This window comes from Nonomuraea sp. NPDC049152 (genome assembly GCF_040648355.1).
Taxonomy (GTDB): domain Bacteria; phylum Actinomycetota; class Actinomycetes; order Streptosporangiales; family Streptosporangiaceae; genus Nonomuraea.
Window position 1 is genome coordinate 1 of record NZ_JBEZDO010000027.1, and the last position, 56891, is coordinate 56891.

General features: G+C 69.3%; 56 protein-coding genes and 1 pseudogene (1 of these 57 running past the window's edge). 9 read left to right on the forward strand and 48 right to left on the reverse strand.

Annotated features, from left to right (window positions below; translation table 11 throughout):
- The 4 genes and pseudogenes from AB0B45_RS37050 to AB0B45_RS37065 all read right to left on the reverse strand — a co-directional run.
- A partial coding sequence (locus AB0B45_RS37050) for a helix-turn-helix domain-containing protein (RefSeq protein ID WP_358140914.1) occupies positions 1–107 on the reverse strand: 107 nt, incomplete at its 3' end.
- 56 nt (positions 108–163) lie between these two features.
- Positions 164–447, reverse strand: a pseudogene (locus AB0B45_RS37055) (type II toxin-antitoxin system PemK/MazF family toxin); the annotation flags it as partial.
- The gene (locus AB0B45_RS37060; protein WP_358140554.1) at positions 380–523 is read right to left on the reverse strand and encodes a hypothetical protein; all 144 of its coding nucleotides are present in this window, start codon (positions 521–523) and stop codon (positions 380–382) included. The pseudogene AB0B45_RS37055 and the gene AB0B45_RS37060, both read right to left, overlap by 68 nt.
- Before the next feature lie 143 nt (positions 524–666).
- The gene (locus tag AB0B45_RS37065; protein WP_358140557.1) at positions 667–1887 is read right to left on the reverse strand and encodes an MFS transporter; all 1221 of its coding nucleotides are present in this window, start codon (positions 1885–1887) and stop codon (positions 667–669) included.
- 154 nt (positions 1888–2041) lie between these two features.
- Here AB0B45_RS37065 and AB0B45_RS37070 point away from each other — a divergent pair, with 154 nt between their 5' ends.
- The gene (locus AB0B45_RS37070; protein ID WP_358140560.1) at positions 2042–2950 is read left to right on the forward strand and encodes an alpha/beta hydrolase; all 909 of its coding nucleotides are present in this window, start codon (positions 2042–2044) and stop codon (positions 2948–2950) included.
- On the opposite strand, the gene AB0B45_RS37075 is transcribed toward AB0B45_RS37070, so the two are convergent.
- From AB0B45_RS37075 to AB0B45_RS37110, 8 genes are all read right to left on the reverse strand, one after another.
- On the reverse strand, positions 2937–3854 hold the full coding sequence (locus tag AB0B45_RS37075; protein WP_358140563.1) for a serine hydrolase: 918 nt from the start codon (positions 3852–3854) through the stop codon (positions 2937–2939). The genes AB0B45_RS37070 and AB0B45_RS37075 overlap by 14 nt on opposite strands.
- Positions 3855–3905: 51 nt before the next feature.
- Positions 3906–4778, reverse strand: a complete 873-nt coding sequence (locus AB0B45_RS37080) for an alpha/beta hydrolase (protein WP_358140566.1) — start codon at positions 4776–4778, stop codon at positions 3906–3908.
- Positions 4779–4898: 120 nt separating this feature from the next.
- A complete protein-coding gene (locus AB0B45_RS37085; RefSeq protein WP_358140917.1) occupies positions 4899–6293 on the reverse strand; it encodes an FAD-dependent oxidoreductase in 1395 nt (464 codons plus the stop codon).
- Between the two features lie 217 nt (positions 6294–6510).
- A complete protein-coding gene (locus tag AB0B45_RS37090; protein ID WP_358140568.1) occupies positions 6511–7296 on the reverse strand; it encodes an ABC transporter permease in 786 nt (261 codons plus the stop codon).
- The gene (locus AB0B45_RS37095) at positions 7293–8144 is read right to left on the reverse strand and encodes an ABC transporter permease (protein WP_358140571.1); all 852 of its coding nucleotides are present in this window, start codon (positions 8142–8144) and stop codon (positions 7293–7295) included. The genes AB0B45_RS37090 and AB0B45_RS37095 overlap by 4 nt, the downstream gene beginning before the upstream one ends.
- Positions 8145–8148: 4 nt before the next feature.
- A complete protein-coding gene (locus AB0B45_RS37100; protein ID WP_358140574.1) occupies positions 8149–9381 on the reverse strand; it encodes an extracellular solute-binding protein in 1233 nt (410 codons plus the stop codon).
- Between the two features lie 10 nt (positions 9382–9391).
- Positions 9392–10456 (reverse strand): ABC transporter ATP-binding protein, encoded by a 1065-nt coding sequence (locus AB0B45_RS37105; RefSeq protein ID WP_358140577.1) that lies wholly within the window; start codon positions 10454–10456, stop codon positions 9392–9394.
- 30 nt (positions 10457–10486) lie between these two features.
- A complete protein-coding gene (locus AB0B45_RS37110; RefSeq protein WP_358140580.1) occupies positions 10487–11920 on the reverse strand; it encodes a gamma-aminobutyraldehyde dehydrogenase in 1434 nt (477 codons plus the stop codon).
- Between the two features lie 186 nt (positions 11921–12106).
- Here AB0B45_RS37110 and AB0B45_RS37115 point away from each other — a divergent pair, with 186 nt between their 5' ends.
- Positions 12107–12601, forward strand: coding sequence for an Lrp/AsnC family transcriptional regulator (locus AB0B45_RS37115; protein ID WP_358140583.1), 495 nt, complete (start codon positions 12107–12109; stop codon positions 12599–12601).
- Positions 12602–12798: 197 nt separating this feature from the next.
- On the opposite strand, the gene AB0B45_RS37120 is transcribed toward AB0B45_RS37115, so the two are convergent.
- The 8 genes from AB0B45_RS37120 to speB form a co-directional block, all read right to left on the reverse strand.
- The gene (locus tag AB0B45_RS37120; RefSeq protein WP_358140586.1) at positions 12799–15498 is read right to left on the reverse strand and encodes an alpha-mannosidase; all 2700 of its coding nucleotides are present in this window, start codon (positions 15496–15498) and stop codon (positions 12799–12801) included.
- Positions 15489–16658, reverse strand: a complete 1170-nt coding sequence (locus AB0B45_RS37125; protein ID WP_358140589.1) for a CehA/McbA family metallohydrolase — start codon at positions 16656–16658, stop codon at positions 15489–15491. Before AB0B45_RS37125 ends, AB0B45_RS37120 begins: the two co-directional genes overlap by 10 nt.
- Positions 16655–17719 (reverse strand): ABC transporter ATP-binding protein, encoded by a 1065-nt coding sequence (locus AB0B45_RS37130; RefSeq protein ID WP_358140591.1) that lies wholly within the window; start codon positions 17717–17719, stop codon positions 16655–16657. The genes AB0B45_RS37125 and AB0B45_RS37130 overlap by 4 nt, the downstream gene beginning before the upstream one ends.
- Entirely contained in the window at positions 17719–18537 is an 819-nt protein-coding gene (locus AB0B45_RS37135; protein WP_358140594.1) for a carbohydrate ABC transporter permease, read from the reverse strand. The genes AB0B45_RS37130 and AB0B45_RS37135 overlap by 1 nt, the downstream gene beginning before the upstream one ends.
- Positions 18534–19445: a sugar ABC transporter permease gene (locus AB0B45_RS37140; RefSeq protein ID WP_358140597.1), complete on the reverse strand. Its 912-nt coding sequence runs from the start codon at positions 19443–19445 to the stop codon at positions 18534–18536. The genes AB0B45_RS37135 and AB0B45_RS37140 overlap by 4 nt, the downstream gene beginning before the upstream one ends.
- A complete protein-coding gene (locus AB0B45_RS37145; protein ID WP_358140600.1) occupies positions 19420–20796 on the reverse strand; it encodes an extracellular solute-binding protein in 1377 nt (458 codons plus the stop codon). The genes AB0B45_RS37140 and AB0B45_RS37145 overlap by 26 nt, the downstream gene beginning before the upstream one ends.
- Before the next feature lie 159 nt (positions 20797–20955).
- Positions 20956–22491, reverse strand: a complete 1536-nt coding sequence (locus AB0B45_RS37150) for a cytosine permease (RefSeq protein ID WP_358140602.1) — start codon at positions 22489–22491, stop codon at positions 20956–20958.
- The gene (gene speB / locus AB0B45_RS37155) at positions 22488–23420 is read right to left on the reverse strand and encodes an agmatinase (protein WP_358140605.1); all 933 of its coding nucleotides are present in this window, start codon (positions 23418–23420) and stop codon (positions 22488–22490) included. The genes AB0B45_RS37150 and speB overlap by 4 nt, the downstream gene beginning before the upstream one ends.
- Positions 23421–23521: 101 nt before the next feature.
- Here speB and AB0B45_RS37160 point away from each other — a divergent pair, with 101 nt between their 5' ends.
- On the forward strand, positions 23522–24970 hold the full coding sequence (locus AB0B45_RS37160; protein WP_358140608.1) for a PucR family transcriptional regulator: 1449 nt from the start codon (positions 23522–23524) through the stop codon (positions 24968–24970).
- A gap of 299 nt (positions 24971–25269) precedes the next feature.
- Here the strand turns inward: AB0B45_RS37160 and rlmN are convergent, their stop codons facing one another.
- Positions 25270–26379: a 23S rRNA (adenine(2503)-C(2))-methyltransferase RlmN gene (rlmN, locus tag AB0B45_RS37165; protein ID WP_358140611.1), complete on the reverse strand. Its 1110-nt coding sequence runs from the start codon at positions 26377–26379 to the stop codon at positions 25270–25272.
- Positions 26380–26489: 110 nt separating this feature from the next.
- Between rlmN and AB0B45_RS37170 the strand changes: the two genes are divergently transcribed.
- A complete protein-coding gene (locus AB0B45_RS37170; RefSeq protein ID WP_358140614.1) occupies positions 26490–27410 on the forward strand; it encodes a suppressor of fused domain protein in 921 nt (306 codons plus the stop codon).
- A 13-nt stretch (positions 27411–27423) separates the two neighbouring features.
- Here AB0B45_RS37170 and AB0B45_RS37175 read toward each other — a convergent pair whose 3' ends face one another.
- The 6 genes from AB0B45_RS37175 to AB0B45_RS37200 all read right to left on the reverse strand — a co-directional run bounded on the left by AB0B45_RS37175 (position 27424) and on the right by AB0B45_RS37200 (position 32537).
- Complete coding sequence (locus AB0B45_RS37175; protein ID WP_358140617.1) at positions 27424–28248, reverse strand: phosphatidate cytidylyltransferase; 825 nt, start codon at positions 28246–28248, stop codon at positions 27424–27426.
- A gap of 108 nt (positions 28249–28356) precedes the next feature.
- Positions 28357–28914: a ribosome recycling factor gene (frr, locus tag AB0B45_RS37180; RefSeq protein ID WP_358140620.1), complete on the reverse strand. Its 558-nt coding sequence runs from the start codon at positions 28912–28914 to the stop codon at positions 28357–28359.
- A 102-nt stretch (positions 28915–29016) separates the two neighbouring features.
- On the reverse strand, positions 29017–29715 hold the full coding sequence (gene pyrH / locus AB0B45_RS37185) for a UMP kinase (protein ID WP_358140623.1): 699 nt from the start codon (positions 29713–29715) through the stop codon (positions 29017–29019).
- 131 nt (positions 29716–29846) lie between these two features.
- Positions 29847–30680, reverse strand: coding sequence for a translation elongation factor Ts (gene tsf / locus AB0B45_RS37190; protein ID WP_358140626.1), 834 nt, complete (start codon positions 30678–30680; stop codon positions 29847–29849).
- Positions 30681–30803: 123 nt separating this feature from the next.
- Complete coding sequence (gene rpsB, locus AB0B45_RS37195) at positions 30804–31718, reverse strand: 30S ribosomal protein S2 (RefSeq protein WP_358140629.1); 915 nt, start codon at positions 31716–31718, stop codon at positions 30804–30806.
- A 207-nt stretch (positions 31719–31925) separates the two neighbouring features.
- Positions 31926–32537 carry a helix-turn-helix domain-containing protein gene (locus tag AB0B45_RS37200; RefSeq protein WP_358140919.1) on the reverse strand — a complete coding sequence of 204 codons (612 nt, stop codon included), beginning with the start codon at positions 32535–32537 and terminating at the stop codon, positions 31926–31928.
- 60 nt (positions 32538–32597) lie between these two features.
- On the opposite strand from AB0B45_RS37200, the gene AB0B45_RS37205 reads away from it, so the two are divergent.
- Positions 32598–33914, forward strand: a complete 1317-nt coding sequence (locus tag AB0B45_RS37205) for an MFS transporter (RefSeq protein WP_358140632.1) — start codon at positions 32598–32600, stop codon at positions 33912–33914.
- Here AB0B45_RS37205 and AB0B45_RS37210 read toward each other — a convergent pair.
- The 3 genes from AB0B45_RS37210 to AB0B45_RS37220 all read right to left on the reverse strand — a co-directional run bounded on the left by AB0B45_RS37210 (position 33898) and on the right by AB0B45_RS37220 (position 36767).
- On the reverse strand, positions 33898–35334 hold the full coding sequence (locus AB0B45_RS37210; protein WP_358140634.1) for a CoA transferase: 1437 nt from the start codon (positions 35332–35334) through the stop codon (positions 33898–33900). The two genes, AB0B45_RS37205 and AB0B45_RS37210, sit on opposite strands and share 17 nt — an antisense overlap.
- Before the next feature lie 106 nt (positions 35335–35440).
- The gene (locus AB0B45_RS37215) at positions 35441–35887 is read right to left on the reverse strand and encodes a GNAT family protein (RefSeq protein ID WP_358140637.1); all 447 of its coding nucleotides are present in this window, start codon (positions 35885–35887) and stop codon (positions 35441–35443) included.
- 334 nt (positions 35888–36221) lie between these two features.
- On the reverse strand, positions 36222–36767 hold the full coding sequence (locus tag AB0B45_RS37220) for a hypothetical protein (protein ID WP_358140640.1): 546 nt from the start codon (positions 36765–36767) through the stop codon (positions 36222–36224).
- A gap of 73 nt (positions 36768–36840) precedes the next feature.
- Here AB0B45_RS37220 and AB0B45_RS37225 point away from each other — a divergent pair, with 73 nt between their 5' ends.
- Complete coding sequence (locus AB0B45_RS37225) at positions 36841–37329, forward strand: M23 family metallopeptidase (protein ID WP_358140643.1); 489 nt, start codon at positions 36841–36843, stop codon at positions 37327–37329.
- Between the two features lie 277 nt (positions 37330–37606).
- On the opposite strand, the gene AB0B45_RS37230 is transcribed toward AB0B45_RS37225, so the two are convergent.
- Entirely contained in the window at positions 37607–38491 is an 885-nt protein-coding gene (locus AB0B45_RS37230; protein ID WP_358140646.1) for a tyrosine recombinase XerC, read from the reverse strand.
- Between the two features lie 261 nt (positions 38492–38752).
- On the opposite strand from AB0B45_RS37230, the gene AB0B45_RS37235 reads away from it, so the two are divergent.
- The gene (locus AB0B45_RS37235) at positions 38753–39034 is read left to right on the forward strand and encodes a hypothetical protein (protein WP_358140649.1); all 282 of its coding nucleotides are present in this window, start codon (positions 38753–38755) and stop codon (positions 39032–39034) included.
- Between the two features lie 66 nt (positions 39035–39100).
- Here AB0B45_RS37235 and dprA read toward each other — a convergent pair whose 3' ends face one another.
- From dprA to AB0B45_RS37320, 17 genes are all read right to left on the reverse strand, one after another.
- Positions 39101–40234 (reverse strand): DNA-processing protein DprA, encoded by a 1134-nt coding sequence (gene dprA / locus AB0B45_RS37240; protein ID WP_358140652.1) that lies wholly within the window; start codon positions 40232–40234, stop codon positions 39101–39103.
- Positions 40235–41042: 808 nt separating this feature from the next.
- Positions 41043–42782, reverse strand: a complete 1740-nt coding sequence (locus tag AB0B45_RS37245) for a YifB family Mg chelatase-like AAA ATPase (RefSeq protein ID WP_358140655.1) — start codon at positions 42780–42782, stop codon at positions 41043–41045.
- On the reverse strand, positions 42783–43136 hold the full coding sequence (locus AB0B45_RS37250; RefSeq protein ID WP_358140658.1) for a YraN family protein: 354 nt from the start codon (positions 43134–43136) through the stop codon (positions 42783–42785).
- A gap of 538 nt (positions 43137–43674) precedes the next feature.
- Complete coding sequence (locus tag AB0B45_RS37255; protein WP_067184127.1) at positions 43675–43998, reverse strand: DUF2469 domain-containing protein; 324 nt, start codon at positions 43996–43998, stop codon at positions 43675–43677.
- Positions 43999–44016: 18 nt separating this feature from the next.
- Positions 44017–44679: a ribonuclease HII gene (locus AB0B45_RS37260; RefSeq protein ID WP_358140661.1), complete on the reverse strand. Its 663-nt coding sequence runs from the start codon at positions 44677–44679 to the stop codon at positions 44017–44019.
- A gap of 30 nt (positions 44680–44709) precedes the next feature.
- Positions 44710–45279: a signal peptidase I gene (lepB, locus tag AB0B45_RS37265; RefSeq protein WP_358140664.1), complete on the reverse strand. Its 570-nt coding sequence runs from the start codon at positions 45277–45279 to the stop codon at positions 44710–44712.
- A 10-nt stretch (positions 45280–45289) separates the two neighbouring features.
- Positions 45290–46078, reverse strand: a complete 789-nt coding sequence (gene lepB / locus AB0B45_RS37270; protein WP_358140667.1) for a signal peptidase I — start codon at positions 46076–46078, stop codon at positions 45290–45292.
- Positions 46079–46213: 135 nt separating this feature from the next.
- A complete protein-coding gene (gene rplS, locus AB0B45_RS37275) occupies positions 46214–46579 on the reverse strand; it encodes a 50S ribosomal protein L19 (RefSeq protein WP_358140670.1) in 366 nt (121 codons plus the stop codon).
- A 126-nt stretch (positions 46580–46705) separates the two neighbouring features.
- Positions 46706–47479 (reverse strand): tRNA (guanosine(37)-N1)-methyltransferase TrmD, encoded by a 774-nt coding sequence (trmD, locus tag AB0B45_RS37280; protein ID WP_358140673.1) that lies wholly within the window; start codon positions 47477–47479, stop codon positions 46706–46708.
- The gene (gene rimM, locus AB0B45_RS37285; RefSeq protein WP_358140676.1) at positions 47476–47979 is read right to left on the reverse strand and encodes a ribosome maturation factor RimM; all 504 of its coding nucleotides are present in this window, start codon (positions 47977–47979) and stop codon (positions 47476–47478) included. The genes trmD and rimM overlap by 4 nt, the downstream gene beginning before the upstream one ends.
- A gap of 65 nt (positions 47980–48044) precedes the next feature.
- Positions 48045–48290 carry an RNA-binding protein gene (locus tag AB0B45_RS37290; RefSeq protein ID WP_192780433.1) on the reverse strand — a complete coding sequence of 82 codons (246 nt, stop codon included), beginning with the start codon at positions 48288–48290 and terminating at the stop codon, positions 48045–48047.
- 1 nt (position 48291) lies between these two features.
- Positions 48292–48741: a 30S ribosomal protein S16 gene (rpsP, locus tag AB0B45_RS37295; protein ID WP_358140679.1), complete on the reverse strand. Its 450-nt coding sequence runs from the start codon at positions 48739–48741 to the stop codon at positions 48292–48294.
- A 276-nt stretch (positions 48742–49017) separates the two neighbouring features.
- Entirely contained in the window at positions 49018–50580 is a 1563-nt protein-coding gene (gene ffh / locus AB0B45_RS37300; protein ID WP_358140683.1) for a signal recognition particle protein, read from the reverse strand.
- A gap of 55 nt (positions 50581–50635) precedes the next feature.
- Positions 50636–51193 (reverse strand): ATP/GTP-binding protein, encoded by a 558-nt coding sequence (locus AB0B45_RS37305; protein ID WP_358140922.1) that lies wholly within the window; start codon positions 51191–51193, stop codon positions 50636–50638.
- Between the two features lie 7 nt (positions 51194–51200).
- Positions 51201–51596: a DUF742 domain-containing protein gene (locus tag AB0B45_RS37310; RefSeq protein WP_358140685.1), complete on the reverse strand. Its 396-nt coding sequence runs from the start codon at positions 51594–51596 to the stop codon at positions 51201–51203.
- Positions 51597–51601: 5 nt separating this feature from the next.
- The gene (locus AB0B45_RS37315; protein WP_358140687.1) at positions 51602–52024 is read right to left on the reverse strand and encodes a roadblock/LC7 domain-containing protein; all 423 of its coding nucleotides are present in this window, start codon (positions 52022–52024) and stop codon (positions 51602–51604) included.
- On the reverse strand, positions 52021–55020 hold the full coding sequence (locus AB0B45_RS37320) for a nitrate- and nitrite sensing domain-containing protein (protein ID WP_358140690.1): 3000 nt from the start codon (positions 55018–55020) through the stop codon (positions 52021–52023). Before AB0B45_RS37320 ends, AB0B45_RS37315 begins: the two co-directional genes overlap by 4 nt.
- A 380-nt stretch (positions 55021–55400) precedes the next feature.
- Here AB0B45_RS37320 and AB0B45_RS37325 point away from each other — a divergent pair, with 380 nt between their 5' ends.
- Together AB0B45_RS37325 and AB0B45_RS37330 are read left to right on the forward strand one after the other, a co-directional pair.
- Positions 55401–56381 (forward strand): ABC transporter substrate-binding protein, encoded by a 981-nt coding sequence (locus AB0B45_RS37325; RefSeq protein ID WP_358140693.1) that lies wholly within the window; start codon positions 55401–55403, stop codon positions 56379–56381.
- A protein-coding gene (locus AB0B45_RS37330) for an ABC transporter permease (protein WP_358140696.1) crosses the window boundary here: on the forward strand, positions 56378–56891 show its 5' portion. The gene runs 260 nt beyond the window's last position; the window shows 514 of its 774 coding nt (coding positions 1–514); its start codon is at positions 56378–56380; its stop codon lies off the right edge, out of view. Before AB0B45_RS37325 ends, AB0B45_RS37330 begins: the two co-directional genes overlap by 4 nt.

The window sequence follows — 56891 nt, forward strand, 5'->3', positions numbered from 1 at the left end:
TCTTCGAGAGCCGCGTTGTAGAGCGCCCGATGATCGTCCAGCATCGCTGCCAGTGAGATTTCCTGATGCCGGGTCGGGCGGAGCACGAACTTGAACGACCTACGCACGAGTCGACCTCCTGGGCCTCGTCAGGGTCGAGCCGCCCGGCGAAATCGCCGAGCCGCGAGGTATCCACGGATCTGACTTGGTCGATCAACACCCGGGTGTCCCGGTCAGCTCGATCTCGGGCCGGAAGATCGCGCGGCCTGCCCGGGTGGAGGTCGGAGCGACGAGCAGGGTGGACAACCTCGCGAAAGCGTCAGACTGCACGATGACTGCGAACCGCTCGCCTTGCTGCTCGTGTCCCACGGCGTCACGGGGAGCGCGCAGCCGGTAGACGTCACCACGCATTCGCGTCGCCGAACTCGCCGCGGATCGCCTCGATCTCCGCGAGGTCATCGGGATCATCGGCCAACCGGCTGGCGTCGGCTCGCGCCTGCTCCATCCACTGGAGCTGACCTGCCAGCCGGATCGCCTCCCTCACCACATCCGTGGTCGATCTCCCGCTGGCGGTCAACCGTGTGAGGATCTGCTCGGTTTTCGGAGCATGCTCATATTGTCACTGTAGAACGGGCCGCTCCGCAGGTCTTCGACCGATTCGGGTAGCCGGGTGAACACGAAGGGCGATCAGGGACGGTGGGCGCTGGGGACCAATGTGTTCGCGGGCTCGGGGAGGGGGCGGAGGCTGGGCAGGCGGATCAGGATGAGCAGCGTGACCAGGCCCGTGATCAGGGGTGGCACCACGAAGGCCAGCGTCGGGCCGAAGCGGTCGACGAGCTGGCCCGCGACCGACGCTCCCGTCGCGAGCCCGAGGCCGATCGCGCCCGTCAGCCAGGTGAACGCCTCGGTCCGCACCTCGGCGGGCGTCAGCCGTTCGATGATGGTGTAGCCGGTGATGATGACCGGCGCGATCACCAGCCCGGCCAGGCCCGCCGCCCCGAACAGCAGGGGGACGGTGCCGGCGAGCATCAGCGCGCTGGTCGCCGCGGCGAGCAGGCCGAGTCCCCAGACCAGGCGGGTGGGGGCGGGGACGCGCCAGCGGATCGCGCCGTACAGCAGGCCGCCGACGACGCTGGCGCCGGAGAAGGTGGCGTAGATGGGACCGGCGACGGCGGGGACGCCCATCTGGGCGGTGAAGGAGGTGATGCCCACCTGCATGCTGCCGAAGACCGACCCCATCGCCAGGAAGCCGAGCGCGAGCACCGCGACGCCGCGCAGCCTGAGGACGCCCCTGGTCGAGCGCACCTTCACCGGCATCGGCTCGGGCGCGCCGATCCTGGTGACGGCGAAGACGACCGTGCCGGCGAGGATGAGCGCGAGCGAGACCAGCAGCGCCACGACGGGCGAGAAGCCGGTGGAGAGCAGCACGAGGAGCACGGGCGCGAGCGTGAACGTCAGCTCGTCGGTGATCGACTCGACGGCGAAGGCGGTGCCGAGCCTGCCCGAGCCGCCGAGCAGGTGCGACCAGCGGGCCCGCACCATGGCGCCGACCTGCGGCACGGAGGCGCCCGCGAGCGCGGCGGTGACCGCGAGCAGCGGCACGGAGGCGTGCGAGGCAGCCAGCGCGAGGAGCGCGCCGAGGGCGAGGGCGTGCACCGTGACCTGGGGGAGCAGGACGCGCGGCTGACCGTACCTGTCGGCGAGGCGGCCCGTCTGGGGCCCGACGACGGCCTGCGAGATCGCGGCGGCGGCCGAAGCCACACCTGCCGCGCCGTATGAGCCGGTGGACCACTGCACCAGCAGCAGGATGCCGATCTGCAGCATCGCGTACGGCAGGCGCGCCACGAGCGCGGGCACGAGGAACCGCCATGCCCCAGGCGTGGCGAGCACGCTCAGGTAGGAACTCAAGGATGGTCTCCGTCCAGGTCATGACGGAGAACCCCCTGCGAGGCACACCGCCGTGGTGGGCTTCGACCGGGGTAGATACCGCTCGGAGCGGCCGCCGTGCGGTCTGCCAAAGAACAACGCGACAAAACGCCATTCTATGTCACATCATCGGTACATGGTCGTCGAAGAGCGCCCCGGCGGCAGCCCGGGCTCGCGGCTGGTGCCGTGGCTGGCGCGCCTGTTCGTCTATCCGCTGCTGGCCTGGACGCCGTTCGGCCTGATGCGGTTCGCCGCGGTCATCGACCTGATGGCCGTCGTGCTCAGGCCGCCACGCGGCACCAGGACCGCGAGGGTGCGGGGGCTCGGCTGCGCGGCGGAGTGGGTCAGGGCGAAGGACGTGGACCACCGCGCCCGCCGCGTGATCCTCTACTTCCACGGCGGCGGCTTCGTGCTGTGCGGGCTGCGCACGCATCGGCGGCTGATCGCCAGGCTCTCCAGGGCTGCGGGCGTGCCCGTGCTGTCGGTGGCCTACCGCAAGCCGCCGGGTGTGCCGTTCACCGACACGGTCGAGGACTGCGTGGCCGCCTATCGCTGGCTGCTGGCCAGGGGCTACGCGGCGGGCGACATCGTGGTCGCCGGCGACTCGGCCGGTGGGTACCTCAGCTTCCTCACGCCGCTGCGCGCCGTCGCCGAGGGGCTGCCGCGTCCCGGCGGGATCGTGGCGCTGTCGCCGTTCATCGACCTGGATCACGCCGCCAGGCCGGGCAAGGACCCCTACCTGCCGGTGTCGCGGCTGCCCGCGCTCGGCAGCCTGCTGTGGCCCGGCATCCTGCCGACCGACCCGCTCTGGGGTCCCGCGCACGCCGACCTGTCGGTGCTGCCGCCCGTCCTCATCCAGGCGGGGTCCAGGGAGGTGCTGCGCGCCGACGCCGAGCTGATGGCCGCCGCGCTGGAGCGGGCAGGCGTGCCGTGCCGCCTGCAGATCTGGCACGGCCAGGTGCACGCCTTCCAGGTCTTCGCCGACCTGGCCAGGGAGGGCATGGCCGCGATCGGTGAGGCGGGCGCCTTCGTCAGAACGGTCTAGGGCCGCGCAGCCACTGCGGCTCCTTCAGGCAGCGCCGCACCTTCGTGGGATCCAGCGCGCCGAGCCGCTCCCTCATCAGCCTGGCCACGCCCTCGATGGCCACGATCCCGGTGCCGTGGCTGGGCTGCTGATCCGTCTGTACGGCCAGCAGCAGGTCCCTGCCGGGCCCGTGCACGCGGCCGTAGCTGGTCACCGCCCAGGTGTTGTGGATGAAGGGCCTGGGCGTCCAGCCGTTCTTGAGCGCCACCTTGTCGCCGGGTCCGGCCGCGGCGCTGATCCCCCACGCCTGGTCGCGCTGCACCTGCTCCATGAGCCGCAGCACCTTCGTCCTGTCGCTCTCCTTCAGCCCCGGCCCGCCGCGCACGAGCGCCTCCATGAGCTTCACGCGGTCGGCCGGGCTGGTCTTCGTGCCGCCCCAGTACTTGCTCGGCCCCGGCGTCGTCTCGCGCAGCCCGAGGCGCCGGTAGAGCCCGGCCACGCCCTCACCGCCGCCGACCCGCCACCACAGCGCGTCGGCGGCGTTGTTGTCGCTCTCCTTGATCATCAGCTCGGCCAGGTCATTCTCTTCCGCGGACAGGCGGTGCCGGCGGGCCAGCAGCGTGGTGAGGATGTCGACCTTGGCGCCGCTCGCGGTGATCATGTCGTGCTCGTGCTCGCCGTACCCGAACCTGACGCCCGTGAGCAGGTCGTGGGCCATGAACACGACCCGGCCCGGGTATCGCGCCAGCAGGCGCCTGACGTCGCTCCTCAGCGTGGCGCGGGCGGTGTCCGCGGCCTTGTCGTCCTTGTAGGTCTCCAGGCACTGGCCGGGCTGGGCCAGTTTCATCGGCTGCAGCCGTACGACGGGCACCGGCGTCACGGCGCAGCCCGCGGCCAGCAGCAACACCGGCAGCGCCGAACGCATCTTCCACCCCCGCATCGCGCACGGGGGAATGTCCGACTCTTTCCCGCTAGATCATGGTGTGACACCCGCTCGGAGATGTTCGCCCATGAACTCCGCGGTCGCCTCGACCGCCTGGGTGACGTACGGCTCGGCGTCGTAGAGGTCGACGTGCCGCTTGGCGTCCAGCCACACGAGCCGCTTGGGCTGCCCCATCCGCTTGTAGGCCTCCTCGGCGCCCTCGGGCGAGCAGAACCTGTCGACGACGCCGTGCACGATCAGGCCGGGACGCGGTGACAGGAAGTCGGCGCCCATCATGTTGTCCATGGTGACCAGCTCGCGGATGCTGGCCACGGTCACCCTGTTCCTCCAGTGCGGCGAGGCGGTGCCGCCGTAGTAGGCGTAGGGCTCCTCCCCCGGCATGGCGGCGTCGCCGTCCTCGGCCACGGCGGGCACGTACTCGACCTGGCCGCCCTGGTCCTGCCGCTCGAGCACCTGGGTGAGCCCGGGCAGGACCGACTCGAAGTGCCTGCCGTAGGGGTTGTTGTAGGCGCCGGCGATGCCGGCGAACGCCTTGACCCTGGGGTCGAAGGCGGCGAACCTGAGCGCGTAGCCGCCGCCGAGGCAGATGCCGACCGCGCCGATCCGCTCGGGATCGACCTCCTGCCTGCTCCTCAGCAGCGACACGGCGGCCCTGAGGTCGCCGAGCTTGCCCTGCCAGTCCTCGTGCTGCCGAGGCTCGCCGCCCGACTCACCCCAGTTGCGATGGTCGAAGGCCAGCGTGACGTAGCCGTGGGCGGTGAGCCGCTGCGCGTACAGGCCCGTCACCTGGTCGCGGACCCCGGTGAAGGGGCCGGTGAACACGAGGGCGGGGTGCGGCCCCTCGCCCTCGGGGATGCGCACGTCGCCGACGAGGGTGATCCCGTCGACCTCGAACTCGACTCTCATGCGTTCAGTCTCGCCCGATCGAGGACCGGACGGGACCTGGACCGCCCTGACCCGGAGAACCCCGGCCGCGATGGGACCGCGGCCGGGGTTCTACGAGGTTGTCCGAGGACCGTCAGGTCGTCAGGAGTCGAAGCCGAGGCCCATCCTGTCGAGGGTCCGCAGCCACAGGTTGCGGCGCCCCTGGTGCAGGTCCGCCTGGGCGATGGACCACCGGGTGAACTGGATCACCCCCGACCGCACGGGCTCGGGAGGGAAAGGGACCGGCTTCTCGCGCACCATCGCCAGCTCGGTCCGCTCGGTGCGCTCCCCCGACAGCAGGTCGAGCATCACGTTCGCGCCGAACCTGGTCGCGCCGACGCCCATGCCGGTGTAACCGACCGCGTAGGCGAGACGGCCGCCGTGCGCCTGGCCGTAGAAGGCGCTGAAGCGGCTGCAGGTGTCGATGACGCCGCCCCACCTGTGGGTGAAGCGCAGCCCCGACAGCTGGGGGAAGGTGTCGTAGAAGTGTCCTGCCAGCTTGACGAAGGTCTCGTCGCGCTGCTCGTACTCCGGCTTGAGCTGGCCGCCGTTGTAGTAGACGGCGTCGTAGCCGCCCCACAGGATGCGGTTGTCGTCGGTGAGCCGATAGTAGTGGAACTGGTTGGCCGAGTCGCCGACGCCCTGCCTGTTGCGCCATCCGACGGAGGCGAGCTGAGCCTCCGACATCGGCTCGGTCATCAGGGCGTAGTCGTAGACCGGCACGAGGAAGTGCTTGAGCCGCTTCAGCAGGGGAGGGAAGACTCCCGTGCCGAGTGCGACCTTGCCGGCCTTCGCGGTGCCGTACGGCGTGCGCAGATCGATCGTGACGCCGTTGTCGGCGAGCGACCTGACGGGGCTGCGCTCGTAGATGCGAACGCCCACCTTGATGCAGGCCTCCCGCAGGCCCCACGCCAGCCTGGCGGGGTCGACCATCGCGCAGCCGCTGCGCTCCCACAGACCTCCCAGATAGGTGGGCGAGTTGACCTCGGCCCTGACCTGCTGCTGGTCCAGCGGGACGTAGTCGAGCCCGAGGTCCTCGATGAGGTCGAGGTGCTCGGACAGGTCGTCGAGCTGCCATGGTTCCGTGGCGACATGCAGCTCACCGGTGCGTTCGAACGAGCAGTCGACGCCGTAGCGGGCGAGCGTCTGCTCGATCTCGTCGAGGTTCTCGACACCCATGCGCTCGAGGCGGTCGATGTCCTGCGGCCACCTGTCGAGGCCGTTGGGCAGCCCGTGCGTCAGCGTCGCCATGCAGAACCCGCCGTTGCGGCCGCTGGCCGCCCAGCCGATCCTGCGCCCCTCCAGCAGGACGACGTCCTGCGCGGGGTCCCTTTCCTTGGCCATCAGGGCGGTCCAGAGCCCGGAGAAGCCGCCGCCGACCACGACGAGGTCGGCCTTCGTGTTGCCGATGAGCCGCTTCAGCGACTCGGGCCTGGCCGGGGTGTCCAGCCAGTACGGCTTGCGCTCCGCATCAGCAAGAGCCTTCAGCGGATCCACAAATCTCACATCCCTACGTGAGTGTTACTACTGCAATGAATTGATTGCCCGATCAGTCAGTTGATCGCGCGCGGGTTCCCCCCGCCTGAATCCGATCTCGCCTCCCTGTTCCTTGCCAAGGTCCTGGCCGGCAGAACAAGCGGGGGGAGGTTCCCCCACCCGTCTGAGGCGCATTATGCCGAAATCCCCCGCCTCGGCGGGGGGTCACGGTCGCTTTCTAGGCGCGACGGCGCGCGGTCACCGAGTTGACGACGGCGATCACGACGCCCACCGCGAAGATGAGCGTTCCCAGGATATTCACCTGGGGCGGGACACCGATGCGGGTGGCCCCCCAGATCCACAGCGGGAACGTCTGCATGGCGCCGCTGGTGAACTGGGTGATGACGAAGTCGTCGATGGACAGCGCGAAGGCGAGCAGCGCGCCCGAGACCACGCCGGGCAGGATCATCGGGAACGTGACCCGCCAGAACGTGATCCACGGCGAGGCGCCCAGGTCCCTGGCGGCCTCCTCGATGGACGGGTCCAGCCCGACCACGCGGGCCCTGACGGTGATCGCCACGAACGACACCGAGAACAGCACGTGCGCGATGAGCGCGGTGGTGAACCCCATGTCGATGCCGTTGCTGACGAACAGCGACAGCAGCGCGGCGCCCATGACCAGCTCGGGCGAGGAGATCGCGGCGAACATGACCAGGTTCGTCGCGCCCTGCCCCTTGAACCTGTAGCGGCCCAGCGCTAGGCCCATCAGCGTGCCGAGCACAGTGGTGATCAGGACCGACAGGACCGCGAGCTGGAGTGAGTTGATCATCGCCTGGGTCAGGTCGGGATACTCGTCGAGCCGTCCCCACCACTTGAACGTGAAGCCCTGCCAGGAGACGTTCGACTTGCTCTGCGTGTCGTTGAAGCCGAAGGCGATCATGACGGCGATCGGCAGGAACAGCCAGGCGATGATCACCCAGACGTAGATGAACAGCAGCCGGTCGGCCAGTGCGCGTGATCTCATCGGGCCGCCGCCTCCAGCACGTTCTCGGTGCCCAGCGCCTTGGCGTAGGCGAAGATGCCTACGAGCATGGCCGCCATCAGCGTGAACGACAGGGCCGAGGCCGTGGGGTAGTTGTTGTTGACCAGGTACTGCGTCTGGATGATGTTGCCGATCATCGTGTTGGCCGGGCCGCCGAGGATGCCCGCGTTCACGTAGTCGGCCGTCATCGGGACGAAGGTCATCAGCACGCCCGCGAACACGCCGGGCAGCGACAGCGGCAGCACGATCTTGCGGAACGCGGCCGTCCTGGTGGCGTAGAGGTCCTGCGCCGCCTCCACAACCCGGGGGTCCACCCGCTCCAGTGCCACATAGATCGGCAGGATCATGAACGGCAGGTAGTTGTAGACCAGCCCGCCGACGACCGCGACCGTCGTCTGCAGCACGTGGAAGTCCGCGGGCAGCACGCCCATGGCCCTCAGCGGCTGCAGCAGGATGCCCTCGTCGGCCAGCAGGAACTTCCACGACACCGTCCGCAGCACGAACGAGACGAAGAACGGCAGCAGGACCAGCAGCAGGTAGGTGGACTTGCGCGTCCCACCCTTGAAGGCGATCCAGTAGGCGATGGGATAGGCCAGGGCGATCGAGATCACCGTGCCCGCCAGGCCGTAGCCGATCGAGCGCAGGAACTGCGTCTTGTACTGCACCAGGCTGTCGGTGTAGGTGGCGAAGTGGAAGGTCTGGGCGAACCCGTCGACCACGTTACCCTCCTGGGTGGACACCGATGCCATGAAGATCATCGGCACCACCAGGAAGATCGCCAGCCACAGCCCGCCCGGCAGGATCAGCAGGTAGGGCGTCAGGCGCTTCATCGCGCTAGCCCTGGGTGATGGGCTGGAAGATGCTCTCGAAGAGCTGGTCCGTCTTGCTGTCCAGCAGCAGGTAGGAGCGCATCTTGGCCAGATCCGACTCCGTCGGGTAGATCAGCGGGCTCGTGGCGATCTGGTCGAGACTCTTCTTCTCCTCGCCCGTGGCCTTGGCGGCGTCGGCGAGCACGATGTCCTTCGTGGCGGGCACCGGAGTGATGTAGTTGATGTACTCCACGAGCATCGCGGCGATCTTGGGCTGGTAGACGTAGTCCATCAGCGTCAGCGCGTCGACCGGGTTCTGCGCGGTCTTCGGGATGCACATGTTGTCGGTCCAGATCGTGGCGCCCTCCTGCGGCACCACGAACTTCAGGTTCTTGCCCTCGGCGACCTGCTGGAACACGTCGCCCGACCAGGCCATCGTGATCCAGATGTCACCGCGCACGAGCGCGTCGATGTAGTCGTTCTCGTAGTACTTGCGCACGAGACCCTGGTCGCGCTGCTCCTGGAGCTTGGCCGCGGCCTTGCGCCAGTCGGCCTCCGTCGACTTGTCCGGGTCGATGCCGAGGGCGAACATCCCGAAGTTGGCGATCTCCTGGGAGTCGAGCATCATGCCGACCTTGCCCTTGTACTTCGGGTTCCAGAGGTCGTTCATGCTCGTGACCTCGTCGACGTACTCGGGGTTGTATGCGATGCCCGTGACGCCCACCGTCCACGGGATCGTGTAGGTGTTGTTGGGGTCCCAGCGCGGGTTCTTCACCTTCGACGCCGCGTTGGCGGCGAAGTTGGGAAGCTTGGAATGGTCAAGCGGAGCCAGGTAGCCGAGGTTGATGGCCTTGGCGAGCTGGTTGCCGTTGGTCATGACCATCAGGTCGAAGCCGATGTCGGTGTTGGCGGCCAGCTGGGGCTGGATCTTACCGAACCACGTGCCGTTGTCCTGGATGGCCTCGTTGTAGGTGACCTTGATGCCCTTGTCCTTCTCGAACATTTGCAGGGACGGGTAGTTCTTGCCGTCCTTGTCGATGTAGAGAGGCCAGTTGGCGAAGCGCAGCACGCCGTTCTGCTTCTTGCCGGCCCAGAAGTCGGCGATGGCGTCCTTTTTCGGTGTTGCGGCGGTCTTCTTCCCCTCCACGCCGCAGGCCGTGAGGGCCAGGGCGGCGGCCGACATTCCGGCCAGCTTGAGCGCGTCGCGGCGACTGGTCGTCATGCCACGGAGGAAGGCGGGGTTCGTGCGAACGTCCATGAGACGGTTATCAACTTCCAATCGCGTATGAGTGCTGCGGCTTCCACGAGAGCCAGACGGCGTCGCCACGTTCGGCGGTGGTCGTCGCGTCGTGCGCGTTCTGCTGGAAGACGGTCACCTCTGCGCCGTCGGCCAGCTGCACGGCATAGCTGTTGTAGGTGCCCAGGTAGACGACCTCGGAGACGGTGCCTTGAACGGCACTGACGCTGCCTTCCGGCTCGTCGACGTCGATCGTGATCTTCTCGGGGCGGACGGTCACCGTAACCTCGCCGTCCTGCCCTCCCGGGACCAGCACGCGCCCTCCCGCGACCTTCAGCACGCCCCCGGTGAGGGCGCCGGTCAACAGGTTGGATGTGCCGATGAAGCCCGCGACGAATGCGGTGGCGGGCTGCTCGTAGATCGCGCGTGGCGTCGCGAGCTGCTCGACCAGGCCGTCGTGCATGACGGCGATGCGGTCGCTCATGGTGAGCGCCTCACCCTGGTCGTGGGTCACGTAGACGAACGTGATGCCCACCTCGCGTTGGATGCGCTTCAGCTCGATCTGCATGGCCTGGCGCAGCTTCAGGTCGAGCGCGCCGAGCGGCTCGTCGAGCAGCAGCGCTCTCGGGTTGTTGACCAGTGCCCTGGCCAGCGCAACACGCTGCTGCTGACCGCCGGACATCTCGCGCGGCCTGCGCTTCTCGCGACCGGTCAGGTCGACGATGTCCAGGATCTCCCCGACGCGGCGCTTGATCTCCGCGTCCGGGGTCTTCTTCTGCTTGAGTCCGAAGGCCACGTTGTCCCACACGCTCATGTGCGGGAACAGGGCGTAGGACTGGAACACCATGTTCACGTCGCGCTTGTTCGGCGGAACGTTGGTGACGTCCTGTCCGTGGAGCTTGACCGTGCCGCGCGTCGGCTCCTCGAAGCCGGCGATCATCCGCATGGTGGTGGTCTTGCCGCATCCCGAGGGACCGAGGAGGGAGAAGAACTCCCCCTCCTCGATCGAGAGCGAGACGCCCTTCACCGCCTGGACGACCTCGCCATGCGAGACGTACTCCTTGATCACGTCATCAAGGTCGATAGCGCTGGTCATACCAGGATTTATCCCACTCTTGTGTCGTTGCTATTCGCCGATGTAGTGCATGACGTGCTTTACCCGGGTGTAGTCATGCAGGCCGAAGACCGACAGGTCCTTGCCGTATCCCGAGTGCTTGAAGCCGCCGTGCGGCATCTCGGAGACGAACGGGATGTGGGTGTTGACCCACACCACGCCGAAGTCGAGCTTGTTGGACATCCGCATGGCGCGGCCGTGGTCGGACGTCCACACCGAGCCGGACAGGCCGTACTGCACGCCGTTGGCCTTGGCCAGGGCGTCGGCCTCGTCGCTGAAGGTCTGGACGGTGATCACGGGTCCGAAGACCTCGTTCTGGACCATCTCGTCGTCCTGCTGGAGGCCGTCGACGATGGTGGGGGCGAAGAAGTAGCCCTTGTCGCCGACCCTGTGGCCGCCGGTGAGGACCTTGGCGTGCGCGGGGAGCCGCTCGAAGAACCCGGAGACCTTGGCCAGCTGGTTCTCGTTGTTGAGCGGGCCGTACAGGGCCTCCTCGTTGGACAGGTCGCCGGTGACGGTCCCCGCGGCGGCCTCGCTGAGCGCGGCGACGAACTCGTCGTGCACGCTCTCGTGGACCAGCACGCGGCAGGCCGCGGTGCAGTCCTGGCCCGCGTTGTAGAGACCGGCGGTGGCGATCGACTCGGCGGCCGCCTTGAGGTCCTTGACGTCGTCGAACACCACGACGGGAGCCTTGCCGCCCAGTTCGAGGTGCACGCGCTTGAGGTCCTCGGCCGCGGTCTTGGCGACGGCCATGCCCGCGCCGACCGAGCCGGTGATGGCGACCATCGCGGCCGTCGGGTGGCCGACGACCAGCGCGCCGGTCTCGCGGTCGCCCGTGACGACGTTGAAGACGCCAGGGGGCAGCACGCTGCCGAGGATCTCGGCCAGCTTGAGCGTGGAGACGGGTGTGGTGTCGGACGGCTTGAGCACGATGGTGTTGCCCGCGGCGAGCGCGGGGGCGATCTTCCAGACCGCCATCATCATCGGGTAGTTCCAGGGCGTGACCTGGCCGACGACGCCGATCGGCTCGTGCTTGATGACGCTGGTGTGCTCGGCGAGGAACTCGCCGGCCGTGGGACCCTCGAGCGTGCGCGCGGCCCCCGCGAAGAAGCGGAAGTGGTCGGCGGCGATCGGAGTCTCGTCCTCGGCCATGCGGGCCCGGGGCTTGCCGGTGTTGAGGCACTCGGCCTCGTTGATCTCGTCGGCCCGCGCGTCGATCGCGTCAGCGACCTTCAGCAGCAGTCCGGCGCGCTCGCCCGGCGTTTTCTGCCCCCACGATTCGAACGCGGCGGCCGCGGCGGCGTAAGCCGCGTCGACATCCTCCTGACCGGAGACGGGCGCCTGAACGTACGCCTCTCCGGTGCAAGGGTCGATGATGTCGGAGAATCGGCCGCTCTTGGCGTCCACGAACTCACCGTTGATGAAGTTCTGCAGACGGGTGGTCAACGTTGACCTCCTGGTGAGGTGGCTGAGTTGTCGCGACTCTGACAGAGCGTCAGCATCAGGACAAGGGATTTCGTCGCGAAGATATCAAATTGCTACGAATTCGCTTGACTCTGAGCCCAGAACTGACAACATGTCGCACCAGGACCGCGCGAGGGCTGTGCGCGGCACAGGAGGGATTGCCACACAATGACGACCCCGCCCAAGGTACGCAGAGACGCCGACGGCCGACCGGCCCAGGTCGTGCTCGACGACCTCTCCAAACGCATCATCGAGGAGTTGCAAGAGGACGGGCGCAAGCCGTACGCGGCGATCGGCAAGGCGGTCGGGCTGTCGGAAGCCGCTGTTCGCCAGCGGGTTCAGCGGCTCCAGACCGACGGGGTCATGCAGATCGTCGCCGTCACCGACCCGCTCACGCTGGGCTTCCCCCGCCAGGCGATGATCGGCATCAACTGCGAGGGCGACCTCGACAGGATCGCCGACGAGCTCGCCTCGATCGAGGAGATCGACTATGTGGTGCTGACCGCGGGCTCCTTCGACGTCATCGTCGAGGTGGTCTGCGAGGGCGACCGCCATCTACTGGAGATTCTCGGCAAAATCCGCGCGATTCCCGCAGTCCGCGCCACGGAGTCGTTCGTGTACCTGAAACTGCGCAAGCAGACCTATTCCTGGGGCACCCGGTAAAACTTCCCCCTTATTACGGCAAGCAAGGTCATCCCGCCCTGTGCTGTTTCACCACGGGTCACGACAGCGCGGACCCCGAAGGACGCCGACAGGCCCGGCTGTGAGTCTCGGCGCGGAACATGTCGGCTATCGCGGCGGGCGGAACCACGGCCGCCCAGCCGGTCCGTCCAGGGTGACGAACCGGCCGGCCTTCGGGCTCATCTCACCTGGATCGTGGCGATCTCCCAGGCGCGCAGCGGCAGGCGGGCGGCGTCGACCGGGTCGCCGGGACGGCCGCGCAGGTCGGCGCGGCGGGCCTCGGTGAAGTCGCCCTCGATCCTCGCCATCGTGTCCGAGCCGGTCATGGCGACCACCCGCAACTCCTTCCAGCCGTCGCGGCGGCGCAGGGACGTCATGACGACGCCCTCGCCCTTCACCGTGAGGCCCGTGGCAGGGTCGGGAAGGGGCAGGTCCCTGTCGCCGGTGCCGGGCACGGCCAGGACGTCGTGCCTGAACACCTCGGCCGCCTCGGGCACCGCCGCCCACGTCCCCGTGTACGGCATCAGCGCCAGCCTGACCGAGCGCGGCCCCCTCGACTGGGCGGCCGGGGTCGGGAGCTGGGGTCCTGCGGGCTCGGGCCTGAGAGCGTTGCGGTTGCGGGACAGGTAGCCGACCGAGCGCAGCAGCGTGAGCGCCAGCTCGTCCTCCACGAGCTCGTACTCGGTGACGTGCTCCAGCAGCGCGGCCACCCCGCCCGCGGCCACCCACGAGGAGGCGGGGAAGGTCGGCAGGGGGGTCTCGCCGCAGCCGCCCTCGGCCGTCAGGCCGCGCTCGACCACGGCGAACTGCCCTTCGGCGAAGGAGGTGCCCGCCGACTGGGCCAGCGGCACGTGCAGCCGGACCCGGTGGTCGGCGCAGCGGTTGTCGAACTCCACGTGCAGCCGCACGTACGGCTCGCCCACGCGCAGCTCGACCCGCGTGGTGACGACTACGCGCTCGACGTCCTCGGTGCGGGAGGCGGCGGGGAGCGGGTCGGCGGGCCCGTCTGCCTCGGTCAGGTCGGTGCCCTTGGGCCAGGCGTAGACGCGCAGGACGTCTAGGGCGGCGACCAGCGGCCCCGAGCAGACCAGGCCCACCTCGACCGACTCGGGCTCGGAGACCAGGCGGTCGGTGGCCGGCGGGGCGTGGTTGTAGGTGTCGCCCACGTCGCCGCCGTCGACGACGCGGCCCGCTCCTGTGACGGTCACGCCGCCGGGTCCGGTGAGGGTGAGCGTGCCGTCGCCGGCGACCTCCACCCGCAGCAGGCCGTTGTCGAGCACCTGCCCTTCTGCCCGCACCCCGCTTGCCTGCCGCGCCTGCCCGTGTCCGGTGGGCGAGGTCCTCGAGGAGGACGGGGGCCGGGGGCGGAGGCTCGTGTGGCCCAGGGCGGGCGTCTCCACCAGGGCGGCGACGGTCCTGCGGGCCTCGGCGACGATGCGGACGCGGGTGACCTCGCCCTCCGCCTCCGCCAGCGCCGCCGACACCTCCGCCACGTCGAACTCCGCCGCCGACTCGCGCGCGACCCTGAAGATCAGCACCCCGTCGGCGATCGACCAGCCGGTGATCTGCTGGCCGTACAGCTCGGTGCCGTGGACGAACGAGAACGCCAGCTTCGGGTCCATCTCCTCGTCGAGCAGCAGCGTCGGCGCGTACTCGAGTGTCTGGGCGGGCACGGTCCTGCCCGCGGCGTCGACCAGCGGGTCGATGCCCGCCACGTCCATCAGCACCACGCCGGTGCGGGGGAAGGGTGAGGGGTTGACGACCAGGACCCCGCCGGAGGGGACGGCGGCGGCCAGGCGCGAGGTCACCATGTCGCGGACGGCCTGCCCCAGGTGCTCGGCCTCGGCGATGCGGGCCGCGACCTGCTGGGCGGTCTCGTCGACGCCGCAGCCGGTGACCGAGTCGTGTCCGCTGGCGTCGACCAGCCGCCACCACGCCATGTCGAGGAAGCGCTCGGGCCACGACCCGCCCCAGAGCGCGGCCAGCGGCTCGGCGTAGCGCTCGACCATCCGCTCGGCCCTGCCCATCGCCTGCTTGACGTGGGCGCGCACCGAGATGACGCCGGGCAGGATGTTGGCGCGGGCGTGCGAGCGCAGCTCGCCCCTGACGCGCGGCAGCCCTTCGACCTCCGATGAGCCGAGGTAGCCCGACAGGGTGCCCATGCGGGCGCCCAGCGACGCCACCATCTGCGGCAGCCCGCGCACCGGGGCCGAGTGGTCGGTGCCGTACATCGCCAGCAGCGGTTTCGCGTCCCCCTGCCACTCCCGCATGGTCGCGACGAACTCCTCGGCGCGGGCGACCAGCTGTCCCGGCGCCTCGAACAGGTGGGCCCCGTTCCCGTAGCCGCCCGCGGGCAGGTACTGGGTCCGCACCGCCGTGCCGTCGGGGGCGACCCACGCGAAGGCGTCCGTGACCACGGAGGAGGGCACGCCCCGGTAGACGCACGCCTGTGTCAGCCCCGCCAGGCTGAGGATCTGCGGCATCTGAGCGGTGTGGCCGAACATGTCGGGCAGGTAGCCGACCGGCATGGCGCCGCCGAGCTTGTCCGCCCTGTCCATGCCCAGTTCGAGGTTGCGGACGATGGTCTCACCCGAGCACAGGAACTCGTCCAGCAGGATCTGCCACGGCCCGATCGCCAGGCGTCCCGCCTCGACCAGCGCGGCGATCCTGTCGCGGTTCTCCGGGCGCACCTCGAGGTAGTCGTCCACGCAGGCGAGCTGCCCGTCGAGGGTGAAATGGTAGTCGGGCTCGCGCTCCATCGTGTCGAGCACCTCGTCCATGAGCGCGACCAGGCGCAGCCTGAAGCGCTGGAAGGGCTCGTACCACTCCCTGTCCCAGTGCGTGTGCGGGACGACGACGATCTCCTGGGTCACGCGCACAGCGCCATCACCTCGTTCTCGTGGGATTCCAACCTGAACGGTCCCTCGCCCGCGGGCACCAGGACCCGGTCGCCGCGGATCACCTGGCGCGCCCCCGAGCGGCGCACCAGGACCAGCCCGTCGGCGTCGAGGGCCAGCAGCTCGTCGCCGAGCCTGAGCAGCAGCGGCCCTTCGGGCCCCGCCGAGACCGCGGTACGGCCCGCCCGCACGCCGTCGAGAACCGCGCCGGGCTCCTCGGCCAGCACCCAGGTGGTGGGCGCGCCCGGCAGCCCGTCGGAGCCGTGCCGGTGGAAGTCGCTGCCGCCGATGACGACGACGTCGTCGCGCCAGGCCTGCGCCCACGCGAGCGGCGCGCCCCAGCGCCGGTCCCACCAGCCCGAGTGCCACACCTCCGCCACCCGCGGCCGCTCCGACAGCGGCTGCAGCCACGCGCAGTCGCCGCCCAGGGGATGGTTGATCGACATCAGCCCGCGCTCGCCCCACGTGTCGGCGGGCTGCCTGAAGTCGACCCATCCGACGTCGCCGAACACGTTGGCGTGACCTCTGTCGGTGGTCACCTCCTGCCCGGGGATCAGCGTGATGTCCTGGACCTTCCCCAGGTGGGGGTGATGGCTGACGGTGTTGTGGTCGGTGACGGCGAGGAAGTCGAGCCCCCTGCCGGTGGCCAGCGCCGCCAGCTCCCCGATGGTCAGCGCGCCGTCGCTGTGCACGGTGTGGGCGTGGAAGTCGCCCGCATACCACCGCAGGCCCTCGACGTCGGGGATGTCGCGACGCGGCGGCCTGACGGCGGCAGGCGGCTCCTCCTCGGCGGGTCGCAGGGGTGCCCGCCGGTGGATCGTCACCTCCAGCGTGAACTCCAGCCCCTCCGGCGGCACCCTGTGCAGCCGCAGCCACACCTGCCACGCGCCGGGCTCCGGCTCGCCAGGCAGGTAACCCGGCGTCGCCCAGTCACGCGTGATCGTGTACTCGTCGCGCGCGCCACCCGACCAGCCGCGGAAGCCGTACGGCGAGGCGGCGCCCAGGTCGAGCACGCCCTTCGACCTGTCGTAGCCCAGCCTGACGGTCACGCCCTCAGCGCCCGCGGGCACCTCGAAGGGCACTTCCCTCAGGATCCGCTCCAACCGGTCGTCCAGGCTCCAACGGCCGTGGATCAGGGTCATACCACGTTCCCATCGCGATAGATCAGCGCCCGGTCGCCCCTGGGCACCGCGAATCCTTCCGCACCCAGCGCGGGTTCGCTGCCTTCCGGCACGACAACCTGGACGATCACGCCGCCGACTTCGAGCGTCACCAGGTGGGCGGCGCCCAGGTTCTCCACGATCGCCACCTTCCCGCCGAAGGCGCCCTCGACGGGCTCGACCGAGTAGGTCATGTACTCGGGGCGCACGCCGTACACGATCTGCTCGCCGTCGGACAGCCGCCCCTCGGCCGAGCCGGGCACGGGCAGCTTGCAGCCGGCCACCTCCAGCCGCTCGCCCCTGACGACCCCGTCGAGCAGGTTCATCGGGGTCGAGCCGATGAAGCCGGCGACGAAGGTGTTGGCGGGGCGCTGGAACACCTCGGCGGGGGTGCCGATCTGCCTGATGAGCCCGTTCTCCATGACCGCCATCCGGTCGGCCATGGCCAGCGCCTCTGCCTGGTCGTGGGTGACGAAGACGGTGGTGACGCCGAGCTCGCGCTGGAGCTTCTTCAGGAACGTGCGGGCTTCGAGCCTGAGCCTGGCGTCCAGGTTGGACAGCGGCTCGTCGAACAGGAACGCCTGCGCCTGGGTGGCCATCACGCGGGCCAGGGCGACGCGCTGCTGCTGGCCGCCCGAGAGCTGCCCAGGACGGCGGTCCATGAGATGGGCCAGGCCGAGCCGTTCGCCGACCTCGCGTGCCTTGTCGGCGCGGGCGGCCTTGCCGACCTTTTTGATGCGCAGGGGGTAGGCGATGTTGTCGGTGACGTCCATGTGCGGGAAGAGCGCGTAGTCCTGGAAGACCATCGCCACGTCGCGCGCGCCGGGCTGGACGCCCGTGACGTCGCGCTCGCCGATGACGATCGAGCCGTCGGTGGCGGTCTCCAGACCCGCGATCGTGCGCAGGAGCGTCGTCTTGCCGCAGCCCGACGGGCCGAGCAGGGCGAAGAACTCGCCGTCGGGAATCACCAGATCGAGTGAGTCGAGCGCCTTCACGCCGCCTGGATAGACCTTGGTCAGGCCTCTGAGTTCGATCGCGGCCATCAGCGCTTGATCCCTCCGTGGAAGCGGAAGCCGTACTTCTTGCTGACGAACAGGTACATGAGCACCACCGGGACGGAGTAGAGCAGGCCGAAGGTGGACAGCAGCGGCAGGTTGGCCTGGCCGCCCTCGGTGTAGAGGGTGAACATGATCACCGCTCCCGGCTGCTTCTCGACGTCGCTCAGCAGCAGGTAGGGCATCAGGAAGTTGCCCCAGACGTTGGCGATGGCCCAGACCCCGATCGTGGCCAGTCCAGGCCGGACCAGCGGGACGACCACATGGCCGACGATCTGCAGCGGCGAGGCGCCGAAGACCCGTGCCGACTCCTCGTAGGACTTGGGGGTGGAGTCCATGAAGTCCTTGAGCATGAAGATCGCCGCGGGCAGCAGTCCGCCGGTGAGGATGAGGATGAGGCCGAGCTGGGAGTCGATGAGGTTCAGCTCGACGGCCAGCTGGAACAGCGGCACCATCGCGGCCGTGCCCGTGATGATCGAGGAGAGCAGCAGCAGCGCGTAGAGCAGCGCGTCGCGTCCTGGCAGCCGCACGCGGCTGAGCGCGTAGGCGGCCAGCGCGGCCAGCAGCACGACCAGGAGGGCCGTGCCCACGGCCAGCACCAGCGAGTTGTAGAGCGAGCCGAGCGCGTAGGGGTGCTCGAGGATCGCCTGGAAGTTCGCCAGCGTGAAGTCGGGCAGCGAGACCTCGTAGGTGGGGTCCGAGGTGAACGGCGCGGCGGCCAGCCACAGCAGCGGCACGGTGAAGAAGGCCATCAGCACGGCGATCAGCGCGTAGAAGCCGATCCTGCCGAGGACGAAGCGGGTCATGACTTCCTCCTGAGCAGCCGTAGGTAGAAGATCGCCACCACCAGGTTGATCAGCAGGATGATCGTGGACACGGCGGCGCCGAAGCCGAGTTCGCCGCCCTTCAACGCCACGTTGTAGACGTGGACGGCCAGCACCTCCGACTTGTGGTCGGGCCCTCCGGCGGTGAGCAGGAAGGGGGTGAAGTCGTTGAACGTCCAGAGGCTGATCAGCAGCAGGTTGGTCAGGATGTGGCCCCTGATGTGCGGGAAGACCACGTCGCGCAGTTGCTGCAAGCCCGAGGCGCCGGCCAGGCGGGCGCTCTCCAGGTGCGAGGGCGGCACGTTCCCGAGCGCCGCGCCGTACAGCATCATCGAGAAGGCGGTGCCGCGCCAGGTGTTGAAGACGATGATCGACAGCATCGGGTGGTCGAGCAGCCACGCGAAGCCTGGCAGGCCGAGCAGGGCGTTGAGCGTGCCGCCGTCGCGGTCGAGCAGCGCGATCCACAGGAAGGAGACGACCGCGCCCGGCAGGATCCACGCGAGGATGACCAGCCCCTCGACCACGCGCTTGAGCGGGCCGCGCCGGTCGCGCAGGAGCCAGGCGATGGTGAAGCCGAGCACGACCTGGCCGATGACCGCCGAACCGAGCACGAACTGCACGGTCAGCCAGGCGGAGTTCCAGAAGCCGTCGTCGGAGATGGCCTTGACGAAGTTGTCGAGGCCGACGAACTGCGGCTCCGCGGCGGCCAGGCCGGTCAGCCGATAGTTCGTCAGCCCCAGGTAGATCACCCACAGCGCGGGGAACACCAGGAACACCGCGATGAGGGCCATCGCGGGTGCGATGAACGCGGCGGCTCTGGGCGTGCCCAGACCCGCCGCGTCCGCGCTGTAGCGGGCCTTCTTGTCAGGAAGCGACGTTGCCTGCGCCACCGACGAGTCCTTCGAGCTTCGACTGGTACGCCGTGGCCACCTGGTCGGGCGCCGTACCGCTGACCACCTGGGCGGTGGCCTCCTGCAGCGCGGCCGAGACCTGCGGGTAGACCGCGAGCGGCGGACGGTAGGCCGTCAGCGGGAGCACCTTCTCGGAGATGAACATCAGGAGGGGGTCTCCCGTGAGGATCTCCTTGTTGACGTCCGTACGCGGGGTGATGCGCACGTTCGCCTTGGTCTCCTCCTTCAGCGCCTCGGGCGAGAGGGTGAAGGCGGCCAGTTCGAAGGCCTCCTTCGGGTGGGCGCTGTTGGGGTTGACCGTGCGCAGCGCGCCGCCCGACATGCTGACGAAGTCCTGGCCGCGGATGCCCTTGCCCGCCTCCATCGCCGGGATCATCGCGAAGCCGACGACCTGGTCACGGTCGGCCATCTTGGCCACGCCGTCCTTGGGGTTGACGACGCCGCGCCAGAAGTAGTCGCCCTCCATCAGGATGCCGATGTCGCCCGCCGCGAAGTCGGCGAAGGACTTGTCCCTGCCCTTGGCCTCCTGCTGGAGCTTGGGGTCGCCGAGGCCGCTGCCGCCGTAGATCTTCTGGTAGAGGCCGAGGGCGTCCTTGAGCGGCTGGGAGGCGCCGGACCACTTGCCGTCCTTGTAGATCTCGCCGCCCGCGCCCGCCAGCAGCGGGAGCACGCCCTGCATCGAGGTGGCCTCGCCCATGGCCGTGCCCGCGTTGATCTGGATCGGCGTGCGGATGCCCGCCGCCTTCAGCTTGGTCCCCGCGTCGAGGACCTCCTGCCAGCTCTTGGGCTGCCAGTCGGCGGGCAGCCCCGCCTTCTGGAAGAGCGTCTTGTTGAAGTAGAGGACGCGGCCGTCGGTGCCGATCGGCAGCGCGTACTTCTTGCCGTTGTAGGTGGTCAGCCCCTGCACGGCCTCGGGGATCTGCGACCAGCCTTCCCAGCTGTCGGTCTCGGCGCCCGCGACCTCCGACAGCGGCTTGATGTATCCGGCCTCGGCGAACTCCCCCGCCCAGATGCCGTCGATGTCGATGACATCGGCGCCCTTCTTGGACTTCAGGTCGAGGGCCAGCTTGGTCTTGTACTGCTCGTCGTCGACGCCGCTGGGCACGAACTTGACCTTGACGTTCTTGCCCTTGGCCTTCTGCGCCGCCTCGAACTTGGGAATGACCCAGTTGGCGATGTGGTCGGCGGCGGCGGCGTTCTTGCCGCCCGCGATGGCGTTCTGGGTGATCGTCAGCTCGATGGCGTCAGAGCCGGAGGACGACTGGCCGCACGCGGTGAGCGCCATCCCGGTCACGGTGAGCACCGCGACAGCGCCAATGGATCTTTTCACGCAACCCTCCGAGAGTGTCCGAAAAGCCTGGGCCAATATGTCATGACAACTGCACGACGTAAAGACCTGGCAACATTCGCGCAACCTCCCGGTTTTGGGACATCCCATTACCGGGCTCGTGTTGCGGGCCGGACACTCAGGGGAAGGTGGGACGCCACGCTAGCCGACGAGCGGCGCCTCGGACTCGAGCATCCCGCCATCGGCGGAGACGATCGGCGGGACGGGCGTGTCCGCCGAGCCGACCAGGCGCGGGCCCGCCGGGCCGTACACCTCGCGCGGCTCGGGGAAGGTGAACAGCAGCGCGAGGTAGAGCACGGCCGCGACTCCGAGCGGCAGCGAGACGTCCACGCCGCCGGCCAGGTCGCCGAGCGGGCCGACGAACTGGCCCGGCAGGTTGACGAACAGGATGGCCAGCGCCGCGGAGGCCAGCCACGCGGCCATGCCGCGCCAGTTCCAGCCGTGGGTGAACCAGTAACGGCCGCCGCGCTGGCGGCGGTTGAAGACCTGCAGCGCCTCGGCGTCGTACCAGCCGCGGCGGGTGACGTAGCCCAGCATCATGATGACCATCCACGGAGCCGTGCAGGTGATGATGAGCGTGGCGAAGGTCGAGATGCTCTGGGTGAGGTTCGCGGCGAAGCGGCCGGCGAAGATGAAGGCGATCGACAGCACGCCGATGAACACCGTGGCCTGGACGCGGGAGAAGCGCGGGAAGACGCTGGAGAAGTCTAGGCCGGTGCCGTACAGGGCGGTGGTGCCCGTGGACATGCCGCCGACCAGCGCGATGAGGCAGACCGGCACGAAGTACCAGGCGGGCGAGATGGCCAGCAGGCCGCCGACGTAGTTGGGCGCGGCCGGGTCGACGTACTCCTGCGCCTTGACGGCGATGACCGAGGCGGTGGCCAGGCCGAAGAAGAACGGCAGGATGGTGGCGATCTGCGAGAGGAAGGCGGCCGCCATCACCCGCGAGCGCGGCGTCTGGGCGGGGATGTAGCGCGACCAGTCGCCGAGGAAGGCGCCGAACGAGACGGGGTTGGACAGCACGATCAGCGCCGCGCCGATGAACGAGGGCCAGAACAACGGGTCGCCGGGGGCGATCGTGCCCGCGTAGGAGGGGTCGAAGTCGCCGGCGAAGGCGAAGGCGCCCAGCACGAACAGCAGCGACGCCGCCACGACGGCGATCTTGTTCACGAACAGCATGAAGCGGAAGCCGTACACGCAGACGATCAGCACCAGGCTCGCGAACAGCGCGTAGGCCACGCCGTAGGCCGGCGCGCTCTCCGGCAGGCCCACCAGGCGGTGTGCGCCGCCGACCAGCGCGTCGCCCGAGGACCACACGGAGATGGAGAAGAACGCGATCGCGGTCAGCAGCGACAGGAACGAGCCGACGACCCTGCCGTGGACGCCCAGGTGCGCCGAGGAGGAGACCGCGTTGTTGGTGCCGTTGAGCGGGCCGAACAGCGACAGCGGGGCCAGGATCAGCGCGCCCACCACCAGACCGAGCACGGTGGCGGTCAGGCCCTGCCAGAACGACAGTCCGAACAGGATGGGAAAGGCGCCGAGCACGCAGGTGGCGAAGGTGTTGGCGCCGCCGAAGGCGAGCCTGAACAGGTCGATGGGGCGGGCGGTGCGGTCGGCGTCGGGGATGCGGTCGACGCCGTAGGTCTCGATCTCGGTCAGGCTTTCCCTGCTGCTCACGGCTTCTCCTTCAGCGCCAGGAGGCTGATCAGGTCGTAGGCGACGTGGGAGGCGGCGACGGAGGTGATCTCGGCGTGGTCGTAGGCGGGGGCGACCTCGACCACGTCGGCGCCGACGAGGTTCGCGCCCGCCAGGCCCCTGAGGATCTCCAGCAGCTCGCGGCTGGTCAGGCCGCCCGCCTCCGGGGTGCCGGTGCCGGGCGCGTGAGCGGGGTCGAGCACGTCGATGTCGACCGAGACGTAGAGCGGACGGTCGCCGATGCGCTGGCGCAGGGCGTCGATGACCTCGTCGAGGCCGCGGCGCAGCACGTCGGCGGCGGTGACGATGCCGAAGCCGAGCCTGCGGTCCTCGTCCAGGTCACGCTTGCCGTACAGGGGGCCGCGGATGCCGACGTGGCTGAGCGCCTCGGTGTCGAGCAGGCCCTCCTCGACCGCCCTGCGGAACGGCGTGCCGTGGGTGTACTCCGCCCCGAAGTAGGTGTCCCAGGTGTCCAGGTGCGCGTCGAAGTGCAGCAGCGCCACCGGGCCGTGCTTCTCGGCCGCGGCGCGCAGCAGCGGCAGCGCGATCGTGTGGTCGCCGCCGATCGTGACCAGCCTGCTGTCGAGGGAGGCGGCGGCGTGCTGGATGGTCTCGACCGCCTCGCCGATGTTGAAGGGGTTGCAGGCGATGTCGCCCGCGTCGGCGACCTGCAGCCGCTCGAAGGGCGAGACGTCCAACCCCGGGTGGTACGGCCGCAGCAGCCGCGAGGCCTCCCTGACGGCGGCGGGGCCGAAGCGGGCGCCGGGCCGGTAGGAGACGCCGCTGTCGAACGGCACGCCCACGACCGCGACGTCCGCGTGCTCGACCTCGTCGAGGCGGGGCAGGCGGGCGAAGGTGGCGAACCCGGCGAAGCGCGGGGTCTCGGAGGAGTCGACGGGCCCCCTGGGCATATCCTGTCTCCCTTTCTCGTGGCTGCTGTTTGCACGAGTGTGCGGGGCCCCGCCCGAAGGAACAATTGTGCAGGTCACGAACTTACGCATACGCTTTGTGGGTGACCACGAAGGTCTCCGTCGAGGATCTTCTCCGCTCCCCCGCCCTGCAACTGCGCCTGCTTGCCGGTGGGGCTGGTCTGACGCGGTCGGTGTCGTGGGCGCACGTCAGCGAGCTCGACGATCCGACGCCGTGGCTGCTCGGGGCCGAGGTGATCATGACGACGGGCCTGGGCGTGCCGCGCTCCGCCGCGAAGCAGCGGGCCTACCTCGAACGGCTCGACGATGCGGGAGTGTCCGCGCTGGCGCTGTCGGCGCAGCTTCACATGCCGCCGCTGCACGGCGCGTTCTTCGAGGCCGCGGAGGAACGCGGCATGCCGGTGCTGGAGGTGCCGCTCGCGGTGCCGTTCATCGCCATCGCGCAGGAGGTGGCGGCGGCCGTCCAGGAGGACGCCAGGCAGCGGCTCGGCGCGCAGCTGCAGGTGTTCGGCGCGCTGCGCTGGCTGGCCGCCGAGGACCTCGACCACGCCACGCTCTTCAGGCGGCTCGAACGGCTGAGCGGCTACGAGGTCTTCCTCTGCACGCCGCAGGGCCGGCCGCTGCTGCCAGGCGTGCCCGTGCCCTCGCTCGACGTGCTGCCCTCGGCGCCCGACGCGCCGCCGACCATCCCCGGCGGATTCGTGCTGCCGGTGCCCTCGCCGGGCGGGCCCGCGGGATTCCTGGTCGCCTTCGAGCGTGAGGGCGCCAGGCCCGCGGGCCTGGCCGTCGTCCAGCACATCGCCACCGTCGCCGCCCTACAGGTGGCCATGGTCAGGCACGAGAGGGAGACGCTGCGCAGGGAAGGCGCGGAGACGCTGTCGGAGCTGCTGCAGGACGTGCTCGACCCGGCCACGGCGCGGCGGCGGCTGGCCAGGATGGGACTCGAGGCGCCCATCGCCCTGCTCGCGGTCCGCCAGGTGACCGACGAGGCGCTGCGTCGCGCCCTCGACGACGCGCCGCACCTGATGCTGCGCCGCGGCGACGACCGCTACGTGCTCGGCTCCCCCGCCCTCGGCCCGGCCGTCGCCGAGATCCCGGGGGTGGCGGCGGGCGTGTCCAGGCCCTTCACCCCTGGCGAGCCGATGCGGGTGGCGCAGCGGGAGGCCGTGTGGGCGGCGTCCAGGGCCGCCGAGTCGGGCAGGGCGCTGGTCCACTACGGCGACGACACGACCGGCAGGTGGCTGCAGGACGACCCGTGGGTGCTGACCGCGCTGGTGGAGCATGTCCTGGGGCAGGTGATCGCCTACGACTCCGCGCACGGCTCGCGGCTGCTGACCTCCGCGCGCACGTGGATGGAGCGCGACCGGCGCACCGAGGACGCGGCGGCGGCGCTCCACATCCACCCGAACACGCTCGCCTACCGGCTGCGCCGGTTCGCCGAGCTGACCGGGCGCGACCTGTCGTCCAGCGCGGCCTTCGCCGAGGTGTGGCTGGCCATCCGCGCCGCCAGGCAGCTCGGCCTGGAGGACTGACCCCACCGACCGGCACCCCGTGGCGGATCCCCGTTGCCAGGCCTTCGAGACCCGGGCCCCGCGCCTTGAGGGTCTTCGGAGCCCAGGGTTCTGCGGTCCTGGGGTCCGGGTCTCCGAGCCTCGGCGTTCGGGAGGGCTCCGGGTGCCGGAGTCCGGGGATCTGCGGTGCCGGGTTCTCGGGTCTCGGGGCTCAGAGAGCGACGTAGCGGCGGCACGCCGAAGTCGCGCTGGAGGAGCGTGAGGGACGGACGGTCAGCGGTGACCGCGGTGGCCTCGACCCGGCGTGCCGTACGGGATGATCACTCGGCGGCGGCGAGCTGACCGCAGGCGCCGTCGATCTCGCGCCCACGGGTGTCGCGGACGGTCACCGGCACGCCGTGGAACTCCAGCCGGCGCACGAACGCGCGCTCGTCCTCGGGACGCGAGGCCGTCCACTTCGATCCCGGAGTCGGGTTGAGCGGGATCAGGTTGACGTGCACCAGCTTGTTCTTCACCAGCTTGCCGAGCAGGTCCGCCCGCCACTCCTGGTCGTTGATGTCCTTGATCAGCGCGTACTCGATCGACACCCGCCGCTTGGTCTTGGCCGCGTAGGCCCACGCGGCGTCGAGCACCTCGTGCACCTTCCACCTGGTGTTGATCGGCACCAGGCTGTCGCGCAGCTTGTCGTCGGGCGCGTGCAGCGACAGCGCGAGCGTGACGGGCAGTCCCTCGTCGGCGAGCTTGTTGATCGCGGGCACGAGGCCGACCGTGGAGACGGTGATGCCGCGCGCGGAGATGCCGAGCCCGTCAGGCGCTGGGTCGACCAGGCGGCGGACCGCGCCGATCACGGCCTTGTAGTTGGCCAGCGGCTCGCCCATGCCCATGAAGACCACGTTGTTGACCCGGCCTGGACCGCCGGGAACCTCGTTCGCGGCCAGCGCCCGCGCCCCCGAGACCACCTGTTCGACGATCTCGGCCGTGGACATGTTGCGGGTCAGGCCCGCCTGCCCCGTGGCGCAGAACGGGCAGTTCATGCCGCAGCCCGCCTGCGAGGACACGCACATCGTGACCCTGTCCGGGTAGCGCATCAGCACCGACTCGACCAGAGCGCCGTCGAACAGCCGCCACAGCGTCTTGCGGGTGGTGCCCGCGTCGGTGGTCATCTCGCGCACGGAGGTCAGCAGCGCAGGCAGCAGCACCGACAGCTTCTCGCGGGCGGCGGCAGGCAGGTCGGTCATCGCCGCGACGTCGGTGGCGAGGTGCGAGAAGTAGTGGCGCGAGAGCTGGTCGGCGCGGAAGGGCTTCTCGCCGAGCTCGGCGACGGCCGCGCGACGCTCGGGCATCGTCAGGTCCGCCAGATGTCTCGCGGGCTTGGCCCGGCGCGGCGCCGCGAACTGCAGCAACGGGCGCTCGGTCTTCTCGGCGGTCATGAGCCCTCTCTTTGATCTAAAGTCCAGATGTGGCGATATACCGATCGTCTGGCGAGGGGCAAACCGAGGTCGTCCTCACCGATGGGAACCCTTACGGGAGCCGCACTCTGGTGGTCGAACGCGACGAAGCCGCGTCGGTAGCTTACCTGTGCTCTCCTGGCGGCGAGGTGCACGGAGCCGTCTGGCTGGCCAACCACGCACCCGCCCCCGAGGTCGTCGATCTGGCCAGGCTGAACGCGGGCGCGCCGCCTCTCATGCCACGGCCGAACACCCGCCATCCCAAGGGACGGCACGCGCTCGGCCAGCTGACCACGTTATGGTTCGAGGAGGGCGACGGGGTCGCCCTGTATGAGAACGACGAGCTCCTCGCGGTCATTCCTGGCTGGGCGGACATGAGCAGGGGCATGCCGGGCTACGCGCGCGAGGCCGTAGGCGAGACGCCGTTCGCCTGGGCGCTGTCCGAGGCGCTCGAAGGCTTGCAGCCGCGACTCACCCACGCTCGGGCCTACTGGCAGTGGCGCCACAGCGAGGGCTCATGGGCCTCCTTCCAGCAGTTCGTCATGGGCCACCTCGATCGGACCGTCGGCCCTTCGGGGCGTTACTGGGACGCCAGCGGCGAACGTCTTCCGACGGTCGGGATCACCGAGCGCCCGCCGTACGCGGGCAGGGACTTCACCGTGCTGTCGACGGTCGGCATGAGCTGCCAGCGCATGCCCACGGTCGAGCAGTGGATCGACAGGCCCCGCGCTTACGCCAGGATCGAACTGGCGGTCGCCACGCACGGCGATCCGCGTGAGGCGGCGCTGCTGCTGGTGTGGCTGGCGCAGTACCCGTGGCACTCGGTGACGTGGCTGGGCCACGGGCATACCGCCAAGTGGTACCACGAGCCGTCGACGTTCCCGCTCGGTGCCCAGTACGACGGGGTCATCATGCTCGCCGAAGCCCCCAACATGCCTGACATATCGGGATTCGGGTTCGGCGGCGAGGCCGTCCGCTGGCTCTGGCTGGAGGCGTGGAACGGAGAAGCCTGAACCCAGGGCTCGCCTAGAAGAACAGCGACAGCAGCAGCCACACCGGGATCAGCGTCGCCACCAGCGAGTCGAGCCGGTCCATCAGCCCGCCGTGCCCCGGCAGCACCGATCCCATGTCCTTGATACCGAGGTCCCGCTTGATCATCGACTCGACCAGGTCGCCCAGCGTCGCCATGATGGCCCCCAGCACGCCGATCAGCGCGCCCTGCCACAGCTGGCCGCCCATCAGCCAGGCCACCAGCCAGGCGCCCACCGCGGTGCAGGCGATCACCGATCCGGCGAAACCCTCCCAGGTCTTCTTCGGGCTGATGATCGACATCTTGTGCCTGCCGAACAGCACGCCGGCGAAGTAGCCGCCGATGTCGCTGCTCACCGTGACCGCGATGAAGATCAGTACCCGGTAGTGGCCGTCGCGGGGCTCGGCGAGCAGCAGCGCCACGAACCCGGCCAGCAGCGGCGGATAGGCAAGCGCGAACACCGACGCCGTGGCGTCGCGGACGTAGCCTTCCTGCGGGCCGTCGAACATGCGCCAGAGCAGCAGCGCGAACAACGCCACGACATAGGTGCCGAGCAGCCACGAGGCTCCGCCCCAGTACGCGCCCGCCTGCATCGCGGCCGTCGCCACGAGCACGGGGACCAGCGGCACCCTGATGTCGCGGGTGCCCAGCGCATGGACGACCTCCGCCACCCCCACCCCCACGGCCGCAACGACCACCAGGAGGAAGATCTCCTTGATCGTCAGCAGCGAGATGAGGACCAGGGCGCCCAGACCGGCGCCGACCGCGATCGCGGCCGGCAGGTTCCTGCCGGCACGGCTGCCCGGCGTGAGTTCTTCCACAGACTCTCCAACTCGGCGGTCAGACCGCGCCGAGCCGTCTGATGCGCACGCTTCGCTTGATACAGCCACGGCCCCCGCGTCACGCGAGGGCCGTGCGGATGCGACCACTCAGACCTCGAGCAGCTCCGCTTCCTTCTGCTTGAGCAGCTCGTCGATCTTGGCGACGTGCTTCTGGGTCAGGTCGTCGAGCTCCTTCTCGGCGCGGCGGACCTCGTCCTCGCCGGCGTCGCCGTCCTTGATCATCTTGTCAAGGGTCTCCTTGGCGGAGCGGCGGATGTTGCGGATGGAGACCTTGGCGTGCTCGCCCTTGTTGCGCGCGACCTTGACGTACTCCTTGCGGCGCTCCTCCGACAGCTCGGGGAAGGCCACCCTGATCACCTGGCCGTCGTTGCCGGGGTTGACACCGAGGTCGGAGTCGCGGATCGCCTTCTCGATCGCGCCCATCGAGCCCTTGTCGTAGGGCTGGATGATGATCATGCGGGCCTCGGGGACGTGGAACGAGGCCAACTGCTGGATCGGGGTCGGCGAACCGTAGTACTCGGCGTTGATCTTGTTGAACATCGACGGGGTGACGCGGCCGGTCCTGATGCCCGCGAAGTCCTCCTTCGCGACCGAAACGGCCTTGTCCATCTTTTCCTCGGCTTCGAGGAGGGTTTCGTCGATCACAGCGGCTCCCTGTCTATTGGTCGCTCACCTTCCTGGCTCGCTCCGCGGTCCCACATCTGTCTGCGCCAGGAACCGCTTCGCGCGCTTCGTCAGGTTCGCTCCCTATTTCCCTGCCGGACTCACCAGCGTGCCGATCTTCTCACCGCGCACCGCGCGCAGGATGTTGCCCTCGCCCATCAGGTCGAAGACCACGATAGGCAGGTCGTTCTCCTTGCACAGGCTGATCGCGGTCTGGTCCATGACGGCGAGGTCGCGTACGAGAACCTCCGCGTAGTCGAGGTGGTCGAAACGGACCGCGTCGGGGTTCTTGCGCGGATCGGAGTCGTAGACCCCGTCCACCTGAGTGCCCTTGAGCAGCGCCTCCGCGCCGACCTCCAGCGCGCGCTGGGCGGCGCAGGTGTCGGTGGAGAAGTAGGGGATGCCGAGCCCGGCGCCGAAGATGACCACGCGCCCCTTCTCCAGGTGCCTGATGGCACGGCGGGGCAGGAACGGCTCGGCCACCTGCTGCATGGTGATGGCGGTCTGGACGCGGGTCTCGATGCCGCGCTTCTCAAGGAAGTCCTGGAGCGCCAGGCAGTTGATGACCGTGCCCAGCATGCCCATGTAGTCGCCTCTGCCGCGGTCGAGGCCGCCGGCGGACAGGGCGGCACCGCGGAACATGTTGCCGCCGCCGACCACGACCGCCACCTGCACGCCCTCACGGACGGCCTCGGCGATCGAGTCGGCCACGTGACCGACCACCTCTGGATCGATGCCCATCGGCTCACCGCCGGCGAAAGCCTCGCCGGACAGCTTCAACATGACTCTTTTGTACGACGAAGCCGCCGGCGTGACGGGCTCCTGGTTCTCCTGCACGGCGGCGGCCTCCTCGGGTGGTGGTTCTAGTAAAGCTGTCGTCGAGGTGGGAGACGAGGACGCCTCCCACCTCGAGACTAAGCCTGGCCGACCTTGTAACGGACGAAGGCGAGGACCTCGACACCGTTCTCGTCGGCGTACTTGGCGATCGACTTCTTGTTGTCCTTGACGAAGGCCTGCTGGAGCAGGGTGAAGTCCTTGTACCAGCCGTTGACGCGACCGTCGACGATCTTGGCGATCGCGGCCTCGGGCTTGCCCTCGTCGCGGGTCATCTCCTCGAAGAGCGCGCGCTCCTTCTCGATGACGTCGGCGGGAACGGCCTCGGCGTTGAGGTACTTCGGCGCCATGGCGGCGGCGTGCTGCGCGATGTCCTTGGCGACCTCGGCGTTGGGCTTGTCGAGCTGCACGAGCACACCGACGGCCGGCGGGAGCTGCGGGTCGGTCTTGTGCATGTAGGCGCCGATGTAGCCGCCCTCGAGCACGGCGAAGCGACGGATCTCGATCTTCTCGCCCAGCGCGGCGTTGGCCTCGTCGAGGTGCTCCTTGACGGACTTGCCGTCGAAGGCGGAGGCGAGCAGGCTGTCGACGTCACCAGGCTTGGTGGCCAGGATGTGCTCGACGACCTGACCGGCCAGCTCCTGGAAGCGCTCGCCCTTGGCGACGAAGTCGGTCTCGCAGTTGAGCTCGAGCAGCGCGGCGGCGGAGTCGCCGTCCTGCTTGAGCGCCACCAGGCCGTTGGAGGCGGTGCGCGCCTCACGCTTGCCGACGTCCTTGGCGCCCTTGAGGCGCAGGATCTCGACGGCCCGGTCGAAGTCGCCCTCGGACTCCTCCAGAGCCTTCTTGCAGTCCATCATGCCGGCCGCGGTCAGCTCGCGAAGCCGCTTGACGTCGGCCATGTTCACGGAAGCCATGTGCTTTTCCTCGTGGGATGTCGTCGTGGAACGGGTGTGGACCCGAAAGCCTCAGTGCCGGTGCGACCACCGGCGTGAGGTACGGCTCGCGCGCGTGGCGCGAGCCGTACCGGAGCAAGCCCTTTAGGCCTGCTCGGTCTCGCCCTCGGCACCGGCCTGGACCTCGGCGGGAGCGGCCTCAGCCTCAGCCGGAGCGGCCTCAGCCTCAGCGGGAGCGGCCTCGGCCTCGGCGGCGACCTCGGCGTCCTCGACCTTCTGCTCGCCTGCGCCCTGCTCGATGAGCTCGCGCTCCCACTCGGCCAGCGGCTCGGCGGCGGCGGGCTTCTCGTCGCCGCGGGCGGCGCCGGAGCGGGCCATGAGACCGGCGGCGACACCGTCGGCGACGACCCTGGTCAGCAGGCCGACGGCGCGGATGGCGTCGTCGTTGCCGGGGATCGGGTAGTCGACCTCGTCGGGGTCGCAGTTGGTGTCGAGGATCGCGACGACCGGGATGCCGAGCTTCTTGGCCTCGGAGATCGCGATGTGCTCCTTCTTGGTGTCGACGATCCACACCGCGCTGGGCACGCGGCCCATGTCACGGATGCCGCCGAGCGTGCGCTCGAGCTTCTCCTTCTCGCGGCGGCGCATGAGGAGCTCCTTCTTGGTGAGCCCCGAGGCGGCCACGTTGTCGAAGTCGAGCTCCTCGAGCTCCTTCAGACGCTGGAGCCTCTTGTGCACGGTGGAGAAGTTGGTGAGCATGCCACCCAGCCAGCGCTGGTTGACGTACGGCATGCCTACGCGGCCGGCCTGCTCGGCGATGGCCTCCTGAGCCTGCTTCTTCGTGCCGATGAACAGGATCGTGCCGCCGTGGGCGACCGTCTCCTTGACGAAGTCATAGGCGCGGTCGATGAACGACAGCGACTTCTGCAGGTCGATGATGTAGATGCCGTTGCGCTCGGTGAAGATGAAGCGCTTCATCTTCGGGTTCCACCTGCGGGTCTGGTGGCCGAAGTGAACGCCGCTCTCGAGGAGCTGTCGCATGGTGACGACGGGGGCCATGTGCTGGTCCTCCAGTTTCTCGGTTGTGCGCGGCAGCCGTACGGCCTGCCGCCCTGATGCCCCGCAAACCCGCTCCTGCCGGACTCTCGCCCGGACCGAATGGAACGGTTCGCGACGGGGCATGCGAAGTCGGCCTGTCGCTGACAGGCCACCGAAAAGCATACCTTGCAGGGAGGCCCGACCTGACCGCGTCGGCCGCGGCGCACGTCAGCCCGCGTCGTGATCCTCGGTCGGCAGGCCCGGTACGGACCGGACTGCTCGAGGGAAGAGCGACAGGTGCATCTCCGCGAACCGGGCCTCCTCCGGCGCGTCGGACCTGCTGGAGGTGGAGTAGGGGCGCACGAGCTCGTCGATCCGCTCGCGCAGCTCCTTCATCTCGGCGGCGGTGATCAGCATGTGCGTGCGGCCGAAGGACGTCGCGTCGCGCCACTCCTCCGGCTCGGTGGGCACCGCTTCCAGTGCCAGCCTGGCCTCGTTGTCCTTGTCGGCCCAGATCGAGTCGACGAGCAGCCGCTTGGCCTCGCGCATGCCGTGCTCGTCGGCGTTCTCAGTGGCGAGGCTGATGCCGCCCGGCACGACGGCCCACATCCGCTCCCTGCCGTCGCCGCTGGCGGGAGCGTCCTGCACGAAGCCGTACTTCTCCAGCATGCGCAGGTGGTAGCTCGCCGCGCTCGGTGAGACGCCGACGACCTCGGCGAGCGTGGTCGCGGTCGCCACCCTTCGCATGATCAGCTCGTTGAGCATCGACAGGCGGGCCGGATGCGCGAGCGCGCGCATCGCCTTGGGATCGCTCAGCGGCGGGCGCGGTTCCTCCTCCATCACGTGACGAACATACCTGAAGGGTTGCCTTCACAAATCTGAAGGATTAATTTCATAGTTGTGAAGCAAACCCTTCAGGATTTCCCTCCGCTCCGTGGACAGCGCGACTACCGCCTGCTCTGGACCGCCAGGACGATCTCCATCACCGGCTCGGAGGTCTCCAGGCTGGCCGTCCCGCTGACCGCGGTCACCCTCCTCGCCGCCTCACCGGCGCAGATGGGTGTCCTGACCGCGATGGCCTCCGTGCCGGTGCTGCTGTTCGGCCTGCACGCCGGAGCCCTCGCCGACCGGCTCAGGCGGCATCGCCCGCTGATGATCGCCTGCGAGCTGGTCGCGGCATGCGCGGCGTTCACGGTGCCCCTCGCCTGGTTCACCGGCGCGCTGACCATCCCGCTGCTGATCGCCGTCGCCCTCGTCATCGGTACGGCGGGCGTCGTGTTCAAGGCGGCGAACTTCCCCCACCTGGCCGTGGTCGTCCCCGCCGAGCAGCGGACCGAGGCCATGGCGGGCTTCCACGCCTCCTACTCGGCCGCGTCCATCGCGGGCCCCGGCCTCGCGGGTCTGCTCGTCCAGGCGCTCACCGCGCCGCTGGCCGTACTGGTGGAAGGGATGTCCTTCCTGGCCTCCGCGCTGATGCTGCGTTCCATCCGCACCCCCGAGCACCACGAGCCGAGCGCGTCACGCGGCATGTGGCGCGACGTCGTCGAGGGCCTGCGCGTCAGCGTCACCAATCCCGTGCTGCGCGCCATCCTGGGCACGGGCGTCACGCTGAACTTCTTCGCCATGGCCTACATCGCCATCGCCATCCTCTACATGCTTCACGTCCTGCGGATTCCCCAGGGCATGATCGGCGTGCTCACCGCGATCTCCGGCGTCGGCGGGCTGATCGGCGCGTGGGCGGTCACCAGGCTCGCCAGGCGCTTCGGCGAGGACAAGCTGATCGCCTACACGATCCTGTTCTTCCCCGTCGACATGCTGGCGGTCGGCCTGGTCGGCGGCCCGCTCTGGGTCAAGATCCCCATCATGGCCGCGTCGGGGCTGCTCATCGGGGGCCTCGTCACGTCCTTCGGCACCTGCATGAACGTCGTCTGCATGCGCGAGGCGCCCGCCGAGATGACGGGACGCGTCAATGCGACCATGACCTTCGCCATCCAGGGCGTGCTCGCTCTCGGGGGCCTCGCGGGCGGTCTGCTCGCTGAGGTGGCCGGCCTGCGGGCGGTCATCCTGATCTGCGCCTGCGGGAGCGCCCTCGCGGGGCTCTGGATCTGGAGCTCCCCACTCCGCCCGCGCCGCCCCCGTCCGGTGCTCGACCCCGACCCCGTGCTGAGCGCGGCGATGAGGGAGCTCTTGCACACCAAGATCAGGACGGGCGGGTGATCCACTCGGGGAGGTGCTCTCCTTGGCGCGGCGGCGGCGACCCCCACCTCGGCCGCCGCCCTCCGATCCGCCCGGGCGGCAACACGTACCCGAGCCTGCCGAAGGCACTGTCCATCTCCCCCATGAGGTCTGAGACCTCCAGCCCTTTCGCGGCCTCCTCCCTCCTGCCGACGCTCGCCCCCGCGCCGCTCCGTCCCGAATCCTCCAGCGGTCGCACCTCCCCTGCCAGGCCCAACCCAACCCCGGATCCCGCCGTCCCGGCCCCGCTCGGCTCCCCCAGCCGCGGCTGCCCCGCCTGCCCCCGCTCAGCGCCGGATCGCACCGTCCCGGCCGCGCCCAGTTCCGCCAGCCACTGGGCGGTCCTGGCCAGGCTCAGCTCCACCCGCCACGAGCCGCCCTCCTCCCGCCTCCGCAGCAGCGCCGCCATCGCCCCGAACGCGGCCAGGTACCCGGTCGCGTGGTCGAGCGCCTGCGCGGGCAGCGGCCGCGGCGGATCGCCCCACGCGAGCCCCGTGGCCATCTGGACCAGACTGTCGAACCCCCGCCCGCCGGCAGCCCCATACGCGGTGATGTCCACGATGATCAGGCCCCGAGTCCGCCGCGCCAGCTCATCGACGACACCGAGCGCCCCGGGCCTGACCGCCCTCACCACCACATCGGCCTCCTCCACCAGCCGCGCGAACGCCTCGCCGCCCGGATCGAGATGGCACGAACGCTTGCCGAACGCCGTACTGATCACCAGACCATCGACCTCGGGCAGCCCCGGCATGCCCACCTTGAGCACGTCCGCCCCGTAGGCCGCCAACGTCCTGGTCGCCACAGGCCCCGCGATCACCCTCGTGAGATCGAGGACCCTCGGCGCCTCCCCGCTTCGCGCCGGTCCCTCCCCCACCCTGGTCACCTGCACCAGCGGCAACCCCGCCATCGCCCGCGCCAGGGACTCCCGCCGCCACTCCTCCGGCGTCCTCAGCGCCGCCGCACACCCTCCGGCGTCCGTCACAGCCCTTTCGATCTCCATTGAGGTACGGCTCGCGCACGCCTCACTTACCGCCTCCGTACCAAGCGCCTCGAACACGGCGTCGCGATGGTGATCGAAGTTGCAGTGCAGCCTGACCCAGCCATCGGCGGTGCGGTAGTCACCCGAGAGCGGCGACCACAGCTCCTTCGCTTTTCCATCGATCGTGAAGAGCCGCTCGTCCAGGAACGCGGCAAGCGCCTCCCGCACATCGACCTCGGCCTCGTGTCCACGCATGCCCGCCGCCGCGGCAGTCGCCGCTCCCACGGACACAGCAGCGGCCACCTCGACCGGGTAGGGAGACGGCAGCCGCGAGCCGTCATCGGTGACCCGTACCCGAGGCAACTCGACACCCGCCTGCTCCCCGAGATCCCGAACCAACCCCTCGGCAATCGCCTCGATCACCAGACCACCTCCTCGCCCAGCCCCCATCACCCCGACCATCACGCCAGCACCCCAACACACCCAACGATCAGGTCAGCTCCTCCTCCGTCCCCACCCGCGCCCATGATCAGGTCAGCTCCTCGGCCAGCAAATCCATCAGATCCTCCCGAGGGGACCGTCGCACGCCCACCCTCCTGAACCCCACCTTCTCGTACGCCCTGATCGCGGCCTCATTATGCGCGGCCGGATCGATCGTCAGCCGGTGATGACCCCGCTCCTCGATCAACCATCTGGCCAGCGTCCGCACCGCCTCACGCCCATAGCCCCGGCCGTGGTGCTCGGGCGCGAGGAAGATGTCGATGCCCGCGTGACGGTACTGCGGGTCCTCTTCCTCGTCGTACTGGATGGCACCGATCACCACCCCGTCGTCCAGGGTGATGGCAAGCATGCCTTCGAAGTCGTCGACCTCTCCCCACCATCTGGAGACTTCGGGGCTGGCGAGAATCCCACGCAGTCTCGGCTCGTCGGCGTGGACGACCTCGCTCAACGTGAGCCGTGGGCCATCGAGCTTCATCTAGCATTCCCGTCATCCGCGTTCCCTGTCATCCCGGTCAACCGCCAGCATGACACCCGCGCCACCACAGCCCTCAGGCCTCCACCGCCACCACAGCCCTACCCCACAGCTTCCACAGCCCTCCGGCCCCCGGACCTCCACAGCCCTCAGGCCCGCACCGCCTCCACAGCCCTCAGACCCCACCGCCTCCACAGCCCTCAGACCCCACCGCCTCCAGAGCCCTCCGACCCTCCTCCGCCTCCAGGCGCAGCCCCGGTTTCTTCAGCCCGGTTTCCACAACCCACGTCCGATGCCACCCCTTTTCCACAGAACCGCATTCGCCACCGCATGCAGCTCACCCGCCGACGACAGTTACCCGCGTGTTCCGCCATCCGCCGCCCAAGGCCACCCCCGCCACCGCCATACGCCAGCCACCACGGCCCCCATCACGGCACCGCCGCATATTCGTAGCCGCCCTCACCCTCACCGTCCTGCTCTTGCCGCCTGTGCCTGCGGCCACCGCCTTGCTCCCGATCCCCTCCCCCACCACCGCCGTCCTCCTAGTGACACCCCCACCCACAACCCCAGCCCAGCCCCCGACCGGCTCATCCACAACCTCAGCCCAGCCGCTGCCCCCCTCATCCACGACCCCAGCCCATCCCCTGATGCCGTCATCCGTCACCACCCCCGTGCCGGTAACGGACTCACCCACTGCCGTGCCGTTGACGCCCTCAGCCACCATCACCCTGCCGGTGACGCCCTCACCGACCACCACCCTGCCGATGCAGCCCTCATTCACCACCACCCTGCCGTTGAGGCCCTCACAAACCACCACCATGCAGCTCCCGACCCCACCTCCCACAACCAACACCCCACCCCCGACAACCAGCGCCTCACCCACGACGCTCTCACCCACAACCGCCGCCCGGCCCTCGATACGGCCGCCCCTGACGGTCGTTCCGCTCGTGACGCCCTTGCCCGCAGTCGCCCCCGACCTGCCTGCCTGGCGTTGGCCCCTCGACGGCCAGCCCATAGTCATCCGCCGCTTCAACCCCCCGCCCGAGCCCTGGCGCGCCGGCCACCGCGGCGTCGACCTCGCCGCCCTCCCCGGCTCAACGGTCGTCGCCGCCGGCCCCGGCACCGTCACCTACGCGGGCCCCCTGGCCGGCCGAGGTGTGGTGAGCATCCAGCACCCAGGCGGCCTCCGAACGACCTACCTCCCCGTGCAAGCGGTAGTGCGGCGCGGCCAGACGGTCTCCACAGGCGACAAGCTCGGCGTACTCGAACCCACGTCGTGGCACTGCATCGCGTCCTGCCTCCACTGGGGCCTGCGCCGCGACTTCCGCTACCTGGATCCCTTGTTCCTGCTCGGCTGGGGCCCCATCCGCCTGCTCCCCCACTGGCCGGTGACGTCAGCCAGCCCCCCGACACCGGAGCCGACGACGAACCTGCCTCGCCCATAGCCCCATCCACGCCCCCAAGAACCCAACACGGCCAACCCAGCCCCTCCTTAAGTGCCCGGAACGCCGCGTCAACCCGAGCCCACCCCAACGAGCAGGGAACGCCACGTCCACGCATGCCCAGCTCCTCCAGCGAGCCTGAACGCCGCGTCCGCGCTAGCCAACCCCGATGGGCCGAGATCGCCGCCTCCGCCGACGACCCGCGCCCGCAAGCTCAGACGACATCGTCCCTAGAAGACCCGTCCAAGCCGGCCCTGCCTGCTTCCCAGCCGAGCCCGGTTCAAGCGCGAGGATGAGCCTGCCGATAAGCCGCCCGCAGCCGCTCGATCGACACATGCGTGTAGATCTGGGTCGTGTTCAACGAGGCGTGCCCCAGCATCTCCTGGACACTCCGCAGATCGGCCCCGCCCTCCAGCAGGTGCGTCGCCGCCGTGTGGCGCAACCCGTGCGGCCCCATGTCCGGCACTCCTTCGACGTTTCCCAGCCGCGCGTGGACGATCCGCCGTACCGTGCCGGCATCCAGCCGTCCGCCCCGCACTCCGAGGAACAGCGCTGGCCCGGTCCGCTCCCTGATCCAGCGCGGACGCCCGTGCACGCACCATCGATCGACCGCTCGCAGCGCGGGCAACCCGAACGGCACCGACCGCTCCTTCCGTCCCTTGCCCAGCACGCGGATCACGTTCCGGTCCCTGTCGACGTCGTCAACGTCGAGTGCGCACAGTTCGCTCACTCTGACGCCGGTCGCGTACAGCAGCTCCATGACCGCCTGGTCCCTCAGCTCCTTGGGCTCGCTCGCCTGCGGCGCATCGAGCACCGCCTGCGCCTGCTGCTGATCGAGTACGGCAGGCAGCGGCCGCGCCGCCTTCGCGCTGCCCAAGAGAAGCCCCGGATCCTCGGGCAGCCATCCCCGCCGATGCGCGAAGGCTGTGAACGTCCGCATGCATGCCGTACGGCGTGCCAGCGTCGCCCGCGACATCCCTGCCGCGTGCTGCTCGGCCAGCCACTCACGCAACGCCGCCGTATCGAGCCCGGCCATCCCCTGGTCCAGGTGTGCGAGCAGGGCGGCCACGTCGGAGAGATAGGCCCGCACGGTGTGGGGCGACAGGTCCCGCTCGAACCGCAAATGCTTCTCGAACTCCGCCAGCACCTCGTCGCCGTCCGTCACGCCGCCCTCCTTCGCGTGGGCTCCGTGGCGCCCCGGTCGGCCTTCCGGTTCGCCCGATCGCCACCCATCATCCCCCTTCACCATCCGAACGATGGCTAACCACCTGCGACCTTTCCAGCCGTTCGCATGGCCATCGACACCGCCCGTGAGCGCCGAGACGGCGACACCTACCAGGACAACGCGGAACCTCGAGCGCGTCCACGCCCCCCGACCTCATAGTGCCTGTGGACAAGCGGCGATCGCGCCGCATGGCTGATTTCGTTGATCGCGCTGCTTTCTGCCTTCCGATCGATCGCGCCGCTACCCGCTTTCCCCTTGATCGCGCTGCTTGCCCGTTTCCCCTCGCCGGTGCCTGCGCTCATCGGCAACGCGTCACCATCGACTGAGCTGCACGATCAGCGCCGTAAGACCGGGCTTTCGGTGCTGCTGGCCTTCGTGGCGTCACTGGTCGTCTCGTTCGCGCAGCTGGCGAGCCTGCCGCCGACCTACACCGAGGAGTACAACGCCATGGCCGCGGAGGTCACGCGGTGGCTCGGCAGATGACGGCGGCGGTCAAGGCGCTGGACCGCAGCAAACTCGTGCCTCTCGTGCGGACGCCGCAGCTAGCGATCATTGCGGCTTGCCCCTGCGGAGTCTCCAGCCCTTCGGCACGCGTTCGACGTAGCCCGCTGCGGCGAGGCCGCCCAGGCAGCTCAGCGCCGTGGTCAGGTCGACCCCGGCGGACACCGCGATCGAAGCGGGTCCCGCACCCCCACGACTGGGGACGGCGTCGAGGACGCGGCGGGTGACCTCGTTCAGCGCATCACGGGGCATCACGGGCCCGCGCGCCGCCACGGCGAGGTCGTCGCCGATCAGCCCGACCAACTCGATCAGTTCTTCGGGTGTGGTGACGCAGACGGCTTTGCGGTCGCGGATCAGCTTGTGGCAGCCCATGGACATCTCGGACGTGATCGGCCCTGGCACCGCGGCCAGGTGTCGACCGAGGGAGACGGCGTGTCCTGCCGTATTGAGCGCGCCGCTACGGACCGCGGCCTCAACGACGAGCGTTCCTCTGGACAGCGCCGCGATCAGGCGGTTGCGGATGAGGAAACGGGCCCTCGTCGGGTGTACGCCGGGAGGGCATTCGCTCACCAGCGCGCCATGCTCGCGGATCGCCGCGAACAGTTCGTGGTGGCCGCTCGGATAGCAGACGTCGGTGCCGCAGGCGAGTACGGCGATGGTCGGGGCGTCACCGACGAGTGCGCCGCGGTGGGCGGCTCCGTCGATGCCGTACGCGCCGCCCGAGACGACGGTCCATCCGGCCTCGCTGAGCGCGACACCAAACTCGGCCGCGGTATGCACGCCGTACGCGGTGGCGGCCCGAGCGCCGACCATGCCCACGGAACGCAGACACGAGAAGCGCAGGTCGGCCGAGCCGTGCACCCAGAGGGCGAGTGGCCTGCTGTGGCCGAGCGCGTCGAGCTGAGTGGGCCACTCCGCCGAGCCCGGGATGACCAGGCGCGCCCCGGCACGATGTCCGGTCTCGAGGTCAGCGACGGGGTCGGCGATCTCCAGGCGGGCCCGCCAAGCGTGGAACCGGCGATGCAGCTCGGCGATACGGCTCGGGCCATGCTCCGCGATGTTCTCCCTGGCGACGAATTCCCCCGGCAGCGTGCCTCTGAGGATCGCCTCGACGGCCGCGGTGGTGCCCTGTGAGCGTACGAGGCGGCCCATCACGGGGTCGCCGACGTCGGCGGCGCGCATGAGCGCGGCCCTTGCCAGGCTCTCTTGACGATCACCGTCCGTGGCTGCGGCGACGGGCTGTGGGTGCGTGCGCTGGAGCTTCGACGAAGGGTCGTCGACGGCTGGCGACGGGACGTCTTCTGGCTGGTCCTCCGGTGCGTGAAGGGCTGGTGACGGGTGATCGCCGAGCGGAAGCGTTGAGGGTCCGGCAGGCGTCGCGTCGGCTTCCCGTTGCCGTGGCACCAGGATCGAGTGGCTCGGATGGGTGACGGACGCGGGAAGCGGCGAATGGGGCTGATCGTGGGTGGATGTGCCGCTGGTCGACCTGTGCTCAGCCGCAGGTGAAGGATCGGCTTGCTGGGCAGTGTGGAGCGGTGGGATCGCGGTCTCACCGCTCTCGGGGGACAGCGGAGTGGATGAGATGGGGTCGGTGCCCGGTTGGAGGGACGGTGCGTGGCTCCATGAGTCGATGCTCGTTGCCGCTGGCGTCGGCGGCTCCGGGGTACGTGGCGTAGGAGTCGACGACGCAGCGGGCGGCGGGGTCGGGGTCGGCGCCTCCGGGTGTGCGGGGGCAGTCGCCCGTGAAGCAGGAAGATCCGACCCGTGAGGGTTGGAATCCCCCGGATTCATCCGTGGGGAGGATGTCAAGGCGTCTGGCTCCTATCGGTGTGGTTGGGGATGCCGTGAGGCGAAGCGATCACGGCTGTCGGCACGGCGATGCGACCGACTTGCGCGTGGCCTTCCTGCGAGCGGGGCGGACCTGACACTCGCGCGGGGAGGGTCCAGGCGTTGGGGAATCCCGGGCCGTCAGGGAGCGGCGGGTGAGGTTTTAGCCGACGCCTAGCCACATGGCGAGGGCTGCCGAAGTCTCATCCGCGCCTGGGCGGTCCTTGCCGGCGAGATCCGCGACCGTCCAGGCGACGCGGACAACACGGTCGAGGCCTCGGGCGCTCAGGGAGCCGGAGTCGAGGCACGCCGTCATTGGGCGCATGGCCTCGTCGGACGGGCGGTAGTCGGCGTGGAGGACCGCTGCCGGGATTTCGGCGTTCGTTCGCCAGGGGGTGTCGGCCAGGCGTTTGGTGGCGCGTTCGCGGGCGAGCTTGACGCGTTCGGCGACGACGTTGCTGGTCTCGACGAACTGACGGTCGGCCATGAGCTCGCGTCGGCTGGAGCGGGCCACTGTCACCTTCATGTCGATGCGGTCGAGCAGCGGGCCTGACAGCCTGCCGAGGTAGCGGCGCCGTACGGCGGGCGAGCAGCGGCAGGATTCGCCTGAGCCTGCGGGTTGGGCGCACGGGCAGGGGTTCGCGGCGAGTACCAGCATGAACCTCGCGGGGAAGGTGACCGTGCCGACAGCGCGGGACACGGTCACCTTTCCTGCCTCCAGCGGCTGGCGTAGTGAATCGAGGACGTGTCTCGGGAACTCGGGGGCCTCGTCGAGGAACAGGGTGCCACGGTGGGCCAGGGAGACGGCGCCGGGGCGGACCACGTTGCTGCCGCCGCCGACGACGGAGGCGATGCTGGCGGTGTGGTGGGGGTTCACGAACGGTGGACGGTTGATCATCGGACTGTCGGGTGGCAGGACCCCGGCGATCGAGTGGATCGCGGTGACTTCCAGGGCGTGGTCGATCTCGAGGTCGGGCAGGAGGGTGGGCAGGCGTTCCGCGAGGAGCGTCTTGCCGGTGCCGGGTGGGCCGACCATCCACAGGTTGTGCCCACCTGCTGCCGCCACTTCGAGGGCACGGCGACCGAGAGGCTGTCCCACCACGTCGGAGAGGTCTATGCCGTGGTCGGGGCCGGTGGGCGACCCGCCCGAAGCGGTGCCTGTGGCGTATCCGAACGGGGTGGTGGTGCCGTCGGTCGACAGGGCGGCGCCGGTCGGGCGGCCCGCCTCGGGGCCTGTGTCGTGGTCGGGGGAAGGGCTGCTGTGGTCACCTGCCGGTCTGCTATTCCTGTGCGCGGGTGCGGTCGGTCGGGGGAACGTCGGGGCCGTACCAGCGAGTGGGGGTGTGTCTCCTGAGGCATCCTGGGCTGGCGTGTAGCGGGCTGGATCGTCGCCTCGGCGCAACCATTCCACGAGCTGGCGCAGGTCGGTGATGGGGACCACGGTGACGTCCGGGACGAGGGCGGCTTCGGCGGCGTTCGCGGCGGGGACGACGACGGTGGCGCCGCCGCTGCGTACGGCGCCCAGGACCGACGGGAGAACTCCTCGTACGGCTCTGAGCCTTCCGTCGAGACCCAGCTCGCCCAGGAAGAACGGCTCGGCGATGCGATCAGCCGGTACGGCGCCCGCCGCGCCCAGGATCGCGATGGCGATCGCCAGATCGAACTGGCTGCCGCGCTTGGGCAGACTGGCGGGGAAAAGGCTGACGGTGATGCGGGCGTCTGGCCAGGGAAAGTGGCTGTTGACCATCGCCGAGCGGACGCGATCGCGGGCCTCGCTCAGCGCGGTGTCGGGCAGGCCGATGAGGTGGATGCCTGCCAGGCCGCTGCCGACGTCTGCCTCGATCTCGACGCTGCGGCCTGCGACGCCGATGAGGGTGACACTGCGGGTGCGGGCGACTGCCATCTAGATCGCCCCCCGTACGTGGCGGAGCGCGAAGTCGTCGCCGATCCGTTCCAGGGCGATGACGTCGACGCGGACGAAGTCGAAGCGGCGGGGTTGGGCGGCGAGCCACTTGGCGGCGAGCATGCGAAGGCGGGCCAGCTTGGCGGGGCGGACGGCTTCCAGCGCGGTGCCGTGGGTGCGGCCTGATCTGGTTTTGACTTCTATGACGACGAGGTTCGTGCCGTCTTCCGCGATGACGTCGATCTCGCCGTGGCGGCAGCGCCAGTTTCGATCGAGGATCTGCATGCCTTCGGCACGCAGGTAGTCGACGGCGACCTGCTCGCCTCGTTTGCCCAGCTCGTCTTTGGATGACATGGGACCACCTCCGGGGCTGACTTTTCCGGAGCGGGGGTGGAGGCGGAGGGGGCGAACCGGGTTCTGTGGATGGCCGAGGCCGGGGGCGAGGGCTGTGGATATCCGGGGGTCGCCAGGGAGGGTTGGGCGGCCGCGGAGTTCTCGCATGCGGGGCAGTTGGCGAGCGCTCAGCCCCTCCATTTGCCGCGGGAGGTCACACGGGGCCAAGTCCTGCGCTGACGCGGGCCTTCAGAGGAGCCCAGACCTACAGACGAGCACGGCCCAGCAGACCAAAGCGAGCCGACGAACTGGCGCGGGCCGACAACGAACGCGAGCCAGCAGGTCGACGCGGGCTGGCAGGTCGACGCGGGCCTGCAGATCAACACGGACTGGCAGACGAACACAGCCCAGCAAATGGGGGTGGCTCGATGCATGCCCGTCCCGCTCACAGCTGGGAGGGTGCCGTCGAACGCCAGCGACCAGCGGCTCGGCTGGGCAGGGTGCGGGTGGAAGCCCCCCGCCCCCTTCAAAGCCCCTCGGTCGATCCCGAGTCGGCCGCCTAGCCGGAGAAGCCCTCCTTGGGCATTTCCAGGTCAGGTTTGGCCAGTTCTTCCACGTTGACGTCCTTGAACGTCACCACCCGTACGTTCTTAACAAACCGTGCAGGCCTGTACATATCCCAAACCCAAGCATCCTGCATCTTGACGTCGAAGAACACGTCCCCGTTCTCCGCCGTGCGCACGTCGAGATCCACCGAGTTCGTCAGATAGAACCGCCGCTCGGTCTCGACGACATACGTGAACAGCCCGACCACATCACGGTATTCGCGGTAAAGCTGCAGCTCCATCTCGGTTTCGTACTTCTCGAGATCCTCTGCGCTCATCCCGGTCCTCCAGCCTGATCAGGCAACTCCTGCCCCCACTCCATTCTCCCCCACGAAGGTCCGTGACACCGTCACGAAGGAGAAGCGATGGTGTGAGCATGGCCCGTGCGAGCGCAACGCCCGCCGGTGGGCCGGAGTCACATACCCCTTGTGCTCCGCGAAACCGTACTCGGGAAAGTCCGAGGACAGCTCTGTCATCATCCTGTCCCGCGTCACCTTCGCCACGATGGACGCGGCCGCGACGCAGGCCGCCACCTGGTCCCCCTTCCACACGGCCAGCGACGGCGCGGGCAGCCCCGGGACGGGGAAGCCGTCGGTGAGGATGTATTCGGGAACGAACGACAACCGCGCCACCGCCCGCCGCATTCCCGTGACGTTGCACTTGTGCAGCCCGCGCGCGTCGATCTCGGCCGGGGGGATCACGACGACGCCGACCTCGGCCGAGGCCATGATCTTGTCGTAGAGCGCCGCCCTGATCTGGGGGCTCAGCAGCTTGGAGTCGGCCAGCCCCGCGATCTCGCGCCTGAGCACGACGGCAGCCACTACCAGGGGTCCCGCACAGGCGCCCCTGCCCGCCTCGTCGACTCCGGCGATCGGGGTCAGCCCCCTGCGCGCCAGCGCCCGCTCGTAGGCGTAGAGCCCGGAATCGCGCCGGACAACGCTAGGACGTGGTCGAAACATGACACACGCAGCGTACGCCCCATCCGCGACTCACCGCACCTTGTCGAAGATCTCGGGCCTGCTGAGGATCGTGGCGTGGGAGAAGGGCCAGTAGATGGCCCATGCCCTGCCGATCACCTGATCCTCGGAGATCCAGTCACCGGCTTCGCGCACGTGGGTCCTGGAGTCGACGGAGGCGGAGCGGTGGTCGCCCATGAGCCAGAGCTTGCCCTGCGGCACGGTGTAGGAGAAGTTCTCCCCCGAGGGGAAGTCGTCGGGGAAGAGGTAGTCCTCGTCGAGCGGCATCCCGTTGACCGTGATGCGCTTCTTCGCGTCGCAGCAGACGACCTTGTCGCCGCCGACGGCGATGACCCGCTTGATGGTGTCCTCGCCGTTCCATCCCTTGAACACCACGATGTCGCCGCGCTCGCTGGCGCCGTGGAGCTTGTTGACGCTCACCCTGTCGCCGATCCTGAGCGTGTTCTCCATCGACTCGGAGGGGATGTAGAACGACCGCACGACGAACGCCTGGAGCAGCAATGCCACACCGACGCCCAGCGCGATCAGGAACAACGTCTCCTTGAGCCCGCCTTTGCGCTTCTTGCTCTCTTCAACTGCCATGGGGGTACCGCTACCGCCTCGCAAGCCAACGTCGGCGCAGCCAGAACAGCGGCAGGGCGCCTGCGAACCCGGCCAGGGCCGGAGCCGCCCCTGCGAGGGCGCTGGCGGGACGCGCGAACGTCTCGGGGATGGACAGGGTCGTGGCCCTGGACAAGGGCCAGATGATGACGAAGGCGCGGCCGACGACCTGATCGACAGGGATCGAGCCGCGACCGGGGTCGGAGGTGTGCTCGCGGGAGTCGAGCGAGACCTGCCGGTGGTCGCCCATCACCCAGAGCCGCCCCTCGGGCACCTTGGCCGTGAAGAAGCTCTGGGAGGGCACGTTGCCAGGATAAAGGTAAGACGACTCGTCCAGCGCGACGCCGTTGACCGTGACGCGGCCCTCGATGTCGCAGCAGGTGACGGTGTCGCCGCCGACGCCGATGACCCTCTTGATGTAGTCCTTCTCGCCAGGTACGACGCCGAAGACGGTGCCCGCCCAGCGGAAGAAGGCGGCGACGGGGTTGGCGGGCGCCTGGGGGGCGGCGTAGGTGTCCCACGAGTCGGTGCCTGAGAAGACCACGATGTCGCCGCGCTCGATGTCGCGGGTACGGTAGACGAGCTTGTTGACCAGGACCCTGTCGTTTGTCAGGAGGGTGTTCTCCATCGACTCGGAGGGGATGTAGAACGCCTGGAGCACGAAGGTCTTGACGACGAGAGCCAGCACCAGCGCCATGACCACGAGGACGGGCAGTTCTTTCCAGAACGACCCTCTCCTGCGGGCAGTTGCTTCCACCTTGTTCCGGCTCTCGCTTTTCATCGCTGACGAGCCTAGATGAAGGCCCTGCCCGAGGGAGGCTACACGCGACCCCGCGTCGCTCCACATAAAGGAAATGTCCCTGCAAAGCCAAACGGCCCCGTGACCTGTGTGGTCACGGGGCCGTTCGGTGAGGACCTACTTGCCGGCGGGCACGGCGTCGCGCTTCTCGCGGATGCGGGCGGCCTTGCCGCGCAGGTCGCGCATGTAGTAGAGCTTGGCGCGACGCACGTCACCGCGGGTGAGCAGCGTGATCTTCTCGATGACCGGGCTGTGGACCGGGAAGGTGCGCTCGACGCCGACGCCGTAGCTGACCTTGCGGACCGTGAAGGTCTCGCGGGAGCCACTGCCCTGGCGGCGGAGCACGAAGCCCTTGAAGACCTGGACGCGGGAGCGGCTGCCTTCGACGACTCGGACGTGCACCTCGAGCGTGTCACCGGGGCGGAAGGCCGGGACATCGCTGCGCAGGGTGGCCTGCTCGAGCTCCTGGATCTTCGTGTGCATGAGAGCGTTTCCTCAAAGTTTCGCGAGCATGCGGAGGTCCACCCGGCAGCGCCTTGGCACTGCGACGAGGGGGACACGCTTGCTGGTTGGATGAATCAGGTGGCCGACGACGGGCACACCAGCGATTCAGTTTGCCATATCTTCCGGCTCCGTGCGAAACGAGAGCAGCAGCTCCCTGTCTCGCTTGTCGAGAGCCGAGGCCTCGAGCGCCTCGACCAGATCGGGCCGGTTCCTCATCGTACGGCGCAGCGCCTCGTCCCTGCGCCACCTGGCCACCTTTCCGTGGTGTCCGGAGAGCAGCACGTCGGGCACCTCACGCCCCCTCCAGACGGGCGGTTTGGTGTAGACGGGCCCTTCGAGGAGGTTCCGCATCGCGCCCGGAGCGAAGGAGTCGTCGACGGCGGAGTGGGCGTTGCCGAGCACGCCGGGCAGCAGCCTGCCGATCGCCTCGACCATGACCAGGACGGCCACCTCGCCGCCCGCCAGGACGTAGTCGCCGATGCTGACCTCGTCGACGCGCAGGCGCGTGCCGTACTCGGCCATGACACGGGAGTCGATGCCCTCGTAGCGTCCGCAGCAGAACAGCAGCCACGGCTCATGGGCGAGCTCCTGGGCCAGCTCCTGGGTGAAGGGACGGCCGCTCGGGGTGGGCACCACCATGCGGGGCGCGCCGTCGCCGGTGATCGAGTCGATCGCCTCGCCCCAGACCTCCGGCTTCATGACCATGCCAGGGCCGCCGCCGTAGGGCGTGTCGTCGACGGTCTTGTGGACGTCGTGCGCCCAGTCGCGCAGCTGGTGCAGCCGCACGTCGAGGGTGCCGCGCTCGCGCGCCTTGCCGATGAGCGAGACGTCGAGCGGGGCGAAGTACTCGGGGAAGATCGAGACGATGTCGAGCCTCATGACAGCAGGCCCTCCGGCGGGTCGACGACGAGCCTGCCCCCTGGCACGTCGACCTCGGGGACGAGCGCCTTGACGAACGGGATGAGGGCGTCGTCGGCTCCCGCGCGCCGTACGACCAGGAGGTCCTGGCCGTGGTGGAGCACGTCGGTGACCTCGCCGACCGGCTCGCCTTCGACGGTGACGACGGACAGCCCGATGAGCTGGTGGTCGTGGAACTCGTCGGGGTCGTCCGACGGCGTCACCTCGGCCGAGTCGATGACCAGCATCGTGTCGCGCAACTCCTCGGCGGCCTCGCGGGAGGAGACGCCCTCGAAGCGCACCAGCAGGATGCCCTTGTGCCAGCGGTGCCCCTCGACCGAGAGCGGGCCGCGCGCGGCGGGCTCGGTGGCCAGGGACGATCCAGCGGCGAAGCGCAGGTCCGGCTCGTCGGTTCGGACCTCGACGGTCACCTCGCCGCGCACCCCGTGGGGGCGGCCGATCCTGCCGACGACTAGCTGCACCTTCGCACTACCTTCCACGAAAACGGCCCCCACCGGCCAGGCCGGTGGGGGCTCGACATTCCTCGCTAGCGGACGGCCTCGTGCAGATCGAGCAGATCGACCCGCACGTACTTGCCGTCGGACAAGGCGTTGATCACAGTGCGCAACGCCTTGGCCGTGCGTCCGCCGCGGCCGATGACCTTGCCGAGGTCCTCGGGGTGGACCCGGACCTCGAGAACGCGCCCGCTACGAATGCGGCGGGCACGGACACGGACGTCGTCGGGATTCTCGACGATGCCCTTCACGAGGTGCTCGAGGGCCTCCTCGAGCATGTCAGGCCTCGGCCGGAGTCTCGGCGGGAGCCTCAGCGGCGGCCTCCGCGGTCTCTTCCTTCTTCTTGGCCTTCCTCGGCGTGGTGGCGGTGGTGCCGGTGTCGCCACCGGACAGCGCCTCCTTGGCCGCGGCCTCGTAGATGGCGTGACGGTCGGCCTTCGGCTCGGCGACCTTCAGCGGCTCAGGGGCGGCCTCGCCCTTGAACTTCTGCCAGTCGCCCGTGAGCTTGAGCAGCTTGAGAACCGGCTCGGTCGGCTGCGCGCCGACACCCAGCCAGTAAGCGGCGCGCTCGGCGTCGATTCTGATGAACGAAGGGTTCTCCTTCGGGTGGTACAGGCCGATCTCCTCGATCGCCCTGCCGTCCCGCTTGGTACGGCTGTCGGCGACGACGATGCGGTACTGCGGGTTGCGGATCATGCCGAGCCGCTTGAGCTTGATCTTGACTGCCACTGGTGTGGTCTCTCCTGCATTAGAGCGTGGGTGAGCCTAGCCTCGCCGAGTGGGGCACGGCGGAGAGTCGACTCTAGGGACAGGCGTGACTGGCGGGAGGTGAGAGGGCACCCACCTGGTCACGATGTTCCAACATGCCATTGTGCCAGATCCAGAACAGTGACCGAACCCGACACGGTCTTCAGCGGAAACTGCCGCCCAACTGCTGCAACGCGCCGAGGGCGAAGATGGCGAGCACGAGGACCGCGATGATCACCCGTGCCCGCTTCTCGAACATCACTGCTGTCCTGGCAGCTTCAGCTTGGAGGGGTCGAAGCCCGGCGGCAGCTCCATTCCCTTGGGGAGCTTGCCGCCCAGTCCGCCGAGGTTGCCGAGCGCTCCGCCCACGGAGGGCGTCGGCGTCTCCTCCTCCGCGGAGTTGGCCTTGCCCAGCGCCGCCTTGCGCGGGTCGCCGCTGACGCGCCGCCCCTTCTTGGCCTTCTTCTGCGCCGCCTTGGCCGCCTTGCCCCTGCCGCCCGGCATGCCGGGGATGCCCATGCCCCCCGCCATCCGCTTCATCATCTTCTGCGCTTCGAAGAAGCGGGTGACCAGGTTGTTGACCGCCGTCACCGACACACCGGCGCCGCCCGCGATGCGTGCCCTGCGCGACCCGTTGATGATCTTCGGGTCCTGCCGCTCGCCCGGCGTCATCGAGCGGATGATGGCGGCGATGCGGTCGAGGTCGCGGTCGTCGATGGAGTTGATCTGGTCGCGCATCTGCCCCATGCCGGGCATCATGCCGAGCAGGTTCTTGATGGGCCCCATCTTCTGGACCATCTGCATCTGCTCGAGGAAGTCCTCGAGGGTGAAGTTCTCGCCCGAGGTGAGCTTGCCCGCCATCTTGGCGGCCTGCTCCTCGTCGAAGGTCTTCTGCGCCTGCTCGATCAGGGTGAGGATGTCACCCATGTCGAGGATGCGGGAGGCCATCCTGTCGGGGTGGAAGGCGTCGAAGTCCTCGAGCTTCTCACCCGTCGAGGCGAACATGATGGGTCTGCCGGTGATGTGGCGCACCGACAGGGCGGCGCCGCCTCTGGCGTCGCCGTCGAGCTTGGTGAGCACGACGCCGTCGAAGCCGACGCCCTCCATGAAGGCCTGCGCGGTCGTGACCGCGTCCTGGCCGATCATGGCGTCGACGACGAACATGACCTCGTCGGGCGTGACCGCGTCGCGGATGTCGGCGGCCTGCTTCATCAGCTCCTGGTCGATGCCCAGGCGGCCCGCGGTGTCGATGATGACGATGTCGTGCTGGCGCTGCCTGGCGAAGTCGATCGACTCCCTGGCCACGGCGACGGGGTCGCCCACGCCGTTGCCCGGCTGCGGGGCGAAGACGGCGACCTGCGCCCGCTCGCCCACGACCTGCAGCTGGGTGACCGCGTTGGGCCGCTGCAGGTCGGCGGCGACCAGCATGGGCGCGTGGCCCTGGTCGCGCAGCCACTTGGCCAGCTTGCCCGCCAGCGTCGTCTTGCCCGCGCCCTGCAGACCGGCCAGCATGATGACCGTCGGCGGCGTCTTGGCGTAGCGGAGCCTGCGGGTCTCCCCGCCCAGGATCGCGATCAGCTCGTCATTGACGATCTTGACGACCTGTTGGGCGGGGTTGAGCGCCTGGGAGACCTCGGCGCCGCGAGCCCGCTCCTTGACCTGGGCGACGAACGCCTTGACCACAGGCAGCGCGACGTCGGCCTCGAGCAGTGCGATGCGAATCTCGCGCGCCGTGGCGTCGATGTCGGCGTCGGACAGCCGACCCTTGGATCGGAGGGAGGAGAAGACCGATGTCAGCCGGTCGGAAAGCGTCTCGAACACGTGGTTGGCCAGTCCTCGAAGCGAATATGCGTGGTCTTGCGACTCAGCCTAACCGCTATTGGAGACCGGGGACGGCCATGCGGATGGTCAACGCGTGCTCGACCAGGGTGATCAACGCACTCTTCACCGAGTCGCGGGCGCGTGCGTCCAGCCTGACGAGCGGGACGTGCGGCGACAGCGTGAGGGCGTCGCGCACCTCGTCCTCCGAGTGGAGCTGCTGCCCGTCCCAGCCGTTCAGGCCGACGACGAAGGGCAGCTTGGCCTCCTCGAAGTAGTCGATCGCGGGGAAGCTGTCGGCGAGCCTGCGGGTGTCGACGAGCACGACGGCGCCGATCGCGCCGCGCACCAGGTCGTCCCACATGAACCAGAACCGGTGCTGACCAGGCGTGCCGAACAGGTACAGGATCAGGTCCCTGTCCAGCGACACCCGGCCGAAGTCCATGGCCACGGTCGTGGTCGTCTTCTCCGGGGTCAGGCTGAGGTCGTCCACGCCCGCCGAGGCGTTGGTCATGACCGCCTCCGTGGTGAGCGGCAGGATCTCCGACACCGCACCCACGAACGTCGTCTTCCCCACGCCGAAGCCGCCGGCCACGACGATCTTCGTCGAGGTCAGCCCGCGGCTAGAGCCTGCGAAGTCCACTGAGCACCCTTTCGAGCAGTGTGATGTCGGGCTTTCCGGCCTCGAGCTGTGGCTGGTGCACCCGAATCAGTCCCTCCGTCGCCATGTCCGCGATCAGCACCCTGACGACGCCGAGTGGGATCCGCAGCAACGCCGAGATCTCCGCCACCGACCTGACGCTGCGGCAGAGCTGACTGATGGCCGCGTACTCCGGCATGTGCGACAGATCACGCGGCTCCACCGTGGCGGAGGAGACCAGTGCCTCCATCGCGAACTTCACCCGCGGCGCCGTACGCCCGCCTGTCACGGCGTATGGGCGGACCGGAGACGCGGGCTCGGCATGGGTGGGCGGCGGGGGCTGCCAGCCGCCGCCGGAATTCCATCTGGGGTCCGTCACCTACATCACCTGGTCTGGGTCGCGCGGAGCTCGGCGCGTACGGCAGGCGTGAGCACCTGACCTGCCCGCTCCACCATCAGCGTCATTTGGTACGCCACCAGCCCCATGTCGCAGTCGGGCGCTGCCAGCACCGCCAGGCACGAGCCGTCGCTGATCGCCATGATCAGCATCAGCCCGCGCTGCATCTCGACGATCGTCTGGGTGACGGGTCCCCCTTCGAAGACCCGCGCCGCTCCCTGCGTCAGGCTGATCAGTCCTGAGGCGATGGCGGCCAACTGGTCGGCTCGATCGGCCGGAAATCCAGAAGAGGCCGCCAGCGGAAGGCCGTCCGAAGACACCACCACCGCGTGGGCGACTCCGGGAACGCCACTGACGAAGTCGGTGATCAACCAATCGACTCCGCGTGCCGCGTGGCTCAGGTCGTTCACTCGTCCTCCTCCCTGCTATCAACGCTCCTCGGGCCGCCCGTGTAGCGGCCCTCGCTGATGTCGTCACGTGCGGCCCTGAACCCCTGCTGGAAGCTCGAGAACCTGTTGCGCACCCGCTCCGGCGAGATCGCCGGCATGGGCGCGACTCCCTTGGGCGCCGAGGTGTCGGCGGAGCCGGGGACCAGGTTGGCCTTGGGCACCCGCTTGGGCAGTCCCGCGGCGGTGGACCCGTCCCTGACGGGCTCGCGTACGGCTTCCGCCGCCGACCAGCCCGCGTCGGCCTTGGCCGTCCCCCATTCCTCACCCTGGTCGAACCAGGCCGACTCGACGGAGGCGAAGATCGGCAGGAACTCGTCGCCCTTGGCGCCCTTCACCGCGGGGATGGGCCCCGTCGGGTTCGACTCGACCTCGGGGAAGTCGTACCGTCCTGTGCCCGGTGCGGCGGGCGCCCTGTCCTGGAACGACCACGTGGAGGGCTGCTCGGACGGCGCGGCCTCGGGCCATGCCCCCTTGCTCGGCGCCCACACGTCCGCCTCGACGCTGTCGAAGGTGCCGCCCGCGACCCGAGGGCCCGAGGCCCACGAGCCGGGCTCGGACGGCCACTGCGCGGCGCCCCGGTCCGAGGACGGCCACTGCGGCGCGCTTTCGTCCGAGGAGGGCCACTGCGGCGCGCCTCCGTCCGAGGAGGGCCACTGCGGCGCGCCTCCGTCCGACGAGGGCCACTGCGCCGAGGACGGCCACGAACCCGCGCCGCCCGCGTCGGCGCCGCCCCAGCTCGGCATGGATCCCGGCTCGGAGCTCCAGCCACCGGGTCCGCCCATGCCCGTGCCGGGCTCCGAGGCCCACGCGGGCCCGGTGTCGGCGGTGAAGGCGGCGGGCCGCTGGGTGTCGCCCGGCCAACCGGCGGGCGAGTTCGGCTCCGCGGCCCTGCCGCCGGCGCCCGTCATGGCGCCCGAACCGGCCATCGCGGGAGTGGGGCCGCCGAGCAGCGCTTCGGGCAGCAACACCATCGCGGTGAGGCCGCCGCCGCCGTGCGGGCGCAGCTGCACTCTGACGCCGTGCCTGTGCGCCAGCCTCGCGACCACGAACAGGCCCATGCGCCGCGACACCGACACGTCCACGGTCGGTGCCTCGGCCAGGCGCGCGTTGGCCTGGACGAGCTCCTCCTGCGTCATACCGATGCCGGAGTCGGTGATCGACACCATCATGCCGCCGCCGTCGATCCTGTTGCCCGAGACCACGACGTGGGTCTCCCGGGGTGAGAACGCCAGGGCATTCTCCACCAGCTCGGCCAGCAGGTGGATGATGTCGTTGACGGCCTGACCGGCGACGGCCGCGCCGCCGGGCACCTGGAGGTTCACTCTGTCGTAGTTCTCGACCTCCGAAAGGGAGGCGCGGGCCACGTCGACCAGCTGCACCGGCTGGCTCCACCGTCGCGGCGGGTCCTGTCCCGCGAGGACCAGGAGGTTCTCCGAGTTGCGGCGCATGCGGGTGGCCAGGTGGTCGAGCTTGAACAGGTTCGCGAGCCGCTGCTCATCCTGCTCGCCCTGCTCCAGGCCGTCGATGAGGGTGATCTGCCGCTCGACCAGCGTCTGGCTGCGGCGGGAGAGGTTGACGAAGATGGCGTTGACGTTGGCGCGGAGCTTGGACTCTTCGCCCGCCAGCCGTACGGCCTCGCGGTGGACCTCGTCGAAGGCCCGCGCCACTTCCCCGATCTCGTCCTGGGAGGAGACGCCGATCGGCGGTACCTCCACGGCTTCCGCGTCGTGCCCCTCCTCGCGCAGCCGCCGCACGATGCCGGGGAGCGTCCTGCCCGCGACTTCCAGCGCGTCACCGCGCAGCCGGCGGAGCGGGCGTACCAGCGACCTCGCCATGATCGCGGTGATGATCAGGACGATGATGAGGAGCACGAGGACGAGGGCCACGTTCACGATGGCGACCTGCTGCTCGGCGGCCCTCAGCTCGGTGCTCTTGATCGTGATGGAGGCCGACAGCGCCTTCTCCACGGCGTAGAGACGGTCCGCGGTCTTGGAGATCGCGTCGAACCAGCGCTCGGCGTCCTGGGTCGTGGAGGTGTCGAGCGCGCGCAGCGACGTCCGCTGGTTGTGCAGGTAGACGGCCCTGGCGACGTACAGCTCGGCGCGCCCGACCTCCTGGCCCGTCACCGTGTCGTCGAAGAACTGCCGCTGCGCGGGCGTGGCCGCGGTGCGGAAGGCGTTGCGCTCGCTGTCCCTGCTGGATCGGGCGGCGAGGAAGGCGTCGAACTCGGTGCCGTCGAACCTGCCCCGCACGAGGGCGATCGTCAGCAGTGCCCGCTCTTTCGAGACCTCGTCCTTGGCTCTCGCGACGGCGCCGAGGGCGGCGTTGGTGACGATGAGCTCGTCGTCGGAGACACCCTGGACGGTCTCGTCGTAGAGCTGCAGCATCTCCGCGATGGTCTCGGAGTACTTCTCCATGACCGGCAGTGGGGGCAGCTGGCTGTCGGTGACCGTCGTACGCAGGGTCGGCAGCTGGTCGAGCCGGATCCGGACCTGCCCCAGCTCGCGGCGACCCAGCTCCGACATCGATTCCTCGGCCGTCCGCGCGGCGGACTTCACCTTGGTGACCGCGGCGTCGACCGCCTGGTACTGGCTCTTAAGGCCCGGGAGGTCGCCGTCGTTCCTGTTCGCGGCGACGTACCTGGCCGACAGGTCTCGTTCGAGGGCGAGTTCGTGGCCGAGCCCGCCCAGCGCGACCACCAGCTCCGCTCCGTCGGCGACGCGTCCGTACTCCTCCGCGCTGCTGATCGACGTGGTCACACGGAGCGCGCCGAGCAGAACGGCCACGACGGTCGGGACCGCGATGAGCGCCACGAGTCTGGTACGTACTCGCCAGTTGCGCAGGGCGATCTTGCTACCGGCGTCCTTGCCCGGCTCGGGCATCGGCTCGCGAGCCGCTGGGGGGCCCGGGGGTTCCGGCGCGATGCCACGACCGGAGCCGGTCGTTGCTGTCCTCACAAGTCGTAACCTCTCGCGGATGCCTGCGCTTGTGCGGAGCGAACCGATTCGCCGGTGAGACGAGTGGTTGCAGGCAAGTATCGGGGCAATTGGAGCACAACCTTCTATCTCACGCCAATGCAATGCAACTTTTGGAACGATCCAGCCCATTACGCGTTTATTGCCACCTCGTCCATCGGACGCCTGCCTCATCCGCCGCTAAACCAGACATACGGCCACTTATGCTCATGAAGCACCACATTAACGACATGTCATAATTCCTCCTTTTCGCGCATGTGCTCATATACACGGCACTCGTCTTCCAGGAAAGATCCAGCTCCGGTACGCTTCACGCCCGTCATAACGGACATCCACGCTTCCCCCCTCGCAGGAGCTCCTCGATGACTCGCATAGTCCACGCTCGCGCGCTCGTTCTCGGCCTGGTGACAGCGCTCGCCCTCGCCGCTTGCGGTGGAACGGATACGACCAGCGCCCCCGCTGAGGGAAAGGGGCTGGAGAAGACGTCCATCAAAGTCGGCGCGCTTCCCATCCCCGACCCCGCGGCGCTCTACATCGCCAACGCGAAGGGGTTCTTCAAGGCCGAGGGCCTCACCGTCGAGCCGGTGATCATCCAGGGCGGCGCCGCCGCGCTTCCGCAGATCAAGAGCGGCGCGCTCGACATCTCGCACACCAACTACGTCTCGACCTTCCTCGCCGCCAGCAAGGGCGAGAAGATCAAGGTCGTCGGTGACGTCTACCAGGCCGCGCCGAACACCTTCAACCTGATGGTCCCCAAGGACTCGCAGCTGCACTCGGTCGCCGACCTCAAGGGCAAGACCGTTCTGGTCAACACCCTCAACAACATCGGCACCCTCACCGTGGAAGCCACGCTGAAGGTCGCGGGACTCACGAAGGACGACATCAAGTTCGTCGAGAAGCCCTTCCCCGACATGGCCAACGCGCTCACCGCAGGCCAGGGCGACGCGGCGTGGATGACCGAGCCGTTCATCACCGCCACGCAGAGCCAGTCCGGGTTCCGCAAGCTGGCCGACACCATGTCGGGTCAGACCGCGGACCTGCCGATCGCCGCCTGGATGGCGACCGAGGAGTGGACGAAGAAGTACCCGAAGACGCTGGCCGCCTTCCAGCGCGCCATCGCGAAGGCCCAGCAGCTCGTGGCCAGTGACCGCAAGGAGGTCGAGGCCGTGCTGCCCACCTACACCAAGCTCGACGCCAAGACCGCCTCGGTGATCACGCTCGGGACGTTCCCGACCTCGCTCAACGAGACGCGGCTGCAGCGGGTCGCCGACCTCATGCTCGAGTACAAGTACATCCAGAGCCCGCTGGACGTGAAGACCATTTTGGTCGGCGCCAGCGGATGAGCAGTGCGCGAATCCTCCGCGGCGCCGCGGGCGTCGCGGGGTTCCTCCTCGTCGGTGAGCTGACCATCCGGTTCGGGCTCACCGACGACTTGGTGTTCCCGCCCCCCTCACTGGTCCTGTGGGAAGCGGGGGCCCTGCTCGCCGACCCCGACTTCCTGTCCGGCGTCGCGATCACCCTCACCAACTGGGCTCTGGGCCTGCTCGTGTCGGTCGTGGTCGCGGTGCCGCTCGGCGTGCTCCTGGGCAGCCTGCCGTCCGTGGAACGAGCCACCAGGCCGGTCCTGGAGTTCCTGCGGCCGATCCCCTCGGTGGCGATCATCCCGCTCGCGATCCTGCTGATCTCGGTGGACTCGCTGATGAAGGTGTCCGTCATCGTCTACGCCTCGTTGTGGCCGGTGCTGATCAACACCCTGTACGGCATGCACGACGTCGACCCCCTCGCCAAGGAGTCGCTGCGCAGCTTCGGCTTCGGTCCCGTCGACGTCCTGCGGAGGGTGAGCCTGCCCAGCG

Bases quoted from the DNA above. Each gene is read 5' to 3' on its own strand.
- AB0B45_RS37135 (WP_358140594.1), bottom strand. From the start codon at position 18,537: ATGACCCGCTTCGTCCTCGGCAGGATCGGCTTCTACGCGCTGATCGCC.
- rplS (WP_358140670.1), bottom strand. From the start codon at position 46,579: ATGCACACGAAGATCCAGGAGCTCGAGCAGGCCACCCTGCGCAGCGAT.
- AB0B45_RS37325 (WP_358140693.1), top strand. From the start codon at position 55,401: ATGACTCGCATAGTCCACGCTCGCGCGCTCGTTCTCGGCCTGGTGACA.
- AB0B45_RS37075 (WP_358140563.1), bottom strand. From the start codon at position 3,854: ATGCGTTCGGCGCTGCCGGTGTTGCTGCTGGCCGCGGGCTGCGCCGTG.
- trmD (WP_358140673.1), bottom strand. From the start codon at position 47,479: ATGAGGCTCGACATCGTCTCGATCTTCCCCGAGTACTTCGCCCCGCTC.
- lepB (WP_358140667.1), bottom strand. From the start codon at position 46,078: ATGAAAAGCGAGAGCCGGAACAAGGTGGAAGCAACTGCCCGCAGGAGA.
- pyrH (WP_358140623.1), bottom strand. From the start codon at position 29,715: ATGTTGAAGCTGTCCGGCGAGGCTTTCGCCGGCGGTGAGCCGATGGGC.
- AB0B45_RS37215 (WP_358140637.1), bottom strand. From the start codon at position 35,887: ATGAAGCTCGATGGCCCACGGCTCACGTTGAGCGAGGTCGTCCACGCC.
- rpsB (WP_358140629.1), bottom strand. From the start codon at position 31,718: ATGGCCCCCGTCGTCACCATGCGACAGCTCCTCGAGAGCGGCGTTCAC.
- speB (WP_358140605.1), bottom strand. From the start codon at position 23,420: ATGCCCAGGGGGCCCGTCGACTCCTCCGAGACCCCGCGCTTCGCCGGG.
- rlmN (WP_358140611.1), bottom strand. From the start codon at position 26,379: ATGACCGCCGAGAAGACCGAGCGCCCGTTGCTGCAGTTCGCGGCGCCG.
- AB0B45_RS37290 (WP_192780433.1), bottom strand. From the start codon at position 48,290: ATGCTCGAGGAGGCCCTCGAGCACCTCGTGAAGGGCATCGTCGAGAAT.
- AB0B45_RS37095 (WP_358140571.1), bottom strand. From the start codon at position 8,144: ATGAAGCGCCTGACGCCCTACCTGCTGATCCTGCCGGGCGGGCTGTGG.
- AB0B45_RS37200 (WP_358140919.1), bottom strand. From the start codon at position 32,537: ATGGAGGAGGAACCGCGCCCGCCGCTGAGCGATCCCAAGGCGATGCGC.
- tsf (WP_358140626.1), bottom strand. From the start codon at position 30,680: ATGGCTTCCGTGAACATGGCCGACGTCAAGCGGCTTCGCGAGCTGACC.
- AB0B45_RS37100 (WP_358140574.1), bottom strand. From the start codon at position 9,381: ATGGACGTTCGCACGAACCCCGCCTTCCTCCGTGGCATGACGACCAGT.
- AB0B45_RS37255 (WP_067184127.1), bottom strand. From the start codon at position 43,998: ATGAGCGCAGAGGATCTCGAGAAGTACGAAACCGAGATGGAGCTGCAG.
- AB0B45_RS37080 (WP_358140566.1), bottom strand. From the start codon at position 4,778: ATGAGAGTCGAGTTCGAGGTCGACGGGATCACCCTCGTCGGCGACGTG.
- AB0B45_RS37115 (WP_358140583.1), top strand. From the start codon at position 12,107: ATGACGACCCCGCCCAAGGTACGCAGAGACGCCGACGGCCGACCGGCC.
- AB0B45_RS37260 (WP_358140661.1), bottom strand. From the start codon at position 44,679: ATGTTTCGACCACGTCCTAGCGTTGTCCGGCGCGATTCCGGGCTCTAC.
- AB0B45_RS37125 (WP_358140589.1), bottom strand. From the start codon at position 16,658: ATGACCCTGATCCACGGCCGTTGGAGCCTGGACGACCGGTTGGAGCGG.
- AB0B45_RS37130 (WP_358140591.1), bottom strand. From the start codon at position 17,719: ATGGCCGCGATCGAACTCAGAGGCCTGACCAAGGTCTATCCAGGCGGC.
- AB0B45_RS37245 (WP_358140655.1), bottom strand. From the start codon at position 42,782: ATGGCAGTCGCCCGCACCCGCAGTGTCACCCTCATCGGCGTCGCAGGC.
- AB0B45_RS37070 (WP_358140560.1), top strand. From the start codon at position 2,042: ATGGTCGTCGAAGAGCGCCCCGGCGGCAGCCCGGGCTCGCGGCTGGTG.
- lepB (WP_358140664.1), bottom strand. From the start codon at position 45,279: ATGGCAGTTGAAGAGAGCAAGAAGCGCAAAGGCGGGCTCAAGGAGACG.
- dprA (WP_358140652.1), bottom strand. From the start codon at position 40,234: ATGCGCGCCGCCGACGTCGGCGACCCCGTGATGGGCCGCCTCGTACGC.
- AB0B45_RS37105 (WP_358140577.1), bottom strand. From the start codon at position 10,456: ATGACCAGCGCTATCGACCTTGATGACGTGATCAAGGAGTACGTCTCG.
- AB0B45_RS37090 (WP_358140568.1), bottom strand. From the start codon at position 7,296: ATGAGATCACGCGCACTGGCCGACCGGCTGCTGTTCATCTACGTCTGG.
- AB0B45_RS37250 (WP_358140658.1), bottom strand. From the start codon at position 43,136: ATGTCATCCAAAGACGAGCTGGGCAAACGAGGCGAGCAGGTCGCCGTC.